General features: G+C 72.3%; 44 protein-coding genes and 4 pseudogenes (2 of these 48 cut by a window edge). 20 read left to right on the top strand and 28 right to left on the bottom strand.

Annotation, left to right across the window (positions count from 1 at the left end):
• Positions 1–706, top strand: partial view of an FAD-binding and (Fe-S)-binding domain-containing protein gene (locus tag ACRWNP_RS17990; RefSeq protein ID WP_431962461.1) — the 3' end only. 2,153 nt of this gene lie to the left of the window's left edge; 706 of the gene's 2,859 nt are visible here — the last part of the coding sequence; its start codon lies off the left edge, out of view; it ends in the stop codon at positions 704–706.
• Positions 707–730: 24 nt separating this feature from the next.
• On the opposite strand, the gene ACRWNP_RS17995 is transcribed toward ACRWNP_RS17990, so the two are convergent.
• Complete coding sequence (locus tag ACRWNP_RS17995; protein ID WP_431962463.1) at positions 731–1,267, bottom strand: precorrin-3B C(17)-methyltransferase; 537 nt, start codon at positions 1,265–1,267, stop codon at positions 731–733.
• 463 nt (positions 1,268–1,730) lie between these two features.
• Here ACRWNP_RS17995 and ACRWNP_RS18000 point away from each other — a divergent pair, with 463 nt between their 5' ends.
• A complete protein-coding gene (locus ACRWNP_RS18000; protein WP_431962465.1) occupies positions 1,731–1,949 on the top strand; it encodes a hypothetical protein in 219 nt (72 codons plus the stop codon).
• A 379-nt stretch (positions 1,950–2,328) separates the two neighbouring features.
• Here the strand turns inward: ACRWNP_RS18000 and ACRWNP_RS18005 are convergent, their stop codons facing one another.
• The 4 genes from ACRWNP_RS18005 to ACRWNP_RS18020 form a co-directional block, all read right to left on the bottom strand.
• A complete protein-coding gene (locus tag ACRWNP_RS18005) occupies positions 2,329–3,378 on the bottom strand; it encodes a hypothetical protein (protein WP_431962467.1) in 1,050 nt (349 codons plus the stop codon).
• 364 nt (positions 3,379–3,742) lie between these two features.
• Positions 3,743–5,623 carry a transketolase gene (locus ACRWNP_RS18010; RefSeq protein WP_431962469.1) on the bottom strand — a complete coding sequence of 627 codons (1,881 nt, stop codon included), beginning with the start codon at positions 5,621–5,623 and terminating at the stop codon, positions 3,743–3,745.
• Positions 5,624–5,747: 124 nt separating this feature from the next.
• On the bottom strand, positions 5,748–5,915 hold the full coding sequence (locus ACRWNP_RS18015) for a hypothetical protein (protein WP_431962471.1): 168 nt from the start codon (positions 5,913–5,915) through the stop codon (positions 5,748–5,750).
• Positions 5,916–5,955: 40 nt separating this feature from the next.
• Positions 5,956–6,312 (bottom strand): PRC-barrel domain-containing protein, encoded by a 357-nt coding sequence (locus ACRWNP_RS18020; RefSeq protein ID WP_431962473.1) that lies wholly within the window; start codon positions 6,310–6,312, stop codon positions 5,956–5,958.
• A gap of 217 nt (positions 6,313–6,529) precedes the next feature.
• Between ACRWNP_RS18020 and ACRWNP_RS18025 the strand changes: the two genes are divergently transcribed.
• Positions 6,530–7,942, top strand: coding sequence for an RtcB family protein (locus ACRWNP_RS18025; RefSeq protein WP_431962475.1), 1,413 nt, complete (start codon positions 6,530–6,532; stop codon positions 7,940–7,942).
• 33 nt (positions 7,943–7,975) lie between these two features.
• Here ACRWNP_RS18025 and ACRWNP_RS18030 read toward each other — a convergent pair whose 3' ends face one another.
• The 5 genes from ACRWNP_RS18030 to ACRWNP_RS18050 form a co-directional block, all read right to left on the bottom strand.
• Entirely contained in the window at positions 7,976–8,419 is a 444-nt protein-coding gene (locus ACRWNP_RS18030) for an archease (RefSeq protein ID WP_431962477.1), read from the bottom strand.
• Positions 8,420–8,469: 50 nt separating this feature from the next.
• The gene (locus tag ACRWNP_RS18035; RefSeq protein WP_431962479.1) at positions 8,470–9,621 is read right to left on the bottom strand and encodes a methyltransferase; all 1,152 of its coding nucleotides are present in this window, start codon (positions 9,619–9,621) and stop codon (positions 8,470–8,472) included.
• A gap of 38 nt (positions 9,622–9,659) precedes the next feature.
• Entirely contained in the window at positions 9,660–10,010 is a 351-nt protein-coding gene (locus tag ACRWNP_RS18040; protein WP_431962481.1) for an SMI1/KNR4 family protein, read from the bottom strand.
• A 253-nt stretch (positions 10,011–10,263) separates the two neighbouring features.
• Complete coding sequence (locus ACRWNP_RS18045) at positions 10,264–11,148, bottom strand: hypothetical protein (protein ID WP_431962483.1); 885 nt, start codon at positions 11,146–11,148, stop codon at positions 10,264–10,266.
• Between the two features lie 149 nt (positions 11,149–11,297).
• Complete coding sequence (locus ACRWNP_RS18050; RefSeq protein WP_431962485.1) at positions 11,298–12,407, bottom strand: hypothetical protein; 1,110 nt, start codon at positions 12,405–12,407, stop codon at positions 11,298–11,300.
• A gap of 856 nt (positions 12,408–13,263) precedes the next feature.
• On the opposite strand from ACRWNP_RS18050, the gene ACRWNP_RS18055 reads away from it, so the two are divergent.
• Together ACRWNP_RS18055 and ACRWNP_RS18060 are read left to right on the top strand one after the other, a co-directional pair.
• Complete coding sequence (locus ACRWNP_RS18055; RefSeq protein WP_431962487.1) at positions 13,264–16,542, top strand: GH92 family glycosyl hydrolase; 3,279 nt, start codon at positions 13,264–13,266, stop codon at positions 16,540–16,542.
• Positions 16,543–16,639: 97 nt separating this feature from the next.
• Positions 16,640–17,131 (top strand): ATP-binding cassette domain-containing protein, encoded by a 492-nt coding sequence (locus tag ACRWNP_RS18060; protein WP_431962489.1) that lies wholly within the window; start codon positions 16,640–16,642, stop codon positions 17,129–17,131.
• Here the strand turns inward: ACRWNP_RS18060 and ACRWNP_RS18065 are convergent.
• Positions 17,124–20,873: a S8 family serine peptidase gene (locus ACRWNP_RS18065; protein WP_431962491.1), complete on the bottom strand. Its 3,750-nt coding sequence runs from the start codon at positions 20,871–20,873 to the stop codon at positions 17,124–17,126. The two genes, ACRWNP_RS18060 and ACRWNP_RS18065, sit on opposite strands and share 8 nt — an antisense overlap.
• Before the next feature lie 243 nt (positions 20,874–21,116).
• On the opposite strand from ACRWNP_RS18065, the gene ACRWNP_RS18070 reads away from it, so the two are divergent.
• Together ACRWNP_RS18070 and ACRWNP_RS18075 are read left to right on the top strand one after the other, a co-directional pair.
• Positions 21,117–22,115, top strand: a complete 999-nt coding sequence (locus ACRWNP_RS18070; protein ID WP_431962493.1) for a LuxR family transcriptional regulator — start codon at positions 21,117–21,119, stop codon at positions 22,113–22,115.
• A gap of 86 nt (positions 22,116–22,201) precedes the next feature.
• Positions 22,202–22,345 (top strand): hypothetical protein, encoded by a 144-nt coding sequence (locus ACRWNP_RS18075; protein ID WP_431962556.1) that lies wholly within the window; start codon positions 22,202–22,204, stop codon positions 22,343–22,345.
• Positions 22,346–22,508: 163 nt separating this feature from the next.
• Here the strand turns inward: ACRWNP_RS18075 and ACRWNP_RS18080 are convergent, their stop codons facing one another.
• Positions 22,509–23,699 carry an ROK family transcriptional regulator gene (locus ACRWNP_RS18080; protein WP_431962495.1) on the bottom strand — a complete coding sequence of 397 codons (1,191 nt, stop codon included), beginning with the start codon at positions 23,697–23,699 and terminating at the stop codon, positions 22,509–22,511.
• Positions 23,700–23,964: 265 nt separating this feature from the next.
• On the opposite strand from ACRWNP_RS18080, the gene mmsA reads away from it, so the two are divergent.
• From mmsA to ACRWNP_RS18095, 3 genes are all read left to right on the top strand, one after another.
• The gene (gene mmsA / locus ACRWNP_RS18085; RefSeq protein WP_431962497.1) at positions 23,965–25,512 is read left to right on the top strand and encodes a multiple monosaccharide ABC transporter ATP-binding protein; all 1,548 of its coding nucleotides are present in this window, start codon (positions 23,965–23,967) and stop codon (positions 25,510–25,512) included.
• The gene (gene mmsB / locus ACRWNP_RS18090; RefSeq protein ID WP_431962499.1) at positions 25,509–26,807 is read left to right on the top strand and encodes a multiple monosaccharide ABC transporter permease; all 1,299 of its coding nucleotides are present in this window, start codon (positions 25,509–25,511) and stop codon (positions 26,805–26,807) included. The genes mmsA and mmsB overlap by 4 nt, the downstream gene beginning before the upstream one ends.
• Positions 26,808–26,886: 79 nt before the next feature.
• Positions 26,887–27,999, top strand: coding sequence for a substrate-binding domain-containing protein (locus ACRWNP_RS18095; protein ID WP_431962501.1), 1,113 nt, complete (start codon positions 26,887–26,889; stop codon positions 27,997–27,999).
• Positions 28,000–28,148: 149 nt separating this feature from the next.
• On the opposite strand, the gene ACRWNP_RS18100 is transcribed toward ACRWNP_RS18095, so the two are convergent.
• The 6 genes and pseudogenes from ACRWNP_RS18100 to ACRWNP_RS18125 all read right to left on the bottom strand — a co-directional run bounded on the left by ACRWNP_RS18100 (position 28,149) and on the right by ACRWNP_RS18125 (position 31,942).
• Entirely contained in the window at positions 28,149–28,361 is a 213-nt protein-coding gene (locus ACRWNP_RS18100) for a hypothetical protein (protein WP_431962558.1), read from the bottom strand.
• A pseudogene (locus tag ACRWNP_RS18105) lies at positions 28,304–28,630 on the bottom strand (DUF6766 family protein); the annotation flags it as partial. The gene ACRWNP_RS18100 and the pseudogene ACRWNP_RS18105, both read right to left, overlap by 58 nt.
• A 178-nt stretch (positions 28,631–28,808) precedes the next feature.
• Positions 28,809–29,192, bottom strand: coding sequence for a hypothetical protein (locus tag ACRWNP_RS18110; RefSeq protein WP_431962503.1), 384 nt, complete (start codon positions 29,190–29,192; stop codon positions 28,809–28,811).
• A gap of 87 nt (positions 29,193–29,279) precedes the next feature.
• Positions 29,280–29,909 (bottom strand): ATP-binding protein, encoded by a 630-nt coding sequence (locus ACRWNP_RS18115; RefSeq protein WP_431962505.1) that lies wholly within the window; start codon positions 29,907–29,909, stop codon positions 29,280–29,282.
• A 66-nt stretch (positions 29,910–29,975) separates the two neighbouring features.
• Positions 29,976–31,064 carry a hypothetical protein gene (locus ACRWNP_RS18120; RefSeq protein ID WP_431962507.1) on the bottom strand — a complete coding sequence of 363 codons (1,089 nt, stop codon included), beginning with the start codon at positions 31,062–31,064 and terminating at the stop codon, positions 29,976–29,978.
• Positions 31,065–31,405: 341 nt separating this feature from the next.
• On the bottom strand, positions 31,406–31,942 hold the full coding sequence (locus ACRWNP_RS18125; protein ID WP_431962509.1) for an NUDIX hydrolase family protein: 537 nt from the start codon (positions 31,940–31,942) through the stop codon (positions 31,406–31,408).
• 301 nt (positions 31,943–32,243) lie between these two features.
• On the opposite strand from ACRWNP_RS18125, the gene ACRWNP_RS18130 reads away from it, so the two are divergent.
• Complete coding sequence (locus tag ACRWNP_RS18130; RefSeq protein WP_431962510.1) at positions 32,244–33,131, top strand: LysR family transcriptional regulator; 888 nt, start codon at positions 32,244–32,246, stop codon at positions 33,129–33,131.
• An 89-nt stretch (positions 33,132–33,220) separates the two neighbouring features.
• On the opposite strand, the gene ACRWNP_RS18135 is transcribed toward ACRWNP_RS18130, so the two are convergent.
• The 3 genes from ACRWNP_RS18135 to ACRWNP_RS18145 form a co-directional block, all read right to left on the bottom strand.
• A complete protein-coding gene (locus ACRWNP_RS18135) occupies positions 33,221–34,474 on the bottom strand; it encodes an MFS transporter (protein ID WP_431962512.1) in 1,254 nt (417 codons plus the stop codon).
• A 183-nt stretch (positions 34,475–34,657) separates the two neighbouring features.
• The gene (locus ACRWNP_RS18140) at positions 34,658–35,896 is read right to left on the bottom strand and encodes a cation:proton antiporter (protein ID WP_431962554.1); all 1,239 of its coding nucleotides are present in this window, start codon (positions 35,894–35,896) and stop codon (positions 34,658–34,660) included.
• 2 nt (positions 35,897–35,898) lie between these two features.
• Entirely contained in the window at positions 35,899–36,369 is a 471-nt protein-coding gene (locus ACRWNP_RS18145; RefSeq protein ID WP_431962514.1) for a cation:proton antiporter regulatory subunit, read from the bottom strand.
• A 588-nt stretch (positions 36,370–36,957) separates the two neighbouring features.
• Here ACRWNP_RS18145 and ACRWNP_RS18150 point away from each other — a divergent pair.
• Genes ACRWNP_RS18150 through ACRWNP_RS18165 form a run of 4 tightly spaced genes read left to right on the top strand, consistent with a single transcriptional unit; the run spans position 36,958 to position 41,639 of the window.
• Positions 36,958–38,058: a polyprenyl synthetase family protein gene (locus tag ACRWNP_RS18150; RefSeq protein WP_431962516.1), complete on the top strand. Its 1,101-nt coding sequence runs from the start codon at positions 36,958–36,960 to the stop codon at positions 38,056–38,058.
• A 46-nt stretch (positions 38,059–38,104) separates the two neighbouring features.
• Entirely contained in the window at positions 38,105–39,622 is a 1,518-nt protein-coding gene (crtI, locus tag ACRWNP_RS18155; protein WP_431962518.1) for a phytoene desaturase family protein, read from the top strand.
• On the top strand, positions 39,619–40,626 hold the full coding sequence (locus tag ACRWNP_RS18160; protein WP_431962520.1) for a phytoene/squalene synthase family protein: 1,008 nt from the start codon (positions 39,619–39,621) through the stop codon (positions 40,624–40,626). Before crtI ends, ACRWNP_RS18160 begins: the two co-directional genes overlap by 4 nt.
• The gene (locus ACRWNP_RS18165) at positions 40,623–41,639 is read left to right on the top strand and encodes a DUF5914 domain-containing protein (RefSeq protein WP_431962522.1); all 1,017 of its coding nucleotides are present in this window, start codon (positions 40,623–40,625) and stop codon (positions 41,637–41,639) included. Before ACRWNP_RS18160 ends, ACRWNP_RS18165 begins: the two co-directional genes overlap by 4 nt.
• 38 nt (positions 41,640–41,677) lie before the next feature.
• Here the strand turns inward: ACRWNP_RS18165 and ACRWNP_RS18170 are convergent, their stop codons facing one another.
• Positions 41,678–43,246: an FAD-dependent oxidoreductase gene (locus tag ACRWNP_RS18170; protein WP_431962524.1), complete on the bottom strand. Its 1,569-nt coding sequence runs from the start codon at positions 43,244–43,246 to the stop codon at positions 41,678–41,680.
• Positions 43,237–44,454: a lycopene cyclase family protein gene (locus ACRWNP_RS18175; protein ID WP_431962526.1), complete on the bottom strand. Its 1,218-nt coding sequence runs from the start codon at positions 44,452–44,454 to the stop codon at positions 43,237–43,239. Before ACRWNP_RS18175 ends, ACRWNP_RS18170 begins: the two co-directional genes overlap by 10 nt.
• 218 nt (positions 44,455–44,672) lie before the next feature.
• Here ACRWNP_RS18175 and ACRWNP_RS18180 point away from each other — a divergent pair, with 218 nt between their 5' ends.
• Positions 44,673–45,395: a class I SAM-dependent methyltransferase gene (locus tag ACRWNP_RS18180; RefSeq protein ID WP_431962528.1), complete on the top strand. Its 723-nt coding sequence runs from the start codon at positions 44,673–44,675 to the stop codon at positions 45,393–45,395.
• A gap of 48 nt (positions 45,396–45,443) precedes the next feature.
• On the opposite strand, the gene ACRWNP_RS18185 is transcribed toward ACRWNP_RS18180, so the two are convergent.
• A complete protein-coding gene (locus ACRWNP_RS18185; RefSeq protein ID WP_431962530.1) occupies positions 45,444–48,869 on the bottom strand; it encodes a CARDB domain-containing protein in 3,426 nt (1,141 codons plus the stop codon).
• 454 nt (positions 48,870–49,323) lie between these two features.
• The gene (locus ACRWNP_RS18190) at positions 49,324–52,953 is read right to left on the bottom strand and encodes a S8 family serine peptidase (protein ID WP_431962532.1); all 3,630 of its coding nucleotides are present in this window, start codon (positions 52,951–52,953) and stop codon (positions 49,324–49,326) included.
• A 572-nt stretch (positions 52,954–53,525) separates the two neighbouring features.
• Between ACRWNP_RS18190 and ACRWNP_RS18195 the strand changes: the two are divergent.
• The 4 genes and pseudogenes from ACRWNP_RS18195 to ACRWNP_RS18210 form a co-directional block, all read left to right on the top strand.
• Positions 53,526–53,711: pseudogene (locus tag ACRWNP_RS18195) on the top strand (SAM-dependent methyltransferase); the annotation flags it as partial.
• 534 nt (positions 53,712–54,245) lie between these two features.
• Positions 54,246–54,479, top strand: coding sequence for a hypothetical protein (locus tag ACRWNP_RS18200; RefSeq protein ID WP_431962534.1), 234 nt, complete (start codon positions 54,246–54,248; stop codon positions 54,477–54,479).
• Positions 54,480–54,629: 150 nt separating this feature from the next.
• Positions 54,630–54,863, top strand: a complete 234-nt coding sequence (locus tag ACRWNP_RS18205) for a ubiquitin-like protein (protein ID WP_431962536.1) — start codon at positions 54,630–54,632, stop codon at positions 54,861–54,863.
• Between the two features lie 129 nt (positions 54,864–54,992).
• A pseudogene (locus ACRWNP_RS18210) lies at positions 54,993–55,175 on the top strand (zinc ribbon domain-containing protein); the annotation flags it as partial.
• Between the two features lie 44 nt (positions 55,176–55,219).
• On the opposite strand, the gene ACRWNP_RS18215 reads toward ACRWNP_RS18210, so the two are convergent.
• The 3 genes and pseudogenes from ACRWNP_RS18215 to ACRWNP_RS18225 form a co-directional block, all read right to left on the bottom strand.
• A complete protein-coding gene (locus tag ACRWNP_RS18215) occupies positions 55,220–56,191 on the bottom strand; it encodes an Acg family FMN-binding oxidoreductase (RefSeq protein ID WP_431962538.1) in 972 nt (323 codons plus the stop codon).
• 121 nt (positions 56,192–56,312) lie between these two features.
• Positions 56,313–56,837 (bottom strand): annotated as a pseudogene (locus ACRWNP_RS18220) (CBS domain-containing protein); the annotation flags it as partial.
• A gap of 170 nt (positions 56,838–57,007) precedes the next feature.
• A protein-coding gene (locus ACRWNP_RS18225; RefSeq protein ID WP_431962540.1) for a universal stress protein crosses the window boundary here: on the bottom strand, positions 57,008–57,671 show its 3' portion. Its footprint extends 260 nt past the window's final position; 664 of the gene's 924 nt are visible here — the last part of the coding sequence; the start codon falls outside the window, past its right edge; its stop codon occupies positions 57,008–57,010.

Here is a 57,671-nt window from a genome sequence, read left to right on the forward strand (position 1 = left end):
CGCCGCCTGCATCGGCAGTGTCTTCGCCCCCGAGGGAGAAGGCGGCGGAGCGGCCGCCGCCTTCCTGCGGCTGTGCGAACGCGCCGGCGTCCAGGTCATCGTCCCGGAGGGTCTGACCGGCCTGTGCTGCGGCACGCCGTGGCAGTCCAAGGGCTACACCGACGGGCACCGCACCATGGCCGGCCGGACGCTGGAAGCGCTGTGGGAGGCCGGCGACGGCGGACGGCTGCCGGTCGTGTGCGACGCGTCCTCCTGCACCCACGGGCTGCAACAACTGGCCGACATGCTGCCGGAGTCCGACCGCGCCCGGTTCCAAGCCCTGCGCTTCGTCGACAGTGTCGCCTTCACCGCCGAGCACCTGCTGCCCGCCCTGCCCGCCCCGCGCCGCATGGGCAGCATGGCCCTGCACCCCACCTGCTCCACCGTCCACCTGGGCGTCGACGACGCCCTGCGCCAGGTCGCGGCCGCGGTCAGCGAACAGGTCACCGTCCCCGACAACTGGGGCTGCTGCGCCTTCGCCGGGGACCGCGGTCTGCTCCACCCGGAGGTCACGCGGTCCGCGACGGCCGCCCAGACGGCGGAGATCACCGCGGGCACGTTCGACGCGTACGCCTCGTGCAACCGCACCTGCGAGATGGGCATGAGCCGTGCCACCGGCCGCCCCTACCGGCATGTCCTGGAGCTGCTGGACGAGGCGACCGCCTGACGGGGCGACAGACGACCGGCGGGCTCAGTGTCCGCCCAGCCCCGGCAGGCACGTCCCGTCCGCGGTGCGCCCGACCACCTCGGCGTGCGCCTTCCCCCCGCCGTCCACGGTGCCGTTGACGCACACGCGCCCCTCGCCACCGCCGACCAGCACATCGCGCGGGGGGTCGAAGTGGGCACCCCTCACTTCGATCTGAGACGGTGTCAACGACAGGGCTCGCGCTGCCGCCGCGCGCAGCGCGTCCTGCGAGGTCCCCGAGGCCGCCAGCCGAGTCAGGGCCGCCGCCAGTGCTTCCGCCTTCGGCGCCGCCTGTCGGCGTTGCTCCTCGGTGATCGGCAGGGGACTGCGATAGGCGTGGTTCTCCGCGACCCGCTGGTTCCAGTCGAAGGTGATGCACGGCGAGGGTTCCGCCTGCGGCGCCTCCGGCGGCGGGCAGAAGCCCTTTCCCACGGGATCCGGGCCCCCGGCCCGTGGGTCGGCGGCCGGATCGGCGCATCCCGCGAGGGCCGCGAGCAGGACCAGCGCCAGTGTGCCGGCGAAGCGGCGGCGTGCGTGTGCCATGGCGCGATCATGCCATGTGTCGTGGACGCGGTGGCGGGCGGCGCCGCGTCCAACGCCCCGCGGTCAGCCGGGACGTCACCGCTCGGCACCCCGTGCGAGGCCGGCGGCAACGTGCCGGCCCACCCGGGCTCCGGCACCGAAGCCTTGCTCCACGGCCCGGTCGCGGATGCCACGCCGGGGAGCGCGTCCAGACGCGAGAGCAGCGGCCTTGCGGCCTCGGCTGCCTCACCGGCCCCGATCCCCGCCGCGCGCTCGAGCTCGTCCCGGGCGGACCCGCCGGATCCGGCCGTCAACAGCGCCGGCAGCGGCCACACTCCCGCGGCGGAGAACACCGTCTCCTGGCTCTGCACCCCCGGCGCCGACCGGGATTCCCCCAAGCTCAAATGGGGCTCAACAGGACGGACAAGCCATCGCCCTGCGGCTATGATGCACGTCACGTGGTGACAGACGGGGGAGAGCCGCTGTGGTGGAACTCGGGATCTTTCTGCTCCTGCTCACGTCCTTCGTGACGTACCTGGTCGTCAAGCTCCTGCGCCGCGGCAACCGCCCCACGGAGAACGCCGACGGCCTGCTCATCGAGCAGTCCCGCCGCCGGCAGGCCCATGATGACCGTTGGACGTACAACTCGGCGTCCGTGCACAACGCCCCGCTGACCCACTCGCCGGACGTCTTCCGACCCTGACCGACCGTCACACCCCCGCCCGCAGCAACACCGTCAGCCCGACGGCCGGCACAACCCGGGGCCGCTGCAGACCGGCCGCGCCACAGCCGACGGCCTTCAGTGATGAGTCGGCCATGGGAGTGCTCCCTTCTGCTGCCCATGGTCTACGCGTACCCCGGCCGTGGTGACGCATGGCGGCTCCGGCGTACGGCGCAGTCCCGGACACCGGTCGGCGTCCCGGACCCGCCCGTCGGGAGTGTGTCGGTCCGGGCGACCCTCTCGCAGCCCACACCCCCTCCATGTGAGACGCGGCGCACAACGCGGCATGGTGCGCGGTGCCGGCCGCGTCCACGCGTGGGTCCCCGCCGTGGTGCCACGGCGGGGACCTCGTGAACCCGGTTCAGACGGCGGCGCGGGTGCGCTGCTTGGCGGCGCTGATGACGTCGGGGCGCCGGCGGTGCTGCCGCTCGTAGTCCATGGCCTGCCGGGCCACCAGCGGTTCGGCGCCGCGCAGCCGAGCGGTGATCTGATCCGGGCTCATGGTGTCGTAGCCGGGCCAGGGCTGGTTGCCGCGCAGGTTCTCGATGGCGTTCAGGATGCCGACCCGGTCGCCGTGCTCGCGTTCGTAGTCCTCGATGACGGAGAGGTCCGCCTGCGAGAACATCCGCAGCCGCTGGATGATCTCGGCGACGGGGAGCCGGTCGTAGTCCGCCAGCGGGAGGTCCACGTGCCGGGCCATGGGCGGGTGGGCCTTCGGGGCCTTCCCGGCGGGCCGGGATGCGTCGGCGGCGGGACGGGGCGCCGGCTGCGTGCCCGTCCAGACGGCCTGGAGCCGCTGGGCCGTGGTGCGCAGCGTGCGGACGGCCGCGTCGGCCAGGCCGGCCGCGCCGTGGGCGTGGTGACCGTTGCCGGCCGCCGTGGTGGCCACGGCCAGCGCCTGTTCCTCGACGCTGGACTCCAGTTCGCGCAGGAGCTGTTCGTCCTGGCGGCGCAGCGTGGTCAGCAGCGCGGTGGCACGGTCGTCCTGCGCGAGGGTGGCGATGCTCTCGCCCGCACGGCAGGCCGCGAGGGCCCGCGCGGTGGCGGTGTACTCGTCCTCGGTGTTCTTCAGCAACTGGTGCTCGTCGGCCCGTGCCCGTCCCGGCAGGACGCCGCGGACCATGCGGGCGCCGACGTGCAGGGGCGCCATGGCCGTGCGGAGCGCGCCCGCCGACGCGGTCCGGACCATGTCGCCGGTGTCCCGCAGCAGATGGCGCGGCCGCATGTCGCGGACGTGGGTGTCGATGCGGGCGATGTGGTGCTCGGTCTGGGCGGCATGACGTTCCAGGGTCTGCCGATGGGGACCGACGGGGGTGACGGCCATGTCGGCCCGGAACCGGTCGACCACCGCGGCGTGTGCCTCCCGCACATCCTCGAGCGCTGGTATGAGCGCATCCGTCGTCAATGTCATGCCTGCTCCCTTGTGGGGTGTCGTGGCGGCCGTGAAGGCCGCCGTGGCGTGCGGCGGCGCCGCCGGGTGGGGCGGGCACCGGCACCAGCGTGGGCGAAGCGGATGAAGATCGCCCGGCGAGGGGACGCGGGGCCGGGGCCCGCGCCGGCGCCCGGCGCCGGTCCCTGCGGACTGCCGAGGGGCGCCCCGGCCGGCGGCCCGGTTAGCCCGTACAGGTGACGGCCCCATGCCACCGCGTGCGTGGCGGGCCGGGTTCGAGGGCCTGGGGGGCTGGGTGTTCCCGACGGCGCGTGCGCGTGCACGTGCACGGCGGCCGCCGTCCGGGGACGACGGCCGCCGGTGCTCGTACCGGACGCGCCGTGGCTCAGCCCGAGGCCAGGCGTCGCGCGGCCTCGGCGATGTGCGTACGGGAGATGCCGGCGGCGTCCAGGAGTTCCTCCGCGGTGCCGGAGCCGGGCAGGTCACGGACGGCCAGGTGGGCGAAGGCCGGGCCCTGGCGGCGCGCGGCGAGGGCGGACAGGACGGCCTCACCGAGGCCGCCTTCGGGGTGGTGGTCCTCGGCGACGACGAGGGCACCGGTGTCGCCGGCGGCGCGCACGAGGGCGTCGGCGTCCACGGGCTTGACGGAGTACAGGTCGATCACCCGGGCCGTGATGCCCTCGGCGGCCAGCGCGTCGGCCGCGGCCAGGCACTCGTGCAGGGTGACCCCGGCGCCGACGAGGGTGACCTGGTCCTCGCCCGACTGCCTAAGCGTCTTGGAACCGCCGACGGGGAAGCTCTCCTCGGGCCCGTACAGCACGGGATACGCGCCGCGCGTGGTGCGCAGGTAGGAGATGCCGTCGAGGTCGGCCTGGGCGGCCGTCAGCGCGGCGGCGGAGGTGGCGTCGCTGGGGTAGAGCACGGTGGACCCGTGGACCGCGCGCATCATCGACAGGTCCTCCACGCCCATCTGGGAGGGGCCGTCGGCACCGATCTCCACGCCGCAGTGGCTGCCGGAAAGAGCCATGGAGATCTGCGAGATGGCCGCCATGCGGATGAAGTCGTGGGCCCGGGTGAGGAACGCCGCGAACGTCGCGGCGTACGGACGGTAGCCGCGCACGGCCATGCCCACGGCCGAGGCGATCATCTGCTGCTCGGCGATGTACGTCTCGAAGTACCGCTCGGGATAGGCCTTGCCGAAGTCCTCCGCGTGCGTGGAGTTGCCGACCTCGGCGTCCAGGACCACGACGTCGGGGCGGGCACCCACGGCCACCAGCGCCTTGCCGAAGGCGACCCGGGTGGCGACCTCGTCCCCCCGCTGGAAGCGCGGCAGGTCCATGGGCGTCGTCGCGGTCACCGGCGGGCGCGGCGCGGCCTCGGGCGGCCGCGGACCACGGACGGTCAGGTGGCGCAGGCCGCCCAGTTCCTCGATGGCGTGCTCCGCGAGGTCGGGCGGCAGCGGCTTGCCGTGCCAGCCCTCGTGGTCGGCGACCTCCGGGACGCCCTGTCCCTTGACCGTCCTCGCCACGATCACGGTGGGCACCTGACCGTCGGCCGCGGTGGTCAGCGCCCGGTCGACGGACTCGAGGTCGTGCCCGTCGACGACCAGAGCGCGGCAGCCGAACGCCTCGATGCGGCGGGCGTACGCCGCGGTGTCCCACTGGAGTTCCGTCGGGCCGCGCTGGCCGAGCCGGTTGACGTCGACGATCGCGACGAAGTTGGGCAGCTGCCGCTGACCGGCCTTGTCCAGGGCCTCCCAGACCGATCCCTCGGCCATCTCGCTGTCGCCGCACAACACCCATACCCGGTACGGCTCGTGCTCCAGGTCCCGTCCCGCCAGGGCGATGCCCACGCCGTAGGCGATGCCCTGGCCAAGCGACCCGGTCGCCACGTCCACCCAGGGCAGGACGGGGGTGGGGTGGCCCTGGAGGCGGGCTCCGAAGGTGCGGTAGGTCGTCATGAGCTCCTGCTCGTCGACGGCGCCCGCGGCGTGGAACATCGCGTAGAGCAGGGGAGAGGCGTGTCCCTTGGAGAAGATGAGGTGGTCGTTGGCCGGGTTCTCGGGCTGCTGCCAGTCGTAGCGCAGGTGACGCGCCATCAGCACCGCCATCAGATCGGCGGCGGACAGGCTGGAGGTTGGGTGGCCCGAGCCGGCCGCGGTGCTGGCCCGCACGGAGTCCACACGGAGCTGCTGGGCGAGTTCGAAGACCTGTTCCAGGTCGCTGTCGGGCCCGATCGGGTGGGCGGCGGCTTTCTGGTCCGTCATGACGGACTCCCTCTTCGCGCGGGGACTCTGCTTACCTGATGCCTGCTACCCCTCCCGGGCGCGAAGGTGCGCCTCGCCCGCCGGTTCCGGCCGCACGCACCCTCCCGGCGCCTCCGGCCCGGTCTCAGCGCAGCGGCCCACCACGTGAACGCCGCCATCTGACGACGACGTACACCAGGTCGAGCACGAGCACGACGATGCCGATGACCAGCAGATAGAGCAGACCCTCGGCGACCACGCCGATGAGCCCGAGGACCACGGCCACCAGGAGCAGGAACAGGAAGAGCGCCATGGCCGGAAACACCTCCTTGGCCCGGTGGGGCGCGAGGCGATCAGCGGCGGGCGAGCTTCCGTTCGCCACCGGCGCCCGGGTGGTAGGCCATGTCGTAGTACTGGAAGATCTCCCCTTCCTGCTCGGCGGGCAGGACGTCGTCCGTCCCGATGGACGGGGCCTTCTTCACCAGCCCCTTGGACTGGGTGACCTTGACGTAGCCGGGCCCGACGACCGCCTCGTCGAGGGGGACGAAGACCAGTCGCTGCCGCGTGGGCAGGCCGGTTCGCACCGTCGCCATCGCCGGTTCGTCGGTGGAGGTGTCGACGTAGATCGCCTCCAGTGCGCCGATCTTGTGCCCTTTCGGGTCGATGACGTCGCGGTCGCGCCACTCGCGGATATCGGCTGAATGGATCATTGCGCTGCCCCTCGGTGGAGCGCCGATTCGGCACCGTGCCCCGACGCGGACGCATCAGGACCGCCCTTGCAGGTCGTCGCTTGTGACAGCGCACCGGCCCATTTCTCATGCTACGTCCGGAACCGGCATCCGGCCGGGGCACGTCGTTTACCGCCGTCAGGCGTGGCAACCCGACACCTGGGGGGCGTTCGCCTGCCGACCGGCCCCGGAGGCCGTGATGGATGTCGTGGAAGAGGAATCCTACCGTTTCCGCATCGGCCCGAGCGCGCGGATGCGCGTTCCCGGCGTCGTGTTCGCCTCGCGCGCCCTGCTGAGCCATGCCGAGAAGGCCCTGGAGCAGGTCGTCAACGTGGCGGCGCTGCCGGGCATCGTCGGAGCCTCGTACGCCATGCCGGACGTGCACTGGGGCTACGGCTTCCCCATCGGAGGGGTGGCCGCGACCGACGTCGCCGAGGGCGGCGTGGTCTCCCCGGGCGGGGTGGGCTTCGACATCTCCTGCGGCGTCCGGTTGCTGGCCGCCGACTGCGACCGCAGGACGCTCCGGCCCGCCCTGCCCGCGATCATGGACGGTCTGGGCCAGGACACGCCCCGCGGCGCGGGCACCGGAGCCGTCTGGCATCTGGGGAGCGACCGCCGGCTGGAACGCGTGCTGGTGGGCGGGTCGCGCTACGCCGTGGAGGAGGGCCACGGCGAGGAGGGCGACCTGCGGCGGTGCGAGGACGACGGCACCGTGGCCGGCGCGGACGCCGCCCAGGTGAGCGCCCGCGCCCGCGAACGGGGCCTCGGGCAGGTCGGCAGCCTCGGCTCGGGCAATCACTTCCTCGAGGTGCAGGAGGTCGCCGAGGTCTACGACGAGCCGGTCGCGGGCGCCTTCGGCCTCGCGCTCGGCCAGGTCTGCGTGATGATCCACTGCGGTTCACGGGGGCTGGGGCACCAGATCTGCTCCGACCATGTACGTGCGATGGACCGGATCATGCGGCGGTACGGCATCGAGGTCCCCGACCGGCAGCTCGCCTGCGTCCCTGTCGACTCGCCCGAAGGCCGCGCCTACCTCGGCGCGATGGCGGCCGCCGCCAACTACGCCCGGGCCAACCGCCAGCTCCTCGGAGAGCTGTCCCGCCGGGTCTTCCGCCGCGAGGCGGGCGTGCGTCTGGCCCTCGTCTACGACGTGTCCCACAACCTGGCGAAGATCGAGGAGCACGAGGTGGAGGGCGCGCCGCGCACCCTGTGCGTCCACCGCAAGGGCGCCACCCGGGCGCTGCCGCCCGGCCACCCGGACCTGCCCGCCGACCTGCGCGGCGTCGGTCAGCCGGTGCTCATCCCCGGCACCATGGGCACCTGCTCGTACGTCCTGACCGGGGTTCCCCGAGGCGACGCCTTCCACTCGACCTGCCACGGGGCCGGCCGCGAGCAGAGCCGGCACCAGGCCGCGCGCGGGGTGAGCGGCAGGGAGTTGCGGGCCCGGCTGGAGGCCCGGGGGATCGCGGTCCGCGCCTCGTCCTTGCGCGGCCTCGCCGAGGAGACGCCCGAGGCGTACAAGGACGTCTCGGCGGTGGTGGAGGCGAGCGAGGGCGCCGGACTGTGCCGGAAGGTCGTCCGCCTGGTGCCCCTGGGCGTGGTGAAGGGATAGCCCTGCGGGCCGGCCCGGCAGCGGACCGTGCGGTCAGACGTCGACCGTCGCCGCGCAGGTCCACCCGTACGGGCCGGGCGCCAGGTGGAGCTCGCCCAGGGAGACCCCCTTCGGCACCGCGCCGATCATCTCGACCGACCTCACGTCGGCCACCGCCATTCGTACGTCCAGCCCGCCGTCGTCCGCCGACGCCTCGACGTCGACGGGTACCTCCCCGTGCACCTCGAGGCGGAAGATGACCTCGTCGAGCAGATCAGCCAGCAGATCGTCGTCGGCGGCCTCCGCCACCGGTATCCGCCGCACGCACGCGGGCCGCACCCCGGCGACGTCCGCGAAGCACTCGACCAGCCCCAGCACGGCCTCCACCAGGCACTGCTCCCGGGTCGGCCCCCACGCCTCGATCCGCACATCGGCGGTGTGCGGCACCGCACGGTGCCCGCCCGCCTGCGGTCCGCCGCCGTACGTCTCGTCCTCCATGGGGGGCGCCTGCCCGGTCCAGGCGACCTCAAGTCTCCCGCGGGGCGGCGTCAGCGCCTGACGGCGCGCAGGATCACGAACTTCGGGTTCGACGCGACGACCTCGCAGTTCCCGAAGAGCCGCCGCAGGCGCACGTGGTAGCCCAGATGCCGGTTCCCGATGACCAGCAGCTCACCCCCGGGCCGCAACGCGGACCGGGCGGTGACGAACATGCGCTGGGCGGTCGCGGCGGTGACCGCCTGGTGGGAGTGGAACGGCGGGTTGTTGACGACGAGGTCGGCCCCGCCGGGCCGGACGGCGGCCGCGGCGTCGGCGGCGTCCCCGACGAGGAACCGGGCCTTGCCCCCGGGGCCGACGATGTCGCGGAAGGTCTCCTCGGCGGAGGCCACCGCCTGGTGCGACTCGTCCACGAACAGCACGTCGCTGTCCGGGTTGGCCAGTGCCACCGCGGTGCCGACCACACCGTTGCCGCAGCCCAGGTCGATCACACGGTCCGGGCCCTTGCGGTCCGGCAGGTGCGCGAGCAGGAAGCGCGTGCCGATGTCGAGGTGGTCCGCGCAGAACACGCCCGCGTGGTTGGTGACGGTGCGGCCCGACAACGGGCCGATGTCGTCGGGCAGCGCGTACCGCAGGGGCCACGGGTTCGCCCCGCGGGCCACCGAGGGATCGGGGGTGCTGAAGATCAGCCGCGCCTTGCGCACCGCCGGCGAGGTGCGGGTCGGCCCGACGATCCGCTCGAAGAGGCGCAGCGTGGAGGTGTGGATCTCGGTGACCATGCCGGTGCCCAGGACGACGGTGCCGGGGTGCAGCGCGGGCGCCAGCCGGTGCAGCTGGTCCTCGAGCAGCGCGAGGCTCTTGGGTACCCGGACGAGCAGCACGTCGACGCGCGCGGGCGGCTCGTCGCGCGTGGTCAGCATCCGCACCTCGGCGTCCGGGACGTTGCGCCGCAGGTTCGCCCGCGTGGCCTGCTGCCCGAGGTGGGAGTCCGTGATCTGGGTGGGCCGGTGCGCGGCCAGCGCCGTCGCCAGTGCCCCCCAGCGGTCGCCCAGGACGACGGTGGTGCCCGTCAGGTCCGTGCCGGTCTCCGCGAGGTGCCGCAGCAGGTAGTCGTCCGCGGCGTCCCATGCCCGCAGCGTCTCCCGCGGCTGCGCGGGGAATCGGGTCAGTTCGAGTGCGCCCCACGGCGTGCTGAAGAGGTTCATCGCCCCCTCAGGGTACGGGCTGCCCGCGTCGCCCCCGGCTACAGGCTCCCGGGGTCGCCGGTCGCGACGAAGCGGATCAGCGAGCGTTCCGGCAGCTCGAGGAAGTCGCGCAGATCCCGCGCCACCCGGTCGGTCCCGGGTTCGCCCAGTGTCGCCGTCCGGGTCCGCCACACGGCGCCTTCGCGGTCGGTGGGGCAGCTGCGCCTGCCACCGTCCGAGGCGATCACCGGTCCGGACGGCTCGGGCTCGTCTCCGACCCGGACGGCCCCGTACTCCGCGAGGAACCGCCGGACGTCGTCCGGCGATCGGATGAAGTATCCATTGCCGGCATCGGCCCACACGACCTCGCCGACGCTGCCGTAGAGGGTGATCAGGTCAGTGGGCGCCAAGCGCTCCCGGGCCAGGGCACGCGCCGCCTCGTGATCGTCCCGCCCGGCCGGGCGGACCGCGTTCGTCCCCGGGGATACCCGTGCGTGTGCTCGAAGTGCTGCGTCATCCGGGCCAGGGCCTGCGAGACCCTGCCGGCCCACGACGAGAGCCAGTCCGGCGTCAGCGCGCGCTCATCCATGACGCCGGGGCCTGCCATGGCGCCCGCTCGGCCGGTGGGCGCGCGGTCGCCGCGCACCCACCGACGTGGGGACATCAGCCCTGGGAAGCGTTCTGCATCATCTCGGCGAGCGTGGTGACGTCCTTGGCCGCGGGCGCCTTGACGGCGGAGGTCTGGCCGTAGCCGGAGTACACGATCGTCACCTTGGACGGGCCCTTGGCGGTCGTACCGGACTCCACGGTCTTCACAGCGAGGTCGTCGGCGCCGATCCACACCTCGATCTCGACGGTGCCCTTGAGGCCGGTGGCGTGCAGTTCCTTGACGTAGGCGTCGCGCTCGTCCTTGGTGATGACCTCCAGGACGGCGGTGTCCGCGGCCAGCTTCTTGATGTCCACCGTGCCCGTGTAGTGGGTCGCCGCGGCACCGGCCACCTGCTCCTCGCCGGCCTTGGCGAGGTCAGTGGCGGTGGACAGGGCGGCAAGGCTCGCGGCGGGGCCGTGCGGCAGGTCGTCGGCCGGGTTGTCCTCCGCGGAGGCGCCGTCCAGCTTCAGCCACTTCTTGCCGCCCGCGGCCGCGGCCATCTCCCCCTCGACCGGGAGGTACACGCTGCCGTCCGCCAACGTCATGTGGACCTTGCCGTCCGGGCCGGCCATGTCCCGCATGTCGGCGTCGGAGCCGGGGTCCATGCTCAGCTCGGCCCCCTCGGCGCCCTTCTTCCAGCTCAGGGTGCCCTCGGCCTTGACGTTGCCGTCGGCCGGGTCGACGGTGTCGACGGCGACCTTCGCGGAGGCCTGCTGCTCCACCGCCTTGGCGGCGTTCCGCAGGGCCTCAGCCGGGGAGATCTCCTTCTCCGCCGGCTTGGCGGAGCTCTGCGTCGACTCGGCCTTCGGCGTGTCCTTCGTGGAGTCACCACAGGCCGCGAGACCGAGCACGAGCGTGCCGGCCGCAGCCGTGATCGCCACAAGGCGGCGAATGCGCATGAAAGTTCCCCCCTGGGAGGTGAAAAGTTGTGCAACGATCAATGGATCCGAACCATACAACAGTCGTCGGACACCTAAACGCGCAGGTCGCGTAGCATGCTCAGGGCGTGACTGGTCGAGGCCCGGTCAGGTACGGACTCGCCGCAAACTCACGCGGCCCCTGCCCGGTACCGGACGATGACCGCCCGGCTACCGCTGTTCGCCGTCCCTTCGGGGGAGAGCAGGGTGCCTGCCCCGAACAGCGTGTGCGTGCCGGGTGCTGCCGCCAGGTCCGACACCGAGAGCCATTGGCGTTTCGAGGGCTCCACCCCTGTGTTCGTCCAGCCCTCGACCCGTGGCGGGGCGTCGATGCCCAGATACCGGCCGGTGGGCGTGTGGCGCAGCCAGGCGCCCAGCACCAGGCCCCCGGAGCCGTCGGGTGCCACCGGCTGTATCACGGCGTCGTGGGCGGCTCTGGGCGGGTAGGCGGAGCTCTTCCACCGATGGCCGTCCCAGTGCATGAGAAAGTGCTCGAAGGGCGGGTCGGTCGGCGCCTCGTCCTCCGGCTCCCAGGTGTGTGCCCCCAGCGCCCACACGTCATCTGCAGCGAGGACACGGACATAGCCGAGGGTGCTGGTCTCTCCGGGCAGCGCCCCGTTCCGGGTGAAGCGGTGCTCCGGCAGTCCCGTCCGCTCCCAGCTGTGTCCGTCGTAGTGCATCGCCATGACCTGGTACGGGGGAGTGAGGGCCATCCGCATGCCCACGGCCCAGACGTTGTCCGGAGACGAGGCGTCGAGATCACGGACCCGGACCGGCAGTTCGGTTCGTTGCCAGCGGCGGCCGTCCCAGTGCCACAGGACGCCCAGGCAGTCGACAGCCCAGGCGTCGCGCGAGGACAGCACGCGCAGGGTGGCGATGCGGAAAGGGACGGGTATCCGGTGCCAGCGCTTGCCGTCCCAGCGCATCGCCGGACGGGGCCGCCCGCCGTCCGGCTGCTCCGGGCCTTCCGAGGGCGGCGGATACCGTCGGCGCGCCTCCACTTCGAACGGTGGATACGGCATGGACTCCCGACGGTAGATCCATAAGTCATGCGGGCCCGACGCCGCAGCCTTCAGTTCGGGGTCGCCGCGGAGCTCGACGGGCAGTTGCGCGGGGCTCCAACGGCCGGCGGCATAATGCAGCAGACTGCCGCGCCGGTGGTCGGGCTTGCCCATGCTGCCGACGGCCCACGCTTCGTCGGCAGAGACGGTGACCAGGCTGTTGAGGCCGGAATCCGGCACTGGGCTGCGGTAGTCGATCTGCCACGCGCCCCCATCACCTTCCGGCCTGACCGGCAGGCCCGACGGGTCCGGGGCGCTGTCGCAACCTGCCGCCAGCAAGGCCAGGCCCAGCGCCGCCGCTGCGGCACGCAGCCCCGCAGGCACCCGGCCGGCACGTCCGGCGGCTGCTGCACGAAGTGCGCCGGCCGGCCGGCGGTGGACAGCGTGGCGGGTTGACCACGGCACAATGGGCATACGTCCCTTGCCAGGTGGTGGGTTGAGGCACCAAGGACCCTACCAAGGTGGGGAAACCGGTCGCCCGCACGTTGGCCGTCGAGGCACTGCGCGGGCGCTTCACCCTGAAGTCGCGTCTGTTCAGGCGACGGTGACCCAGTGACGCCGCACGGCGCCCGACCCGGTTTCCTGGTCACCGTCGGGTTCGAGGACGCCGCCGTTGCGCTCGATCGTCCGCGCGGAAGCGGTGTTGGCGGCTTCGCAGACATCAGCACCCGCGCCGGCCCCGGGCCACGCGCCTCGTCGAGCATCCGGGCCGGGGCCAGGGTGGCGAGTCCACGGCGGCGCGAGGACGGCCGGTTGCCGGCCCCGGGGGCCGGTAGCCCCACTGTGCAGCCGTGAAGTCGGGACCGGGTGGGTGGGGACGGAGTGCCGTGCGTGCAGGGGGGCTTGTGGCGGAACCGTGGTGCGCGACAACGTTGTCACTTGAGCTGCGGATGACTATACCGGCCCGAGAGGCAACGTTGTCAAGGGAGTTGACGTGCACCCGAGGCGGTCTTCCCGCACACCGGCGGGGCGCGCTACTGTCCCCGCGGCTTGTGTGACCCGTGGTGCGCGACCCGTCCGGAAGAAGGGTCGCGTCATGCGTTTGCCTCCGACGTCCGTGCTGCTGTCCGCCGTCCTGGCGGTCGGCGGCGCCGCTCCCGCCCTGGCGTCGCCCTCCGCGCCGCCACCGGATCTCGTGCAGGACCCCACCTCCTACGTCGACCCCCTGATCGGCACCAGGAACGGCGGCAACGTCTTCCCCGGCGCCGTCGTGCCCCTCGGCATGCTGTCCTGGAGCCCCGAGACCACCCGTGGCGACGCCACGCGCACCACGGCCCCGGGTGGTTACCACTACGACGCCACCCGCGTCCGGGGCTTCAGCCTCACCCACATGTCGGGCACCGGCTGCGCGGGCGGCAGCGGCGACATCCCGTTCCTCCCGTACGCCGGCGAGGTCACCACCTCGCCGGCCGCCGACACCAAGGACGCGGTGTACGCCGCGGACTTCAAGCACGCCGACGAGACCGCCGAGCCCGGCCGCTACAAGGTGGGCCTGTCCTCCGGCGTGACGGCCGACCTGACCGCCACCGCGCGCACCGGCTCCGGCCGCTTCACCTACCCCGCGGACAAGCCCGCCACCATGCTGATCCGCACCGCCAACTCCGAGGTCGGTTCGACGGACTCGACCGTGACCATCGACCCGCGGACCCGCACCGTCTCCGGCTCGGTCACCTCGGGAAACTTCTGCGGCTACCTCGACCCGGAGGGCCGCCGCTCCTACTACACCCTGTACTTCACCGCCCGCTTCGACCGGGCCTTCAAGGCGACCGGCACCTGGCAGGACGACAAGGTGACCCCCGGGTCCACCAACGCCGCCGGCGGCACCGGAGGCTTCTCAGGCGGCGGGAACCCGGTCGCCGGCAAGGGGGCGGGCGGCTGGGTCGAGTTCGCGCCCGGTGACGGACCGGTGAACGTCAAGGTCGGCATCTCCTACGTGAGCCAGGCCGGCGCCGAGGCCAACCTCGCCGCGGAGAACCCGCGGCACCGCTCCTTCGACGCCGTACGGGACGCGGCCCGCCGCGCGTGGCGCGAGCGGCTGGGCGCGATCAAGGTCGGCGGCGGCACGGACGCCGAGCGCACCACCTTCTACACCGCGCTCTACCACGCGCTGATCCATCCCAACGTCATCAGCGACGCCGACCGCAGATACCGCGGCAGCGACGGCGAGGTCCACAAAGTGGCCCGCGGCCACCAGGCGCAGTACGGCACCTTCTCCGGCTGGGACGTCTACCGCTCGCAGGTCCAGCTGCTCACCCTGCTGAGCCCGCGCACCGGCTCGGACATCGCCCAGTCGCTGTACGAGCTCGCGCGGCAGAACGGCGGCGTCTGGGACCGCTGGCTGCACGGCGCCGCCGGCACGCACGTCATGAACGGTGACCCGTCGCCCGCCGCCCTCGCCGGGATCCGGGCCTTCGGCGGCACGGACTTCGACCTGCGCGGCGCGCTGGACTCCCTGGTGAAGGCGGCGACCGTGCCGACGGAACGGGACCTCTCGGCGGCGGGCAAGCCCATCCTGTCCGTGGGTCAGCGCCCGTCCCTGGACAAGTACCTGAAGCTGCACTACATGCCGTCCGTCTCCAACGCCTGGGGCGGCGCCGCCGAGACGCTGGAGATGTCGGGCGCCGACTTCGCCCTCTCACAGCTCGCCTCGGCCGCGGGGGACAAGCGCACCGCCGCCGACTTCGCCCGGCGCTCCCAGTGGTGGCAGAACAACTTCAACCTCGCGGCCGATCCGAGCGGCGGCTACATCGCCAACCGGGCGGCCGACGGCAGCTGGGTCACCGGGTTCACCCCGGCCACCGGCAACGGCTTCGTCGAGGGCACGGCCGCCCAGTACACCTGGATGGTGCAGCACGACCCGGCCGGGCTGTTCGCCGCGATGGGCGGCCGCGACAAGGCCCTCGACCGGCTGGACGCGTTCTTCCACACGGCGGACGGCAAGTGGGCCTTCACCGGCAGCGGCGGCGAGAAGTCGGAGATGGACAACGAGCCGTCGATCAACGTGCCCTACCTCTACGCCTACGCGGGCGCGCCCTACAAGACGCAGGAGACGGTGCGGGCCGCCATGGGCGCCCTGTGGTCCACGCAGCCGGGCGGCATCCCCGGCAACGACGATCTCGGCGCGATGTCGTCCTGGTACGTCTTCTCGGCCCTCGGCATGTACCCGCAGGTGCCCTCCCGTGCCGAACTCGTCCTCGGCTCCCCGCTGTTCCCGCGGATCGAGATCGAGCGCCCCGCCGGGAACGACATCTCCATCCGCGCGGCGGGCGCGGCGGCCGACGCTCCGTACGTGCGATCACTGAAGGTCAACGGCCGCGCCAGTGACCGCCCGTGGCTGCCCGCCTCCTTCGTCCAGGACGGCGGCAGGCTCGACTACACGCTGTCGGGCACGGCCGACCGCGCCTGGGGCGCGGACGCGGCCGACGCGCCGCCCTCGTTCCGGGAGGGCGAGCAGCCGTACCAGGTCGGCGTGGGACCGACCACGGCCACGATCGCCCCGGGCGGCGGCACCAAGGTGGGGATCCGCGCCCTGTCGTTGCGCGGCGGTCAGGCACCACAGGTGCGCTTCCGCGTCGAGGTGCCCGACGGCGTCACGGCGTCCCCCGCGGAGGGGACGTTCACCGACGGCTCCCAGGAGATCACCCTGTCCACGGCCGGGGACGTCAAGCAGGGCTTCTACGACGCCAAGGTCGCGGTGAGCTACGGGGACACCTCGTACGAGCAGCCGGTGGCGCTGACGGTGGCCGCTCCCGGCTCCCTGATCGCGGCGTACAACAGCACCGGCATCTCGGACGACTCCGGCGACCACGACGAGGCGGACTACGACGGCGGCGGCTGGAGCTACTCCCGTCAGGCCCTGGCCGCGGCCGGCCTCACCGGTGGCACGCGGGGCACGGTCCCCGGAGGCCTCGCGTTCACCTGGCCGCAGTCCCCGGCCGGCCGTCCCGACAACGCCTCCGCGACCGGCCAGACCATCGAACTGCCCACCCCGGCCTCGCGGCTGTCGTTCGTCGGCAGCGCCGTCAACGGCGACCAGCAGACCACGGCGACGGTCACCTACGCCGACGGAAGCAGCGGCGCCGTCGACCTGTCCTTCACCGACTGGACGGTCGGAGGAGGCGGCGGCAGCGTGCGGTTCGGCAACGAGGTCGTCGCCAAGACCGCGTACCGGAACGTGGCCGGCGCGGACAAGGACCCGGTGGCCACGTACGTCTTCGCCACCAAGCCGTTCACGGCACCGGACGGCAAGACCATCACGAGCGTGAAGCTCCCGGACAACACGGACCTCCACGTCTTCACTCTCGCGGTGGACTGACGAGGACAATCCCAGGGGTGGGCGCGGAGGAGACTCCGCGCCCGCCCTTCGCGCTGCCCGCAGCGGCGCGCCGGACAAACGCTGCCCGGTCCTGACCGTGCGCGACCTGCGGGTGTCCTTTCGCGGCGAGGCCGGACAGGTGCACGCCGCCCGCGGCGTGGACCGCACGCTCCGCGCCGGCGAGAACCTCGCCGTCGTCGGCGAGTCCGGTTCCGGCAAGTCCGTCACCGCCACCGCCGTGCTCGGACTGCTCCCGGAAGACGCCGAGGTCACCGGCTCGGTACGGCGCGGGGACCGCGAACTGCTCGGGCTGTCCGACCGCCGGATGCCCGGCATCCGCGGCCGCGCCATCGGCATGGTCTTCCAGGACCCGCTCTCCGCGCTCACCTGCGACTTCTGCGTCGGCACAGCCGGTGAGGCCCTGCGGATCCACCAGGACCTCACCGCCGCGCAGGCTCGCCAACGGGCCCTTGAACCAGCGGACCTGGTGGGCATCCCCGACCAGGGCCGACATCCCGAAAAGGGCCCTTGTCCGCGGTACCACACCGGGGACAAGGGCCCTTCGCCCGTGACGCCGTCGGCTACTTGAGACCGAACGCTCGGATCAGGGTCTGGCTGACGCTGTTCCCCTTCGTGTCCAGGGCCGTCGTCCGCAGGCTTGCGAAGCGGGCCCGCGACGGCGCGTCGAGCTGCGCCTTCCAGCCAGTGCCGGACTGACGCAGCGTCGTCTTGCGCCAGGTGGCGCCGTCGTCGTACGACACCTCGAGGGTCGCCGAGCGGATCGCCCCGGCACCCGCCGCGCCCTTCAGGTGCGAGGCGGTGACCGTCAGCCCGGTCCGGTGGCCCGCCCTGCCCGACAGGTCGGTGGCCACCGCGTAGTCGAGCTGCAGCAGCGGCAGGGGCGTGAGGCTCGCGTAGTCCGTGGTGCTCGAGGTGAAGCCCCACTCGGTGCGGGTGCGGGTCGAGTAGGGGCGGTCCGCCACGTTGCGCCGGCCCTCCAGCACGATCCGGTAGGGCTGAGGATCGGGCGACAGCCCCTCGGCGATGACGATCCGCTCGTTGTAGTCCTCACCGAGCAGTTGGTCGCCCTGGTACAGCGAGACCTTCGACGTGTTGCCGTCCACCCAGGCGACGCCCGCGTGACCGCCCGAGTCGCCCCAGGCCGGCAGGGTGGACGTGCTGATGATGTCGCCCACCCGGAAGGGGGCCGTCCAGCTGATGCCGTCGTTGAGCAGCCGCGGGTGCTGGATCGCCGAGAACCACGTCTCGGAGCTCGTGCTGCGCGCCTTGTACGTGCGCGTCACGCCCCGCTGGCCGAGGTCGTGCATGGCGGCGGTGGAGATCCAGCGGGCGTCGTCGCCCGCCGAGACCCACGAGGTGAGGGTGCCCTGGGCCGCGACCGGCGTCGACTGGACGAGCATGGGGCGGTTGAAGACGAGCGACACGTCCTCGCGGTACACCACGGCCTCGGCCTGGGTGCTGTTGCGGAACGACTCGTCGATGCGGGCCAGGTCGCGGGGACCGGGACGGTAGGACGGGTCCTTCGGGACCGCCCCGTCGTGGTGGCGGATCAGGTCGTACGCGTAGCGCGGACGCGGGTGCGAGACCACCTTCAGCGTCGCCGCGCCCGGCCTGCGGAGCCGGCTCAGCAGCCGTGCGCTGTCGTCGGCGCCGAGCGAGGCCACCGGCAGCGGCGCGGCGTCGGGCAGGTCGGCCCAGGGGTCGTACTTGCCGTAGCCGTCGTTCAGGATCAGCAGCTGCCGTGCGCCGGCCTTCGCCGCCGCGGCGGCCTGGTCCGGTGCGGACAGGGTGTCGCTTCGGCGCACGACGGCCACCTGGCCGCGCACCGTGACCTTGCGGAAGTCCGCGGCCGAGCCCTCGCCCGCCAGGACCGCGCGGTAGCTGCCCGTGCCGTCGGGCAGCTTGGGCGACATGCTCTGGACGGTGACGTCGTCGTAGCTCTGCGAGCCGGAGGAGAACGTCAGCGGTGGCTGGATCTGCCGCCAGCGGGTCGCGAAGTGGTACGAGCCCGTCGTCACCTTCGGTGTGGGGGTCACCCAGAGGCTGTCGTAGCGCCAGTACTCGGGCATGTAGCTGTCCAGGAACGGGAACAGGTCGCCGTTGGTGCGGTACTGGTCCACCCGCATGAACTGGTTGGCGGTCGGCTGCGGCGTGACGGCGGCCGCCTTGCGCAGGCTCGCGGCGTCGAACCGGACGGTGCGGTCGGCGTCGAGGTCGATCTGCGGCGCCGAGAACATCGCGAAGCCCAGCGTGTGCGTGCCGTCGACGCCGGGCACGTCGGCGTTCAGCCACGCCGAGTAGGTGCTCGGGGACAGGCGCAGGTCGATGCGGCCTGAGGCGTCGACGGTGAACGCCTTGGGCGTGGTGTTGCGCTCCACGTCCTTCAGGATCAGGGTGCCGGGCAGGGCCGTGCCGTGCCGGTCCTTGGCGGTGACCGTCAGGTTGACCCGGCGGCCCTCCTTGTTCACCCCGACCGTCGTGCGGGCCAGGGCCGTGCCGTCGGCGCCGGTGGCGACGAGGCGGGTGGCGTACGCGCCGTTGTCCTCGGCCGCGTCGAGGTGGGTGATCACGCCGACGGAGGCGGTGCCGTGCGCGGGCACGGTCAGCCGCGAGTCGGTCAGCGTGAACAGGCCCTCGGGCAGCTGGCCCGGGTTCAGGGACAGGTCCACGGTGACCGGTTCGGCGCCGGAGTTGGTGTAGGTGACGTCCCTGCGGACCGTCTGGCCCGGCGTGTACGGGTAGTGCGTCTGCGCGTAGGCGTCGCCGGAGGCGACCAGCGTGGCCTTCACGGCGGCGGCGGCGTCCACGCGCCCGCTGCCCGCCTCGAAGGGGCTGAACCGCTGGGTGCTCGCGGTGGTGCTGGTCAGGGCGGCCTTGAGCTGCTGCCCCGTCCAGTCCGGGTGCTTGGCGGCCAGCAGGGCCGCGGCGCCCGCCACGTGGGGCGTCGCCATGGAGGTGCCGCTCATCGTCTGGTACGCGCCCTCGCCCTCAGGGGCGTACTGCGAACGTGCAGCCAGCACGTCCACCCCGGGGCCGGTCAGGTCGGGCTTGACGGCGTTGTCACCCACGCGGGGGCCGCGGCTGGAGAACGACGCCAGCTGGTCCACGCCCTTGCCGGGGCCGTTGACCGCGCCCACCGTCAGCGCGGCGTCGGCGGCACCGGGGGCGCTCACGGTGTAGGGCCCCGGGCCGGAGTTGCCCGCCGCGATGACGAACAGTGCCCCGGTCTCCGCGCTGAGCCGGTTCACGGCCTCGCTCAGCGGGTCGGTGCCGTCGGTCGCGCCACCGCCCAGGCTCATGCTGATGACCTTGGCGTGCTGGTCTCGGGCGGCCCATTCCATGCCGGCCAGGATCCAGGAGTCCTGGCCGCTGCCGGAATCGTCCAGGACCTTGCCGATGTGCAGGGACGCGCCCGGAGCGACGCCCTTCTCGGTGCCACCGGAGGCGGCGCCGGTCCCGGCCACGGTGGAGGCGACATGGGTGCCGTGACCGTGCCGGTCGGTGACGTCCGCGCCGGGCACGAAGCTCTCGGTCGCCGCTATGCGGCCGGCGAAGTCCGGGTGCGCGGCGTCGATGCCAGTGTCCAGGACCGCGACGTCCACGCCCTGCCCGGTGTCCCCGCCGTCCCAGACCTCCGGGGCGCCGATCTGCGCGGTGGTGTCGGACAGTGTGGCCTCGACCTTGCCGTCCAGCCACACCTTGGCGATGCCGCCGGCCAGTCGTCCGCCGGAGGCCGTCGACGAGGCCGCGGTGGCCTTGGCCTCGGATCCGGTCAGGGATGACCAGAGGTCCGCGGCCCGCTCGTGCTCGGCGGAGATCGCCGCGCCCTGGATGCTGCTGAGGGTCAGCGTCCTGCGGGCGCCCTCCGGGGTCTTCGCACTGCGGGAGCGCGCGGCCGCGTCGGTGTACGTGACGATGAGCGGCAGCCGGTCGCTGCGCGCGTCGTCGTAACCGTCCTTCAGCAGCGCGGTGACGTTGAAGAGCCCTTCGTCCAAAGCCCCTGACGCGATGTAGGGCACCGCGGCCTCGGGATACACGTAGGTGTCGGAGCCCACCGACATCACGTGGGCGCCGACGGCCCGGCCGTTCGGGCCGGTGACCGACGTGACGGCCTGGGCAGGTCCGTCGCCGGTCACGGTGACCCTGTCACCGGTGATCAGCGTGACGGTGCGCTCGGCCGCGGATGCGGCGCCTGCCGCGCTGGGGGAGGGGGACGGCGTCGTCGGGTCGGCCGCGGCCGGACCCGTGGCCGTCAGCACCACCAGGGCGGCGACGGCGGCTGTCAGCCCGCGTCTGCGGGACGGAGGCATGCGCAAGGGAACCTCATGGACTAGATGAGCTGGGGATGATCGCAGTCAGCCATTCGTTCGCATCCCTGTAAAGGCGGCCCTTTGGCGCTTGTGTGCCATGTCACCAAGTGGACACGGCGCAAAGTGCCGCAATGATCGGCAAGCGAGACACACTGCACGGTGTGAGCGGTCGGCGCCCCGCGGCACACGAATGTGACGTTGCGTCAGCTCACTCACGCGTACACGGGCCGGAGGTGGGGAGCGATGACGGAGACCGACGCGCCGTTGGGGCTGGTAGGACTCGACGCGGGGGCGGAGGCCGTCTACCGCGATCTGCTGGCACGCGGCGGCGGGACCGTCGACGACGTCACGGCGGGGTTCGGGATGGGCACCGGACAGGCGCTGGCGCTGCTGGAACGCCTTCACCACTCCGGACTGCTCAGCCGCCGCTCCTCCGGCGAGTACCTGACCGTCGACCCGCGTCACGCGCTGCGCGCACTGGTGGAGGCACGTGAACGTCAACTGGCCGCGGTGCGCGAGGCCACCGGGCCGCTCGGCGCGATATTCGACGAGGCCAGGCGGTCCAGCGGCATCGAACCCGCAACGCGGACGATCAGCGGCCCGGAGGAGGTGGGGGACTGCTACTACCGCCTGAAGCAGGCCGCCCGGTACGAGATCTGCGCCCTGGACCGCCCACCGTTCCTGCTGGCCCCCAACGGACCGCTCGACGAGGCCGCCGTCCGGCGCGGGGTGCGGGTGCGGGTCGTCTACGCTGCCGCCAGCTTCGACGAGGACGGCGGCTGGCAGGAGTTGGGCAGCCTCGTGTCGCGCGGCGAGGAGGCCAGGGTCGTGTCCGCGCTGCCGATCAAGCTGGCGATGGCGGACCGTTCGGCGGCGATGGTGTCACTGAGTCTGGGCGCCGACAGCACCGACTGCCTCTACACCGAGGCGCCCCCCTTGCTGGAGGCACTGACCGAGCTCTTCGAGCGCTACTGGGCGGGCGCGGCCTCACTGAGCGGGCCCGGCACACCGCCGCCGGCACCGGAGCCGTCCACCCCGGGCGAAGGGGTGCGCAAACCCACCGACGAGGAGCGGAACCTGCTCGCCCTGTTCGCCGCCGGGGTCAAGGACGACGCCATCGCCCGCCAGTTCGGCGTCTCGACACGCACCCTGCGCCGGCGGATCCAGGACCTCTACACGGAACTGGGTACCACCAACCGGTTCGGCGCCGGCGTCGCGGCGGCCCGGCGCGACTGGGTGTGAGCACGCAGCCGGGCCGATGTGCCGCTGGGGGCGGTGGGAGGAGCGCGCGGCGGTGTGCCGCGCCGTCCGAGTGACCGTCATCAGTGGTGCCCGGAAGCGGCTCGAACGCGTCCTGGACAACCTCCTGGACAACGCCGGCGGCACGCGACCGGCTCGGTATGAAGGCCGCGCTGAACGGCTGCCTCAACCTGTCCGTCCTGGACGGCTGGTGGGACGAGCGTTGCCCGTGACGGCCGATGGGCCGTGCTGGAGGTGGCCGACGGCGGCCCGGGCATCCCGGCAGCCGACCGCGAACGCGTCTTCGACCGCTTCGCCGGTGCCGCTCCCCAGGGCGGGCGCTGCTGCGCGTCAGACTCACGATGGGGTGACCGCCGGCTCTGCCGGACACCTCCGTCAGTCCAGGACCAGCGACGACAGCTGCGGCGAGTAGGTGGCGTGCAGGACCAGCGCGGCGCTGCCCACGACGGCCGCGTCAGCGCCGAGGGGGGAGGCCGCGACCTGGACGACGCGGATGTGCCGGGCCAGGGGTCTCGAGGACAGCGCGGAGGCGACGGCTTCCACGTACCGGGACGCCACGTGCTGGATGCCGTGACCGCCGAGGATGATGAGGTCCACGTCGACGAAGTTGGCGATGGACACCGCGACCGTGGCGACGTGGCGCGCGGCGTCGTCGATGACCCCGGTCGCGATCGGGTCGCCGGCTCCCGCCGCGAGCTGGACCGCGGCATGGTCGACGGAGGCCGGGTCCCGGTCGAACGCGGGTGACAGCACACTGACGCCGGGCTTGTCGGTGAGGCGGCGGTGGGTCTCGGCGACGATCGCGGACGGGTTCGCCAGTCCTTCCAGGCAGCCCCGGTTGCCGCAGTAGCACTCCGGCCCGTCCGACAGCACCGTGGAGTGGCCGAACTCGCCGGCGTTGAGCGAACCACCCCGGTAGACCTGGTGGTTGAGGACCAGGCCGCCACCGATGCCGGTGCCGAAGAACAGATAGGCGAAGTTCGCCACGCCCCGGCCCGCGCCGGACCAGCGCTCGCCGACCGCGGCGGCGGTGGCGTCGTTGTCGAGCGTCACCGGCAGGCCCGTCGCGTCACTGAGCATCTGCTGCAGCGGCACCCGCGTCCAGTGCGCGAGCTGGGGCGGGGCGACGATCATGCCGTTTCGCTGGTCGATGGGTCCCGGGGTGGCGAGGCCCAGCCCGAGGACATTGCCGCGCGGCACGTCCGCCTCGGCGAGCACCTCGGCGACCAGGTCGGCCATGGCGGCCACCACGTGCGTGGGATCGGTGCCGGGGGGAGTGGGGTGCCGTCTGACGACCAGGGGCCGGCCGAGCAGGTCGACCACGCAACAGGTGAGTTCGACCGGGTCGAAGACGAGGCCGACCGCGTTGCCGGCGTCCGCGTTGACCCGCAAGGTGGTGCGGGGCTTGCCGCCGCCCGCGCCACGACTGGCCCCGTCCTCCCGCACGATCCCCTCGTCCAGCAGACGGCGCACGATCCCCGAGACGGTCTGCGGGGTCAGTCCCGTCTTCTGGGCGATCTCGACCCGGCTGATCCCGTCGGCGAGTTGGATCTGGTCCAGGACCACCGCCCGATTGTACCGCCCGACTTTGGGGAGGTTTGTTCCTGCCTGCCGCACGCGCGTTCCTCTCTTGCCGCAACGACGATACCGCTCAAGGGCGTTGACTTAGTAAAACAAATGGATTTAAAGTCCGGTGCCCAAGCCGCAACAGGTCCGGCATGGAGGCACGGCGCAGTGTCATCGGAGGCGAGTTGATGTCCACGAAATGTCGCATCCCAGGGCAGGCGGGTCCGCGTGATCGTCGCGGCGTCCGCAGCGTGGAGCTCCGCGCATGAGCCGCGCCCCGATGCTGCTGGAGATGCGGTCCATCACCAAGACGTTCCCGGGCGTGACCGCGCTCGCGGACGTCAACCTGTTGGTGAAGGAGGGGGAGATCCACGCGATCTGCGGCGAGAACGGCGCAGGAAAGTCCACCCTCATGAAGGTGCTGAGCGGCGTCCACCCGCACGGCAGTTACACCGGTGAGATCGTCTACCGGGGCGACACCGTCCGGTTCCATGACATCCGTGCCAGCGAGCAGGCCGGCATCGTCATCATCCACCAGGAACTGGCGCTGATCCCCGGCATGTCGATCACGGAGAACATCTTCCTCGGCAACGAGCCGCGCAAACGCGGCGGGATCGACTGGAAGACGGCACAGCACCGTGCGCTGGAGCTGATGGAGCAGGTCGGGCTCAAGGAGGACCCGGACACGCTCGTCAAGGACATCGGCGTCGGCAAGCAGCAACTCGTCGAGATCGCCAAGGCGTTCGCCAAGGACGTGAAGCTGCTGATCCTCGACGAGCCGACCGCGGCCCTGAACGAGTCCGACTCGCAGCACCTGCTCGACCTGCTGCGCGGCTTCCGCGACCGCGGCATCACCTCGATCATGATCTCCCACAAGCTGAACGAGATCGAGGCGGTCGCCGACACCATCACGATCCTGCGCGACGGCCGGACGATCGAGAGTCTCGACGTCGAGGCCGACGGCGTGAACGAGGACCGCATCGTGCGCGGCATGGTCGGCCGCGAACTCGACAGCCGGTTCCCCGACCACACGCCCGACATCGGGGAGGTGTTCTTCGAGGTCCGCGACTGGACCGTGCGGCACCCCGCCTCCGAGGAACGGCTCGTCTGCAAGGGGTCCAGCTTCACGGTGCGGCGCGGTGAGATCGTCGGCTTCGCCGGGCTCATGGGCGCCGGGCGCACCGAACTCGCCATGAGCCTGTTCGGCCGCTCCTACGGCACGTTCCTGTCGGGACGGGTCTTCAAGAATGGCGAGGAGATCCACCTCAAGACGGTGTCGGAGGCCATCCGGCACGGCCTCGCCTACGTCAGCGAGGACCGCAAGTCGATCGGCCTCAACCTGCTGGACGACATCAAGACCTCGATGGTCGCCGCCAAACTGTCGAAGATCTCCCGCCACCAGGTCATCGACCCGGTGCGCGAGCACCGGATCGCCGAGGAGTACCGGCAGAACCTGAGGATCAAGACTCCCAGCGTGGACGAGGAGGTCGTCAAGCTCTCCGGCGGCAACCAGCAAAAGGTCGTCGTCGCCAAGTGGATGTTCACCGACCCCGACCTGCTCATCCTCGACGAGCCCACCCGCGGCATCGACGTGGGCGCCAAGTACGAGATCTACGGGATCATCCAGCGGCTCGTGCGGCAGGGCAAGGGCGTCGTCGTCATCTCCTCGGAACTGCCCGAGCTCATCGGCCTGTGCGACCGCATCTACACGGTGTTCGAAGGTGCCATCACCGGTGAGGTGACGCGCCGCGACGCGAACCCGGAACTCCTCATGAAACAGATGACCTCTATGAAGAAGACACCGAGCCCATGAGCCGCATCTCAGATCTGCAGAAGAACCTCTTCGGGGGCACGACCTCCAACGCCCGCCAGTTCGGCATGATCGCCACACTCGTCGCGATCGTGCTCCTGTTCCAGATCTGGACGGGGGGCCTGACCCTGACCTCCGGCAACCTCATCGCCGTGGTCAGCCAGTACTCCTACATCCTGATCCTGGCCATCGGCATGCTGATGGTGATCGTCGCCGGGCACATCGACCTCTCGGTCGGCTCGGTGGCCGCCTTCACCGGGATCGTGGTCGCCAAGACGATGCAGGAGCACTCGCTCCCCTGGCCCCTGGGCATCCTGCTCGGCCTGCTCGTCGGCGCGGCGATCGGTGCCTGGCAGGGCTTCTGGGTGGCGTACGTGGGGGTGCCTGCGTTCATCGTCACCCTGGCCGGCATGCTCCTGTTCCGCGGTGGCAACCAGTACATCGGCAACGCCGACACCGTGCCGGTCCCCGTCGGGTTCCGTGACATCGGCGCCGGCTTCCTGCCCGAGGTGGGCCCGGACACCGGTTACAACAACCTGACTCTGCTGCTCGGCCTGGTCGCCTGCGCGGGTGTGGTCTGGCGCGAGTGGCGGGCCCGGCAGACCCGGCGCGTCATGCACGCCGACGCCGCGCCGGTGTGGGTGACGGGAATCCGCCTGGTCGTGATGGTGGGTGTCATCGTCTTCGCGACGCTGCGCTTCGCCGGTGGCCGCATCGGCACCAGCTTCCCGATCTCGGGCATCATCCTGATCGCCCTGGTGCTCGCGTACTCGTACTACACCCGCAACACCATCGGAGGCCGCCACATCTACGCCGTCGGGGGCAACTCCCGCGCGGCCGAGCTGTCCGGCGTGAAGCTCCGGCGGGTCAACTTCCTGGTCATGATGAACATGTCCGTGCTGGCCGCCCTCGCCGGGATGATCTTCGTGGCCCGTTCCGCGGCATCCGGCCCGCAGGACGGTCTGAGCTGGGAACTCGATGCCATCGCCGCCGTCTTCATCGGTGGTGCCGCCGTCTCCGGCGGTCTGGGCACCATCAGCGGCTCCATCGTCGGCGGTCTCGTCATGGCGCTGCTCAACAACGGTCTCCAACTGGAGGGCGTGGGCTCGGACATGGTCCAGATCATCAAGGGCCTGGTCCTCCTCCTCGCCGTCGCGTTCGACGTCTACAGCAAGAGCCAGGGGCGCTTCTCGATCATCGGCACCCTGATGCGTCCGTTCCGCCAGAACGAGACGTCCACACCGGTCGACCCGCCGAACCCGGCCTCCGACCCCGACAAGGCTCCGGTCGCGGGCTGACCGACCGGCAGTACCCCCAGGGTGCCGCGCCAGGCGGCGCTCGTCCCACCCGGCATCACCAGGAAAGGGCACAACCCACATGCGCAGAACCATCACCAGAGGCATCGCCGTGATCGGCGCCGCCGCGCTGCTCGCCCTGGGCACGGCGTGCTCCAACGAACGCGAGGGCTCCACCGGCAAGGACACCAGCGACGCCAAGGGCGGCTTCGCGCAGGACGCCCTGGTCGGTGTCGCGCTGCCGGCGAAGACCTCGGAGAACTGGGTGCTGGCCGGTGACCTGTTCACCAACGGCCTCAAGGAGGCCGGCTTCAAGGCCGACGTCCAGTACGCGGGTGCCTCGACCACCGTCGCGGACCAGCAGGCGCAGATCTCCTCCATGGTCACCAAGGGCGCCAAGGTCATCGTCATCGGCGCGACCGACGCCTCGCAGCTGTCCACCCAGGTGGCGCAGGCCAAGCAGGCCGGTGCGACGATCATCGCCTACGACCGCCTCATCACCAACACGCCGGACGTCGACTACTACATCGCGTTCGACAACTTCAAGGTCGGTCAGCTGCAGGGCCAGGCGCTGCTGGACGGCATGAAGGCGAAGAAGGCCAAGGGCCCCTACACCATCGAGCTGTTCTCCGGTTCGCCGGACGACAACAACTCGAAGGTCTTCTTCGATGGTGCGATGGAGGTGCTCAAGCCCGCCATCGACAAGGGCGACATCGTTGTCGGTTCCGGTCAGACCGACATCAAGCAGACCGCGACCCAGGGCTGGAAGGCGGAGAACGCCCAGAGCCGGATGGACTCGCTGCTGAACTCCACCTACAACGGCAAGAAGAAGCTCGACGGCGTGCTCTCGCCGAACGACACCCTCGCCCGCGCGATCATCACCTCGGTGAAGGGCGCCGGCAAGCCGGTCCCGGTCGTCACCGGCCAGGACTCAGAGGTCGAGTCGGTGAAGTCGATCATGGCGGGTGAGCAGTACTCCACCATCAACAAGGACACCCGCAAGCTGGTCGCCGAGACCATCAAGATGGTCCAGGCCCTGCAGAAGGGCGGCAAGCCGACGATCAACGACACCAAGTCGTACAACAACGGCAACAAGGTCGTCCCGTCGTACCTGCTCCCGCCGGTCATCGTGACCAAGGAGAACGCGGCCGAGGCCTACGCCAACGACCCGAAGCTCTCCCCGCTCACGAAGTAGTCGCGCACACCGCTGCCACCGCTGCCACCGGTGCCCCGGGCCTCGCCCGGGCCACCGGCGGCAGCCGCGTTCCGGCGCCCGCGGCATGTCGCACCGTGCGATGTGCCGCGGGCCGCAGGTGGCGGGCGCCTCGGCCACCGGGCGTCCGGTCAGGGGCAGCGCAGAAGACGGCGAGCGCCGATGCCGTCGTCGTGGATGAGCCGGATCTCCATCCTCCCGGCGCCGCCGGGCCCCCGCAGGCACGGGGCGTCGATCTCGTCACCGGCCATGGAGATGGCCGTCTCCTTCGCGTCCATGGCGTCGTTCGCCTGATCCACCACGTAGTAGAGCCACGTGGCCGTGGGTCCGCGGGTGCGGACCATGAACCCCGCCAGCCACTTTCGGCTCCCGCCTTGCCGAGCTCCTTCGATTCCGAGGAACCGCGTTGCAGCAGCCAGACGGTGGCGAAGATGTAGAGGAAGAATTGCAGGTACTCCGACTGCCAGTTCTCTGTCACGTCGACGGCGAAGTCGGAGGACGTCAGGTAGGCGCCCAGGGTGACGGGTGCCAAGCCGTCGGTGACGAGCTGGTTGTTGAACTCGGCGTGGCCGGCTATCGCTTGTCCTGCCAGGGCAAGCAGAAAGGCCGACATGAAGGCGAGGCCGAGGCTGTTGTCGCGCACGAAGCGCCACGCGCGCAGGTGCGCGGGGACGCCTTTGCCGCCGGTGCGGGTGGGGCCGCTCATCGGCGCATCAGCCCCAGAGCCATGAAGTACGCCAAGCCGACCGCGATCAGCACAAGGGTGCCGACGAACATCGTCCGCATGGGTCTCACCTGCCCTTGATCTCGCACTGGTAGGGCTGTCGCGGCACCGGCGTGCACCCGGCGGCGCTGATCTTCCAGCCGGTGGGGAAGTGAGCGAGGAAGACGGTGTCGTGCTCCAGGATTACGCGCGCCTGCCCGCCGTAGACGTCGACGTGCCGTACCGCACCTGCCCTGGGCAGCTTCTCCTGGGAGATCGCGTCGTGACACGGCTGTCCGGCTGCCTGCTCCAGTTCGTCACGAGTGGCGGGAGCCAGGGCGGCGCACCCTTTTCCGGGCCGCTGGGCACCAAGAGCCTGCTCGAAGCGGACCACAGCCGTTGACGCATCGTCCCGCCGCTCAGCCAGGGTGCCGCAGGCGCTCACCACGGCGACCAGCGTGATTGCCGTCATCGTCCGGTAGCGCCTTCGATCGAGGCATCCCGCCTCCGTACAGGTTCGGCAGGACCGGATCCTGCCCCGTCCGACTCCTCTCGTCGGCTACCCGGCAGCGCGATCTCCATCCCTGGCATCCGGTCGAGCCCCTCCGGCGTGCCCCTTCCTCCGACAGGACGAGTCGGCCCGCCGCGCCGACCGGCCGGCCGGCTCTGGCGAAGCACATGGTTGCCTGATGGTCACCCGACCGTGACGGGCTGCCCTCCAGAACGACGCGCGGACCCCCCGGACGCAGCGGGGTTTCAGGCCGCGAGTTCGGCCCAGTGCGTCGCGTGGCCGGTCTCCTTCCGGTTCACCGTGGGCCGAGGCCACCTGGTGCACGATGGACAGGCCCCGGCCGTGTTCGCTGTCGCTGCAACTGGCGGCCCATTCGCCCTTGGACGCGGCGGGCCCGCCGTCTGTGACCTCCACGCGGACCTGGCCGCCGGGGGAGTCCCGGTCGACATGCAGCACGATGGGTGGCCGGGCGTGCTCCACGGCGTTGGTGACGAGTTCCGAGACGACCAGCAGGACTTCGTCGGCTGTCTCTGCGGGCACCTTCCAGCGCTGGAGAGCTTCCCTGGTGAGCCTGCGCGCTTCTGCGGGCGCCGCGGGCCGGTGGGCCAGCGTCCAGCGTTCTTCCTCGGCCGACGGGGATCGCCGGCCCGGCTGCTCCCCCGCGTCGACGGGTTCCATCCTGTCCCCTTCGTTGTACCTATGGGTACAACGGTTCAGGAAGCCCGCGGATTCCGGGGGCGCGGGCTACGTGCCCCGGTCGCGGTAGCGCAGCAGGACGCCTATTCCGTCGTCCAGGGCGAGAGTGCTGCGGGGCACGACCACCAGCTCGGCACCGGTGCCCGCCGCCGCGCGGACCAGAGCGGCTCCGGCGGGTTCCTCTCGGGCGGACGACACACCGAAAGCCTGCAGCTCAGGCGCCGAAACGGCGATGTGGCACGGCTCGGGGCCCGCCCACAAGCGGTCGGGGAGCGGGGCGGTATCGTTGATCAGGACGGCAGCCGCCTGCGCGCGCTGCAGTGCCGTGACGACTGCGGCGGTTCCCTCGCTCGCGGCACGGTCCCTGGCGCGCTGCGCGAGATAGGCCTCCAGCCGGGCCTGGTCCGCGGCGTTGAGCCGGGTTCCGAGTTCGCGGGCGAGCTGCTCCTCCAGCAGGGCCCGGTCGGGTGTGCCCCCGGGGTCGGTGGTGTCGACCGTGACGAGGCTCTTCCTCAATTGTTCCGGCATGCGGTTGACCAGAACACCAGGTGTCCAGGGGTCACTCGGGTCCCGGGCCAGCACCAGTACCTCGGCGCCGCCGCGCTCGGCGAGGTCGGCCAGATCCGCCGCGAGCTGGGGCGCGGTTCGCTGCCATTCCTCCACCGGTACGGTCTGCCTCACGGCCAGGTCCGCGTCGATGCGGCCGGCCGGCCATCGCTCGCCCTGGGCGGCGACACGGATGCTGTCGCCGTCCTCTGTGCGGCCGACGAACAGGGCCAGATAGGGAAGGTCCGGGGCGCGCTGCAGCACCAGCGGCAGGGCGTCGGGCAGCTCGTCGACGTGGGCCGTGTCGCGTGCGGGCGGCGCGGGCAGCTCCTCGGCCAGTACGAGCTCACCATGAGATGCGAACAGGGCCTGTCCGTGCCGCCCGGGCAGATCGTCGTCCATGCCCACCGCGGCGTGCAGGGCATGGACGGTGGCGCGGTCGGCGCCGTGGGCCGTGAGGTCGTCACGCAGATGGCGCCAGCGCAGTGCGATGGCCCTGTCGGGTTCCTCGATGTCCCGGGAGGTGTCCAGGTAGGTGCTCGCCCACGGGCCCGGCCGGTTGTACAGCGGTTGCAGGAACGACAGCTTCATCAGGGCGCCTCACAGACCGGGCTCCTGTGGCCGCCCGGCGACCGGGGCCCGCGGTGGTCGGTGTGCCGGCAGCCGGTGCCGGTCCCTCATGAGCGTGTCCTTACCCGCACGGCCGATCCTCATGCGTCGCGGCGTGAGTGCGCACGCAGCCGAGCCGGAAGAGCGCCGGCCCTGCTGGTGCGGGTGCGTCGCCGGGCTCAGCGAGGTCATGCCGGTCCACACGGCCCCTGCCGGGGCCCTCTGGCACACGCCGGTCCGGGAGGACACCGGCAGAGGGGCGGCGAGCCGCCGTGCCCGGGCGGTTCCCGCCACCTCGCGGGCCGCCCGGGCCGCCACGGACCTCAGGTGAGGCAGCCGACGTGCGCGAGGGCCTGCCGGAGCAGAACGCCCTGCCCGCCCGGCATCTCCTGCTGCAGCTGCGGCGACGACGCCTCCTGCGGGGTGAACCACACCAGGTCGAGGGCGTCCTGCCGGGGATGGCAGTCGCCCGCCACTGGGACGACGTAGGCCAGGGACACCGCGTGCTGCCGGGGGTCGTGGAACGGGGTCACGCCCTGCGTCGGGAAGTACTCGGCGATCGTGAAGGGCTGAGGGGAGACCGGGATGCGGGGCAGCGCCATGGGCCCGAGGTCCTTCTCCAGGTGGCGGACGAGCGCCTCGCGGACCCGCTCGTGGTGCAGCACCCGTCCCGAGACGAGGGCCCGGCTGACGCTCCCGTCCGGTCCGATGCGCAGGAGGAGACCGATGTGTGTCACCTCCCCGCTGTCGTCGACCCGTACGGGTACGGCGTCCACGTACAGGATCGGCATGCGTGCGCGGGTGAGCTCCAGGTCGTCCGGAGACAGCCAGCCGGGCGTGGTTTCGGTCATGTCGGCCATCGAGTGATCGTACGCGGAGAGCCCGCCACGTGGGGGCGATCACCGGCGTGCGCCGCGAACCTGTTCGACGCGTGCGGCCAGGGCCGTTCCCCGTCCCCCCGAGGGCCGCGGCCACGGCGGGCGGACCGGGCAAGGGAGCCGGGGCAGGGCGGATGTGATGAGCCGTCACATGTGGTGCCGCCGGACCCGTGCCGCGCGGGTCGGCCGCCCTTCCCGCTGCCGGTGCGATGCTGGAGGCGGTGGATCATCGCCCGCGGAGATGAACGGCTCCGGCCGGTCGACGGAAAGGCACTGGGTACGCATGGATCTGCGGCAGATGGAAGTGGTCGTCGCGGTCGCCGAGGAGGGCGGGTTCACCGCGGCCGCCCGCCGGCTGCACGTCGTGCAGTCCGCCGTGTCCGGCACGGTGCGGGCGCTGGAGAGGGAACTGGGCAGCGCGCTCTTCGAGCGGACCACGCACCGCGTGTCGCTCACCGCGGCGGGGGAGGCGTTCGTGCCCGCGGCCCGCGCGGCGCTACGCGCCGCAGAGGAGGCGCGCGTGGCGGTCGACGCCGTACGGGGTGAGCTGCGGGGGCAGGTGACGGTCGGCACCATGCAGGGGGTCTGGGCCGGCCTGCACCGGGCCCTGGGCGGGCTGCGTGCGGAGCACCCCGGGGTGACCGTCCGCCTGCGGCAGGCGGCGGTGGCCGACATCCGGCAGGCGCTGCGGGAGGGCACGGTCGACCTCGCCGTGGTGGCACTCGACCGGCAGCAGCAACGAGGGCTGGTGACCCGTCTGCTGTCGCGCGAGCAGATGCTCCTCGTCTCCGCGCCGGGACGCGGCTTCGCCGAGGACGACGTGGTGACCTTCGAGGAGGTCTCCCGCCTGCCCTTCGTGGACTTCCCGCCCGGCTGGGCCATCCGCTCCGAGGTGGACCGGGCCTCCCGGGCCGCTTCCGTCGAACGGGCCTCGGTGTTCGAGGTGAACGACATCGTCGCCGCCGCCGAACTGGTCCGGCACGACCTGGGCGTCTGCGTCATGCCCGCCTCGATCGCCGCCCGCTTCCCGGACCTCGCCGTCCGCCGGTTCGAGCGCCACGCGCCTTCCTGGAAGGTCATGGTGGTGAGGCCCGGCGGCGACGCGGCCCCCGCCGTCGAGGCGCTGCTGCGGCACATCACCCCCCGCACGGCGGGCGCGGGAGGCGGGTGAGCCGGCGGCTCCGGTCTCGTCGGACGCGGGACCGCCCGCCGTGCCTGCCGGAAGGCCCCGGGCACGGCGGGCGGTGTCGGTGAGCGCGGTCAGCGGGGCGGGGCCTGCGCGGCCGGGGTGTCCACGCCCCCGCGGGAGGCGCGCCGCTCCGTCGCCCAGTAGGCGAGCCCGATCAGGGGCAGGGCGGCGCCCAGGACGCTGAGCGCCGTCCAGCCGGCCGCGTGGTAGGCCAGCGACCCGAGCTGCGACCCGAGCGCGCCGCCCACGAAGAAGATGGCGATGAAGGCGCTGTTCAGCCGCGACCGCGCGGCGGCGTCGAGTTGGTACACGGTGTGCTGCCCGAGGATGAGCGTGGTCTGCACGGCCATGTCGATCAGGATCGCGGCGATGGCGACGAGGATGATGCTGTGCTGCCCGAAGCCCGCCACGGCGAAGGCCGCGGCCGCCACGCCGAAGGCGATCCCCGTGAACGGGCGTGTGAGGCCGCGGTCCGCCCAGCGGCCGGCCAGCGGAGCCACCGCGGCACCCGCGGCGCCCACGAGCGCGAAGACCGCGACGCCGATCTGCGAGTAGTGGAAGGGGCCGGTGAGCAGGAAGGACACGGTGGTCCAGAAGGCGCTGAAGGCACCGAACAGGGCCGCCTGGTACAGACCCCGGCGCCGCAACGCCGGATGCGTCCGCACCAGTCGCGCCGTCGAGCGCAGGACCTGGGAGTAGGGCAGGGAGGTCGTCGGGGCGTGCTGCGGCAGGGCGGCCCGCAGTGCCAGGGCCAGGAGGGCCATCAGGACCGCGGAGCCGAGGTAGACGTAACGCCAGCCCGCGACGTCGGAGACCAGGCTGCTGACGGTGCGGGACAGCAGGATCCCGGCGAGCAGTCCGCTCATCACCCGGCCGACGATGCGGCCGCGGGCGTGGTCGGGCGCCAGGCCCGCCGCGAACGGCACCAGGATCTGCGCGACGACGGAGGTGGCGCCGCTGACCAGGGACGCGACGAGCAGCACCGGGAAGCTCGTGGCGAGGCCCGCCACCGCCAGGGCGACCGTGGTGACGGCGAGCAACGCGGTGACCAGCCGGCGCTTCTCCAGCCGGTCGCCGAGCGGGACGAGGAAGATCATGCCGGCCACGTAGCCGATCTGGGTGAGCGTGATCAGCGCGCCGGCCTCCGCCGGGCCGAGGTGGAAGGCCCGGCTCAGAGACGACAGCAGCGGCTGGGCGTAGTAGAGGTTGGCGACGGTCATCCCGGAGGCGACGGCCAGCAGCCCGACCAGCCATCCGGGAACGCCGTGGGCGGCCCCTAGGGGTGCCGGGCGCCGCGGGGACCGGGTCATGCGGAGAGTGGGCACGAGGTCCTTCTCGTGGAGGGAACCGGCGGTGCGGTTCGGGTGGGCACAGTGGTGACGGAGCAACTCCTCGCGCTGCCCTGTCGCATGCTGCAGCGCCCGCACCAGACGATTGCTTCCCCCGTGATGGAGATGAATCCGGATGGCTGCCATCTCGATGAGAGATGACTGCAGAGATGACGGCGTTCACCGCCGGGCGGGGGAGTCCTCGTGCGGTGTGACCTCGAGGACCTCGACGGCCTCCGGCACCTGATCGGCGAAGGCGTCAGGCCGCAGCAGCCGGCGGAGCGTGGTGACCACGGGTTCGGTGTAGCGGGCCGCCAGGGGCCCGACGACGACCAGGATCAGGACGTACGCCGTGGCGAGGGGCCCGATGCGAGGCTGCGTGGCGACGGCCAGGCCCGCTATGACGATCGAGAACTCCCCGCGCGCGACGAGCGCGCCACCCGCCCGCAGCCGGCCCCGCGGATGGATACCCGCCCGCCGGGCGGCGTACCAACCGGTGACGATCTTGGTTCCGGTGGTGACCAGCGCCAGGGCCAGCGCCGGGAGTAGCACGGGCGGAATGGCCGCCGGATCGGTGGACAGTCCGAAGAACACGAAGAAGACGGCCGCGAACAGATCGCGCAGCGGCGTCAGCAGACGCCCCGCGCCCTCCGCGACCTCACCCGACAGGGCGATGCCCACCAGGAAGGCCCCGACGGCAGCCGACACCTGCAGCTTCTGGGTGATGCCCGCCACCACCAGCGCCAGCCCGAGCACGACCAGCAGCAGCATCTCGGGGTTGTCCGACGACACGGCCTTGCTGAGCAGCCGTCCGTGGCGCAACGCCAGGTACAGCACCGTGCCCACGGTGCCGAGGGCGATCGCCAGTGTCACGCCGCCGGCCGCCAGGCCCAGGCCCGCCAGCAAGGTCGTCAGCAGCGGCAGGTAGACCGCCATGGCCAGGTCCTCGATGACGAGGACGCCCAGCACCACGGGCGTCTCGCGGTTGCCGAGCCGGCCGAGGTCCGTGAGCACCTTCGCGATGACACCCGAGGAGGAGACCCAGGTGACCCCGGCCAGCGCGACGGCGGCCACCGGCCCCCACCCCAGCAACAGCGCCGCCACCGCACCGGGCACCGCGTTGAGGACGAAGTCCACGGCCCCCGACGGGTATTGGGCGCGCAGATTCGTGACCAGTTCCGAGGCGCTGTACTCCAGCCCGAGCAGCAGGAGCAGCAGGATCACCCCGATCTCGGCCCCCACGGAGATGAAGTCCTCGCTCGCCGACAGCGGCACGACGCCGCCGTGCCCGAAGGCCAGACCGGCCAGCAGGTAGAGCGGGACGGGCGAGAGCCCGATCCGGCCCGCGAAACGCCCGATGAGGCCCAGCCCGAGGATGACGGCGCCGAGCTCGATGAGCAGCGCGGTGGTGTCGTGCATCGTCACTGCCCCGCCACGATCGCGGCCAGCGCGTCCACGCCCTCACGGGTGCCGACCACCACGAGCGTGTCCCCGATCGCCAGCCGGAACTCCGGCCCGGGGGAGGGGTGCGCACTCGTCCGCCGCATCACCGCCACGACGGAGGCCCCCGTCAGCGTTCGGGCCCGGGTGTCACCCAGCGGCCGACCCGCGTACGGCGACCTCGAGCCCACCGGGATCTGCTCGGTGACCAGCCCGATGCCCTCCGTGCGCACCGCCTCGAGCGGCGTCGGGTCGAGCAACCGCGCAAGCCCGGCGGCCTCGTCGGCCTCCAACGGTACCGACATCCCGCACGCGTCGGGATCGTCGGCCTCGTAGAAACCCAGGAACCTCCGCCCGTCCTGGTGGACCACCACCGACAGGTTCCGCCCGGTGCGCGTGGTCACGTCGTACTGCGTCCCGATGCCCGGAAGGGTCGTCCGGCGTATGGGCACTGCTGTCTCCCAGACAAGTCCGCATCTCCCACGCCGGCCAGGGCCGCCGACCGCCATCACTGCCGGCGGGGCGCCCTCGGCCTGCGACTTTTACGTGCGTATTACGTTCAACCGGACGGTTCTATTCCGGTCGGCGAGCGGGGCGGGCCGTTGCCGGGACGGATGCGGCGGCCGGGCGGGCCTGCGGGATCCGGTCACTCCTCGCCGGAGAACCGTTCCCAGGCGGACTGGCGGGTGATCCCGAGGGATGCGCCGATCCGGGTCCAGGTGACGCCGCGGCGCCGCAGTTCCTGCACCCATGAGCGCGTCGGCCCGGTCGCACACTTCGCCGCCCTGCGGGTACTCCTTCCGGCCCCGGCGCCCGACGAGGGGCCGCCCGTGCGGTCGGCTTGCGGATGCGCTGTGACGGGGCCGGTGTCAGAGTCGGGAGCGACCGTGGATCCCCGAAGGGCTGTCCTTCCGCTGCCGTGGGGACGTTCTCCGATCGGGCGCGGGCCTTCGAGGCTGTCAAGGCCAGCAACGGTCGCCAGCGGGAGCCGCCTCCGCGTGCGGAGCGCGGCCGTCAGGGACATCGACCGAGAGGCCGACGTGGAAAGCTCGGATGCGGGAGCAGACACCGAGGTGGTGGAAGCGGTCGAGGCCGAACTGTCCGCCTACATGGCGGAGCGGGGCCTCACCGCATCGGATGCCCTGCCCGCGGACGCCGCTCTGGCCGGTGTCCTGACCGAGTTCGTCTCGCGGGGCGGGGCCCGGCTGCGTGCACGGTGCGTGTGGTGGGGGTGGCTCGCCGCAGGCGGGCCCACTTCCGGGGACGCCGCCCGGCTGCCGGTCCGGCTGGGCGCGGCGCTGGAACTGCTGCAGGCCTGCGCGCTGATCCACGACGACGTGATGGACCGTTCGGAGACACGCCGCGGCGGCCCCGCTGTGCACGCCCACTTCACCGAGGCGCACCGCCGGGCGGGCTGGTCCGGAGACGCGGCGGCCTACGGTTTCGCGCAAGCCGTGCTCGCCGGGGACCTGGCCCTGGTGTGGGCCGAGGACCTGCTCAGAACGGTTCCGATGGACACCGCCGTGCGGCGGCGGGTCGAAGGACTGTGGCAGTCCATGCGTGCGGAGATGGTGGCGGGCCAGCACCTCGACCTCCGCCTGCAGGCGGAGCGCTCCGACGACCCGCAGGCGGCGCTGCGCACCGCCGAACTGAAGTCCGCCCTTTACAGCGTCGCCCGTCCACTGGCCGTGGGCGCCGTGTCCGCCGGCGCGGACGACCGCACCATCGAGGTTCTGCACGAGTTCGGCCGCCGGACCGGCCTGGCCTTCCAGCTCCGCGACGACCTGATGGGCGTCTACGGGGATCCAGTGGAGATGGGCAAGCCGTCGGGCGACGACATCCGCTCGGGAAAGCTCACCTACCTGACCGCCCTGGCGGTGCAACTGGCGCGGCGGTCCGGTTCGCCCGGGGGCGAGGCTCGTGTCCGCGCCACGCTCGGCAACCCCCTTGCGGACGAGACTGAGCTGAAGGCCTTTCGCGGGCTGTTGAGGGACCTGGGCGCGGTGCAGGCGGTGGAGGCGCGGATCGCGGCGCTGACCGACGAGGCCGCCGCTCTCCTCACGACCGGGCGCCTCGCGCCGCAGGGCGTCCGCCCTCTGGCCGGGCTGGCCCGCCGCATCGGCGCGGCGGCCGTCGCATGATCCCCACCACGGTCCATCGGACCCCCGTACGTGAGGGCAGCCGCCGATGAGGACCGTTCAGGGGCGCACAGACCATGTGGTCGTCGTGGGCGCGGGCCTTTCCGGACTGGCCGCCGCCCTGCACCTGCTGGGAGCGGGCCGCAGGGTGACCGTTATGGAACGCTCCGGCGGACCCGGGGGGCGCGCCGGTCTGCTCGAGCTCCAGGGCTACCGCATCGACACCGGCCCTACGGTACTGACCATGCCCGACCTGCTGGAGGAGGCGTTCGCAGCCACCGGCGGCTCCCTCGCCTCACGGGTGGAACTGCGGGCGCTGCACCCCGCCTACCGTGCCGGGTTCGCCGACGGCTCCGCCCTCGACGTCCACACCGACCCGGAGGCGATGGAGGCCGAGGTCGCCCGGTTCGCGGGCGGCCGGGAGGCACTGGGGTACCGGCGGCTGAGGTCCTGGCTCGGTGAGTTGTACCGAATTCAGATGCGCAGCTTCATCGACGTCAACTTCGACTCGCCCCTGTCCCTTCTCACCCCCGACCTGGCCCGGCTGGCGGCGCTCGGCGGATTCGGCAGACTCCAGTCCCGCATCGCGCGCTTCGTCACGGACGAGCGCCTGCAGCGCGTGTTCACCTTCCAGGCCCTGTACGCCGGGGTGGCACCCGCCCGGGCCCTGGCCGCCTACGCCGTCATCGCCTACATGGACACCGTCGGCGGGGTGTACTTCCCGCGCGGCGGCATGCACGCCGTCGCCCGCGGGCTCGCGGCCGAGGCCACCGACGCGGGAGCAGCGCTCCGCTACGGGAGCGAGGTCGCGGCCCTGGAACGCGGTCCCGGCGGCCGGGTGACGGCCGTGCTCACCGGCGAGGGCGAACGGATCCCCTGTGACGCCGTGGTCCTCACGCCCGACCTGCCGGTGGTGTACCGGCTCCTGGGACGCGTCCCCCGCCGCCCGGTGGGCCTGTCCTGGTCCCCCTCCGCCTTCGTCCTGCACGCCGGAACCCGGCGCACCTGGCCGCAGCTGGCGCACCACACTCTCTCCTTCGGCGATGCCTGGGGGAGCACCTTCGACGAACTGACCCGACTGGGACGCCTCATGAGCGACCCCTCCCTCCTCATCACCCGTCCCACCACCACCGACCCCTGCCTCGCGCCCGAGGGCCGGCACCTGCACTACGTCCTCGCCCCGTGCCCCAATCTGGCCACCGGTCGCGTCGACTGGAGCCAGGCGGCCCCCGCCTACCGGGACCGCCTGATGCGCGACCTCGAGAAACGCGGACTCGAGGGGTTCGAGGCATCCGTCGAGACCCTGCGCACCATGTCGCCCGCCGACTGGGCCGCGGCAGGGCACGCAGCCGGAACGCCCTTCTCGGCCGCCCACACCTTCGCGCAGACCGGCCCCTTCCGCTCCCGCAACCTGGTCCGCGGCGCCGAGAACGTCGTCCTCGCCGGCTGCGGCACCGTTCCCGGCGTCGGAGTGCCCACCGTACTGATCTCCGGGAAGCTCGCCGCCGCCCGGGTCGCGGGGGACCGCGCGGTGGCACGACGGCGATCACGAAGGAGCGTCCTGTGACCGCCCGCGAACTCGACGCCGCCGGGATCACCGAGGCCTCGACGCGCGCCGCCTACACGCGCTGCCGGGCGTTGAACGCACGACACGGCAAGACCTACTTCCTGGCCACCCGGCTGCTCACCCCGGACCGCCGCCCCTTCGTCCACGCCCTCTACGGCTTCGCCCGGTGGGCGGACGACATCGTCGACGCCGGCACCGGCACCGGCCCCGCCGGTGCCGCGCCCGCGACCCGGAAGCGGGCACTGGCGGACCTGGAGACGGTACTGCTGGACGGCCTTCGCAGGGGCCGGGCGGACCATCCGGTGGTCACCGCGCTCTCCGACACCGTCCGCCGGCACCGGCTCGACCACGCGCTGTTCACCGACTTCATGGCCTCCATGCGGATGGATCTGACGGTCACCGCGTATCCCACGTACGCCGACCTGGCCGGCTACATGCACGGCTCGGCCGCGGTGATCGGCCTGCAGGTGCTGCCGGTGCTGGGCACGGTCACCCCCAGGGAGGAGGCCGAGCCCGCGGCCGCGGCCCTGGGGGTCGCCTTCCAGCTCACCAACTTTCTGCGCGACGTCGGGGAGGACCTCGACCGCGGCCGTGTCTACATCCCGGGGGACCTCCTGGCCGCCCACGGGGCCGATCGCGCCCTGCTGACCTGGTGTCGCAGGCGCGGCACCACCGACCCGCGGGTCCGCGGCGCCCTGCGCGAGACCGCCGCCCTCACCCGCGAGATCTACCGGCGGGCCGCCCAGGGCATCCCCATGCTCGCGCCCGTCTCACGCCCCTGCGTCCGAACGGCCCTGGTGCTCTACCGCGGCATCCTCGACGAGATCGAGGCCGCCGGCTACCCGGTGCTCCACCGCCGCGTGGCCGTGCCCCGGCGCCGCCGCGTCCACGAAGCCGCCCGCGGACTCGCCGGCGTCGTCTCGAGCCGCGTCTCCCACCGCGCGCGCCCTTGGCGTATGTCGTGCGATGCCGCGTCCGACACGACCGAGGAGTCGACCGCATGAGCCGCTCCGGCCGTCCGTTCCATCCGCTGGCCCTGCTCGCCGGCGGCAGGTGGGAGGATCAGCGACCCACCTGGCGGGATGCCAGGCCCGCCCTCATCGCGTCCGCACTGAAACGTGCCCAGGCGCGCCCGTCCGGCAACTGGTACGTCGTGGCCGCAAGCACCGAGGTCGTCGGGCGCCGCGTCACGGGGAAGGAAGTGGCCGGCCTCGAAGTGGTGCTGTGGCGCGACCGGCGGGGACGGGTCCGAGCCGCCCCGGGCGCCTGCCCGCACCTGGGCGCTCCGCTGTGCGAAAGCCCCGTGCGGGACGGCACGATCGTCTGCCACTGGCACGGCCTCGCGCTGAAGCCCTCGGGGCACCCGGGATGGGACCCCTACCCGGCCCACGACGACGGCCTCCTGGTGTGGGTGCGGCTGGACGCCGTCGGTGGTGAGGAACCCACACCGGCGCCGGCGGTTCCGGCACGGCCCGCCCCCGGAGCGTCACTGGCGGCCGTCATGACGGTCACCGGGCAGTGCGAACCCGAGGACGTGGTCGCCAACCGGCTGGACCCGTGGCACGGAGCCTGGTTCCACCCGTACTCCTTCGCCGACCTCAGCGTCGTGGAGACACCTGCCGCCCACGATACGGATGCCTCCGGCCCTGGCGCGGACCGCTTCCTGGTCGATGTCTCCTTCCGGTTGCGCGGACGCCTCGGCGTTCCGGTGCGGGCCGAGTTCACCGCGCCCGGGCCGCGGGCCGTCGTGATGCGCATCGTCTCCGGCGAGGGGGCCACCAGCGTCGTCGAAACCCACGCGACACCGCTCGGCCCGGGCGGCGACGGACGGCCGCGGACCGCCGTGACCGAGGCCGTCGTCGCCCACTCACCTCGCCCCGGCTTCACCGTCGCCCGCCGGGCCGGCCCGCTGCTGCGGCCGTTGATGCGACGCGGCGCCGCCCGCCTGTGGCGCGACGACCTCGCCTACGCCGAGCGCCGCTACGCCCTGCGCAGCCAGGGCCGGTTCCCCGGCTGAGGCCCCGCCGCCGCGCGGCGGGCACGCCACCGACCGGCTCAACCCCGGCGTGCCAGGGCCCGCATGACGGCGTTCCGCCCATGTGGCGGAACCGACCACAGCGGGTGGCCGCGCACTCCCCAGGTGGCCAGGAGGGCGTTCGCCGCCTGTGTTCCCGTGGTGGCCGCGCGTTCCATCAGAGCGACCGGGAGCGCTGTGCGCACCTGGTCGCCGGCGAGCACCAGGCGGGGGTGGACCGTGCGTACGGTGGGCCGGTCCCGGTAGCCGCCGACCGGGAACAGGGGGCAGTCCTGCCGCCACACGTGGCGGGCGTCGACGACGGCCGCCCCGGCGCACTCGGGGTAGATCCGGGACAGTTCTCGCAGCATCGTGTCCTGCAGGGCGCTGCGGTCGGCTGCCGGGCCCACGGCGTAGGCGTGGAGTTCCACGACCGAGCCGCCGGTCGCCTTCGCCCACCGGGCAGCCTCTCCTTCCCAGTGGCTGAGGACGCTGACATTGTCCACCGGGCCGAAACCGCTGGTGCCCAGGAATCCAGGCCGGTCGGGCCGCACGGGTCGGTCCATCCAGTAGCGCGAGACCAAGAAGGGCGGCGCATGCCGGAGGCGTCCGACGCCTGCACGCCAACCGCCGCTTCCCACGTTGGGCGACGCCGCGACCACGGCCTGCAGGCCGGCCGTGTCCACGGCGAGCACGACCGCGTCGTACCTGTGTTCCTCCGGTGTCCGTGACGCTCCGGGGGCGGTGACCGCCAGCCGGAAGCCGTCGGCGTCGGGGCGCAGTGCCTGGACGGTGCAGCCGGTGCGGACGGTGGCCCCCAGACCGGACAGGTAACCGGTGAGCGGGTCCCAGAGCGCCTGCGGGTACGGCTCGCGGGGCACGTCGAACAGCAGTCCCTCGGAGGATCCCAGGAAATAGATGTGGAACATCAGGGCCAGCTCCGCGGCGGACAGCTCCTTCGGATCGGCGAAGAAGCTGCGGGAGAACACCTCGAACGCCAGGTCCCGGGCGTCGTCCGGGAAGCGGATGTCGTCCAGGAAGGCGCCGGCGCTGACCTGGTCGAGCCGCTCGTACACGTCCGGGACGCGCACGTCCAGCAGGGGCAGGGCGGCCCGCGGGTGCATGCGGGCCAGGCTCGACCAGCCGAAGGCGGGGCTGAGGGCGACGAAACCCAGCACGCTCCACGGCGGAGTGCGCGGCACGTTGCGAAAGCTGTCGTGGGCACCGGTGGCGCGCTGCAGCGGGTAGTCCGCCAGCGGTCGCAGACGGGCGAGACCCGGGTCCACCCGGCGGAGCAACGCGCGGAGGTTGTAGTACTGACGGAAGAACGCGTGGAAGCCGCGGCTCATCGTGACCCGCCGTCCGTCGGCCAGGGCGGTCGGCCATCCGGCGGCCCTGCCGCCGAGCACGTCCTCCCTCTCCAGCAGGTCGACACGTACGCCGCGCTCGGCGAGCGCGACGGCCGCCGCCACCCCGGCGATGCCTCCGCCCACCACGGCCGTGCTGGGGGCGGGCTGTGCCACCCGGGCGGTGCCGTCCCGTGCCGGCCACAGGACCGCCCTGCGGTCGCGGCCGGGACGCACCGCCCCGAACGGAGGGTTCAGGAGCATGCGGTCGCCTTTCGCCGTGGTACCAGCGGGAGTTCCAAGAGCGCGCGCAGCATGGCCGGCACCGGCGTGCCCAGGCCGATGGCCCATTCGTCCCGCAGGCCTGAGGTGCCGTCGAGGAAGCGCAGGACCCGCTCCGGGGGATTGCGCCGGAAAAGGGTTTCGAAGAAGGCGGCCCCACCGGCCCGGCCGGTCGCCAGGGCGCGCAGCATGACGGCGTCCATGAGGCGGTGGCGGGCCGCGTACGGCATCGGGGGTTGCGGGGTCAGTCCGGCGTGCCAGGACGCGGCGACCGCGGCCGACTGCCGCTGGATCGCGGCGAAGGCGTACCCCGTGGAGGGGCGGGTGGCACCACCGGCCACGCCGATCGGGAACACGCTCCGTCCCGCACGCCGGGGGAAGCGCCCGTCCGTCATGGGGATGACCCCCTGTTCGGCGGCGGTGACCTCGTAGGCGGCCGCCCGCCACGTGCGCAGGACGTAGTCCTCCAGTGCCGCGTCGTAGGCGGACTCCGTCAGCGGCGCGGCGGAGAATTCCGTGTACTCGACCAGCGCCTCGCGGGGAGAGAAAGGCAGCACGTACGCGAAGGACAGCCCCAGTGCGGGCTGGCGGGTGCGGAAGTCCATCAGATCGGCGACGCCGGGTTCGAAGTGGTCGGCACGTGTGGTGAGGAACCAGCCCCTGAAGTGCTGCAGCAGCGTGGTGCGGGCGGGCGGCAGCTCGCTCGGGGGCCGCGAGTCGAAGGCCCAGCGCGCGGACAACCGGACCGGACGGCCTGCCGCGTCGTGGCCGGTGGCCTCGGCACCTCCCGGCACGTCACGCACCACGTCCACGGTCGCCTCCACCCTCCGCACACCGGGCCGGCGGGCGAGCGCACCACCGACTTCGTGCAGGAAGTCGGCCGAACGGATCATCCGGTACGCGCGCGGGGACGTGAAGCAGACGCGGTGGCCGTCCCTGGCGGTGATCCGCAGCCGGTGCCAGCGGGCGGTGACCAGGCTGTCGAATGCGTCCCCCTCGTCCCCCCAGAAGCACCAGGTGCGTGCGGGAGAGCGCACGGGGGAACCCGTCGGGGGCTCGACGAGCACGATCGAGACGGGGAGGCCGTCCGGGCCCGGCGAGGCCGCCAGACGGTGCGCCAGTGACAGCCCGGCGGCGCCCGCGCCGACGATCAGGATGTCGACGGCACTCCGGGCGTCGGCCTCGGTCAAGGATCCTCCCGGACGGTGATTGGGTGCGGACCTTGAGGCGATGATCGCCGCTCCCGTGGCCGGAAGGGACCACGGCCGGGCCTGACACGCGGTTCTTGGGCCGTCCGTGGGTATGCGCCTGTGTGAGGTGCGCCCGGACGGCGGCGGGGGTGGAATGGGCACAGGCCGCACGTGGTGCGCTCGTCCCACTCCCTCCCGCGGCAGCCGAGGAGCACGTCATGCCCGTGATGCACGGTGCCGAACTCGCGTCCGCGTTCGATCACGCCGCCGCGCTGTACGACCGGATGGTCGCCGTCAATCCTGGCTATCACGCCCATCTGCGGCGATCGGCCCGGCGGCTGGGGCTTCGCGCCGGCGGGTCGGGGATGCGGCTGCTGGATGTGGGGTGCGGCACCGGTGCGTCCACCGCCGCCCTGCTCACCGCGGCCCCACGCGCCCGTATCACCGCGGTCGACTCCTCCGCGGGCATGCTCGAGGTGGCGGCCCGCAAGCGATGGGGCCGCGGAGTCAGGTTCGTGCACTGCCCGGCCGAGCGGCTCGCGGAAGCGGGGGTGGCCGGGCCCTACGACGCGGTGTTCGCCGCCTACCTCTTCCGCAACGTGGCCGACCCCGATCTGGTCCTCGCCGGGGTACGGGACTCGATGGCCCGGGGCGGCCGCGTCGCGATCCACGAGTACACCCTGAGCGGGCTGCCTCGCCATCGCGCGGTGTGGACGGCCGTGTGCCGGGGCTTGCTGCTGCCTGTCGCGTGCCTGACCGGGGACCGCTCCCTGTACGAGCATCTGTGGCGCAGCGTCCTCGAGTTCGACACCGCCGACGCCTTCGCCGCACGGATGCGGCGGGTGGGATTCACACAGGTCCGGGTCCTGCCCCTGCCCGGCTGGCAGACCGGCGTCGCGCACACCTTCGTGGCGCGCGCGCCGGCCACCGGGCTGAAGTGACGCCGTGCGGGGTCCCCGGCTCACGGTGAGCCGGGGACCCCGCCGGTTTCAGACGGACCTGCGTGCCGCGGACGCGCCGTTCGGTGAGCCGGTGATGGTGAACTGGGAGCCGGGCTCGATCAGTACGTCGCCCTGGGCCGAGTTCGTGATCGTGACGTCGGTCAGGGTGGCACTGCCGCGGGCGCCGCTCATCGCCAGGATGCCGGAGCCGTTCACGCAGTTGTCGATGCGGACGTCGGTGACCATGACGCCGGGCATGGAGCCGCCGCCCGTCTTGAACTGGACGCCGTCATAGGTCGAGTCGTGGATCTCGGTGTCCCGGATGGTCACGCCCGGGATGTCCGTGCCCTGGGCGAAGAGCGTGATGGCGCCGAACTCCTGCGCCTCGCCCCAGAACGCGCCGCCCGTGCGGTACAGGGCGTTGCCCGAGATGGTGGTCCGACCGGAGAAGGGGATCGGGTCGTGGTCGGTGGCGAGCATGATGCCCGGGTAGTTCATCGTGTCGGAGACGATGTTGTTCTCGATGGTGTTGCCGTAGCCGCCGTAGACCGCGATGCCGTTGGCGCGCCAGGGCAGCTGGACGGTGTTGTTCCGGAAGTGGTTGTCGTGGCCGACGTCGACGGAGGTGTCCTTGACGTACTTGCTGGCCCAGACCGCCAGCGCGTCGTCGCCGGTGTTGCGGAACGAGGAGTTGTGGACGGTGGAGTTGCGGGTGCCGTTGGCGAAGTTGATGCCGTCGGCGTAGGTGTTGCGGATCCGCACCCCCGAGAACTCCAGCCCGTCGCCGGGGCCCCACAGCTCGGGGATGTTGGAGTAGTCGCGGCCGGCCCAGACGCCGACGTTGGCGTGCTCGATCCACACGTTGGTGATCTTCGTGTCCTTGCCGAAGCGCCCGTTGAGGCCGACGCCGCCCTCGGCGTTGCCGTCGCCGCCGCGGATGGTGCCCGAGCCGAAGATGGCGATGTCGGAGATCTGGGTGTTGTGGTCGATGTCGAAGCCGAAGTTGCCCTCGTGGGGGTGGTTGATGCCCCCCGCGTTCTGCGGCGGGGTCAGGGTGTAGAGCTGGGAGTGCCACATGCCCGCGCCGCGGATGGTGACGTCCCGGATGCCGACCTGGTTGTACTGGCCGCGGTTGAGAGGGTCGTCGGTGAGGATCTTCTGCTCCTGCCGCCACTGCCCGGCCGGGATCCACACGCAGGAGATCTGCCCGTTCTGGTCGGCCGTGACCGCCCGCTGGATGGCGTCGGTGTCGTCGAGTCCGTCGCCGGGGACGGCCCCGTACTCGGTGATCGAGGTGCAGTTGGCCGGCTTGTCCGCCGCGGGCGCGACCTGCTCCAGGTCGATCAGGTCGATGACGTAGTAGGCCGCCGAGTCGCCCGCGTCGCGCTGCAGACGGAACGTCGTGCCCTGCGGGTAGGTGCGCGACAGCAGCGCGTGCGACTCGTCGAACAGCCGCCGCGCGTCGCCGCCGGGCCGGTTGGTCAGGCCTTCCGGGTCGTCGGTGCTGCCGTACAGCCAGCTGTGCTTGGACGAGAGGTTCAGCTTCTGCACGAACGTGCCGTCGGCGTAGAGGCTGATCGTGGCGTCGGCTCCGCCGCCGCCCGGGGCGTCGGGGATGGAGTTGCGTACCACGATGGAGTTGGTGGACGTGGTGGAGGTGAACTCGACGTACTGGCCGCCGGAGTCCAGCCGGACGGACTTGCGGCCGGAGGACTCGGTCGCGAAGTTCGTGTGCCCGAAGGTCCGCTTGGCGTCGGCTGTGAGCAGGGTGCCCTGGTAGCGGCCGTTCTCGGCCTCGTACTCGGTGTACGGCACGGCCGCGCCGCGTCCGACGACCAGGGACTTGGCGAGCACGTTGTTGTTCTCGTCGGTCTCGGAGACGACTCCGGTGGCGTCCGCGGTGGCCGTGAGGGTGGCGCCGCCCGCGGTCGCCGTCCAGGTGCCGCTGATCGCGACGTTCACCGTCGCGTCGGCCGCGACCTGGCCGGTGGTGCCGCTCAGCGTGGTGGAGCCGGCCTGCAGCCGGGTCACCGAACCCGCGGCCGCGGCCGTCGTGCCGCGGTTGTGCACGGCGACGGTGAAGGAGACCGGCGCGCCCACCGCGGGGTTCGCCGGGCTGGGGGTGATGCCGGTGACCTCCAGGTCGGGCCCGGGAGCCTGGCTGACGACCAGCCGGTCCGCGGCGTTGCGGCTGTTGTTGCTGTCGTCCAGCTCGGCCACGGCGTCGCGCGGGTCGACGACCGCGGAGACGGCGTAACTGCCCGCCGCGCGGGTCCCGGTGGAGACGGCGACGGTGGCCGACTCGCCCGGTTCGAGGGCGGGCACCGGGGCGGACCCGGCGACCGTGCCCTCGACGCTCACGTCCACGGTCGTCGCCGCGGAGCGTGCGGTGCCGCCGTTGCGGACCCCGGCGTTCACGGTGACCGCGTCCCGCTCGGAGGGGGCGGCCGGGGACCAGCCCAGGCCCGTGACGGTGAGGTCGGGGGCGGGAGCGGCGGTGCCGACGACCTGGAACTCCGCCACCTGACCGCCGGGCGCGCCGGAGTTGGCGAAGAACCGCAGCCGTACGTCCTCCCAGCGTCCGCTGACCGGAATGGTCACCGAGTTGCCCGTGCCCGGGCTGAAGGAGTAGTCGTCGCGGTCGCGCAGCGAGGTGAAGCTGGTCGTGGACGGCGCACGCCCCAGCACCTGGATGGCCTGGGTACGGGCGGCCCACACCGGGTCGGGGTTGAGCTTGACCACGACACCGGTGACGTCGGCGGCCGAGCCGAGTTCGACGGTGAGGTCGGCGGGGTGACCGGCCGCCTCCCAGTAGGTGGAAGTGGAGTCGTCGGTGGCGTTGGCGGCCACATAGGTATGCACCGACGAGGTGGCCTCGACCGGCTTGTTGCGCGCCAGGTTGGTTCCGGTGGGCGGCGGCTCGTTCCCGCCGCCCTCCTCGCCGTACACCTCCAGCTCGGACAACTGCGCGGCGTTCCAGCCGGTATTGCCGGTGACGTTGACACGGACGTAGCGGGCGTCGGCGGGCGAGGTCAGGTCCACGGTGACGGTGTTGGCCTGCGCAGGGTTGAACACCCGTCCGGCAGAGGCGGCCAGCGCGCCGAACGAGGAGCCGTTGGTGCTGCCCTGCAGGGAGAGCGTCTGCGTCCGGGTCTCCCACCCGGAGGGCAGCTTGAGCACGACGCGGTCGACGCTGCGGGTCGCGCCGAGGTCGACCTGCACCCACTGGGGGAAGGAGCCGGCCGGGCCCTCCCAGTAGGAGGCCTGGGTGCCGTCGGTGGTGTTCCCGGCCGGGTACTCGCCGTGGGAGCCGCCCGCGGTGGCGGGCCGGCCGAGCGCGAGGTTGACGTCGGCGGCGGCGTTGGCCGTGGGGGCCGCCTGGGCGGTGGCGGACATCGGTGACAGCGCGAGGGTCATGAGCCCGGACAGTACGGCGGCGGACAGCGACCGCCGGCCGAGGGGTCTCCAACGCATGGGGTCCTCATTCCGTGGGGGGCGGGGCGCGCGGCAGGCGGGCGAGGAGGAACCAGGGGGAGCAGGGGAAGCAGGGACCGAACGGGACCGTCCCGACATGGGAGCCGGCCATGCACGCCAATTGAGTCATGCAGTCAACTTCTTGCGGAAAGCGCGTCATTAGGTTTCTCGGACGTCTCTGGTTTGTCAACGGCACGTAATCCACAGCCAGTTGCCGTCGAGCTGTGTTTGCGTCACTTGCGGAGCGCTTGCGTGTGCCGGGCCGCGTGCCGTGCCGGTGAAAGGCCTGGCAGGTCCTATCGAAAGGTCGTCGGGTGAGCCGGTGCCGTCGCAACGAATGATCGAATGCAGCGCAATTTATTGAGTAACTCTGCGCAAGATCAACGGCGTCACGGACGTCAAAGGGCCGGTGCCCGGGCACACGATCATGCCCGGGCACCGGCCCCTCACGCTGTCACTTCAGGCCGAAGGCCCGGGTGACGGTCTGGGTGACTCCGCCGCCGTTGCGCTGCTCGGCGGTGACGCGGATCGACACGTAGCCGGCCCGGTTCGGCGCGTTCAGTGCCGCCTGCCAGGTGCCCTTCCTCTCCTTGAGCCCCTGCCGCAGCCAGGTGGCCCCGTCGTCGTAGGAGACCTCCAGCCGGACCGAGGAGACCGCGTCCGCGGCGGCGGAGCTGCCGAGCACCACCGGGGTGACGGCGAGTTCCGTGCTGCGCCGCGCCCGGCCCTCCGCGTCCAGGTCGGTGCCGTAGTCCAACTGCACCAGCGGGACGGCCTGGACGCTCTCGGGGGCGCCGGAGGTGAAGCGCCACTCGGTGCGGGTGGTGGTGGAGTAGGGGCTGAGCCGGGTGTCGCCCTTGGTGTCGACGACCAGCCGGTACGGGAGCTTCTCCGGCGCCAGGTCACCGGCCCCGAACCAGGGGTAGCCCTCCATCCGGGACAGTTCCCGGTCGCCCTGGTAGAACGAGATCGCCTGGTACATGCCCGATCCGCCGCTGTGCGCCGATCCCGCGTCGCCGAATCCCTGGATGTAGGCGCTCATCGCGTTCTCGCCGCGGTAGGGGAGATCGGAGGTGATCATGCGGGGCCGGGTGATGGGCCCGTACCAGCGGTCCTTCTGCACGCTGCCCGGCCGGTAGGTCATCAGGTCGGTCTGCGAACTGCCCCAGCCGTCGAGGGCGGCGTTCTGCTGCCACTGGACTCCGGCGGTGACCCAGTCGGTGCGGCGGCCGGGCGCGACCACCTCGGCGGGAAGCGCGTTGGGAGAGAACCCCTTGTACGGCGGATAGTCGTACGACGGGAAGTCCAGCCGCGATTCGAGGACCTGCCGCCCGGGAGGCGGAGTGAAGTCGACGTCGACGCGGGCGAGGTCGCGGGGCTCCGTCTTCGCCGAGGGATCCGCGGGCACTCCGCCGAGGTGCTGGTCGACCAGGTCGTACAGGTACTTCGGCGCGGGATGCGCCTCGACCGCCAGCCGTACCCCCTTCCCGCCCGCACCGGCGATCGCCTTGATCAGCGCCTCCCCTTCGTCCAGGGTCAGCGAGGCGACCGGGACCTGTCCGGTCGTGACGTTGTCGGGGTCGCCGTACCAGTCGCTCTTGCGGCCCTCGCGGTCGTTGACCACCACGAGCAGCGCCACGCCGGCGGCATGTGCCGCGGCCGCCTGATCGGCGGGGGGCACGGCGTCGCTGCCGCGGACCACCACGGCCCGGCCGCGTGCGGACACGCCGGCGTACTCGGCCTGTGTGCCGGTACCGGCGAAGACGGCGTCCAGGTGCGAGGTGCCGTCCCGCATCGGCCGGGAACCGGGCTGCACGAGGGCGTCGTCGAGGCGGTGGCCCCGGTAGGTGATCTGCAGGGGCCGCTGCTCGGCGCGGATCCTGGTGGTGAAGGCGAAGCTGCCCTTGCGCACCTTGTCCTTGGTCGGCAGCGCCCACAGGCTGTCGTAGGCGGCCGAGGGCCAGATCCTCTCGCGCAGGGCGTTCCCGTCGCCGGGGGTGGGAGTGCTGGAGGTGAAGGAGCGGTACAGGTCGATCCTGCTGCTCACCACGCTGGTCGGCCGGGGGGTCGCCACCTTCACCTCGCGGGCGCGGGAGGCGTCGAGTTCCACGGTTCGGTCGGCGGTGAGCCCGATCTCGGGGGCGGCCAGCATCGCAAGCCCGAGGGAGTGGCGTCCGGCCAGGCCCTCGACGTCCATCAGCGACGTCACCATGTAGGAACCCGGGGCCCAGCGGCTGGTGACGGACCCGTCGGGAACCCACATGAAGGTGGAAGCGCCGTCCGCGCCCCTGATCTCGACCTCACCGCTCACGGGCCGGCCGGAGCGGTCCTTCAGGCGGATGGTGAGGTCGTACTTCTCGGACTCGACGGAGAGCCCCACGGCCGTGTGCACCTCACCGCCGGCGTGGTGTGCCGTGACCCGGGCGGCGTACCGGCCCGCTGCGAGGCCCTCGGCGCTCACCACGACCTCGGCGGTGGTGGTGCCGTTCGCCGGCACCGTGACGCTGTCGGCGGACAGCGCGAACGCCTGAGCCGGGAAGTCGCCACGGTCGACGGAGAGCCGCAACGTGATGGGGCGGTCGGTGGTGTTGGTGTAGGTGATCTTCCGCTTGACGGGCTGCCGCTGCGCACCGGGCGACCACCGTACGAGCCCCGCGTCGACCGATCCGGTCGCGATGACCTGGTCCTGGTTGTAGGCGGCGGCCACGTCCAGCCGGCCGGTTCCCGCCTGGTAGGGGCTGTAGCCGGGGGTCGGCTCGCTGGTGCCCATCAGGGCGTCCTTGATCTGCTGCCCCGTCCACCGCGGGTGCTTCTGCGCCAGGAGCACGGCCGCCCCCGCGACGTGGGGCGTGGCCATGGAGGTGCCGCTGTCGACGCGGTAGAAGCCCTCGCCCCACTCCATGTACTGCGAACGTGCCGCAAGGACGTCCACTCCGGGGGCGGTCATGTCGGGTTTGAGAGCGTCGCCGTCCATGCGCGGTCCGGCGCTGGAGAACTCGGAGAGGTGGTCGGACGCGTCCACCGCCCCCACGGTGAGCGCGGAGTCCGCCGTCCCGGGCGCGGCAAGGCTGTAGGCCCCGGGGCCGTCGTTGCCCGCGGCGATGACGAAGAGCGCGCCGGTCTCGGCGCTCAGCCGGTTCACGGCCTGGCTCAGCGGATCGTCCTGGGTGTGCCAGCCGCTGACGCCGAGGCTCATGCTGACGACCTTGGCGTGCTCGGTCCGCGTCGCCCACTCCATGCCGGCGATGATCCCGGATATCGTCCCGGATCCGTTGTCGCCGAGGACCTTGCCCACCAGCAGGTCGGCGCCGGGGGCGACCCCTTGCTCCTTGCCGCCGGAGGCGGCACCCGTGCCGGCCACGGTGGACGCCGTATGGGTGCCGTGCCCGTTGCGGTCGACGACGCTCGCGCCGGGAACGAAGCTGCGGGACGCCACGATGCGGTCCACGAGGTCCGGGTGGGTGGTGTCCACCCCGCTGTCCAGGACGGCCACCCGCACCCCCGCACCCGTACCTCCCGCGGCCCAGGCGGCGGGCGCCCCGACCTGCGCCGTGGTGTCGGCGAGCGTGGCCTTCGCCTTGCCGTCGAGCCACACCTTGTCGACGCCGGCGGAGAAGCGCGGTGCCGCCTTGGGCCCGTCGGCGTCAGCCTGCGCGGTGCCGGTGAGGGCCGACCAGAAGTCCGCGGCCTTCGACCGCCGGGTGCGGACCGCCTCACCGCGGACGGAGGGAAGGCTGAGCGTGGTTTCCGCCCCGGGCAGCGCCGAGCGGGACTTGAGGGGGGCGGAGCCCTCGGTGCGCGTGATGATCAGGGGGAGCGCGCTGAGGTGCGCGTCGTCGTAACCCTGGGCCATCAACTGGGTGACGTTGAAGAGTTCCTTGTCGAGAAGCCCCTTCGCTATGTACGCCACCGCCTCGTCGGGGAACACGTAGGTGTCGCCGCCCTCGGTGGCGACACGCACCGAGCCCGTGGACCCCGGTGCGCGCTCGACCTGCACCGCGGGGGCCGTGCCCTTGGGTCCTTGAGTCACCGTCACCTTGTCGCCGGTGACCAGCGTGACCTTTGCGGGCGGGTGCTGCGCCACGGCCGCCGCGGGGGTTGCCGCCGCGGCCGGTGCGGACGGAGAAGCGCTGTGCGCGGCTCCGGGGCTCACGAGAGCGGCGACCAGAGCTGTGGCTGTCGCCGCTGCGTATCGCCGGGGGAAACGGGGTCTCACATTGCCCTCCAGAGTGGACGATCGGACGAATCTGATCACCTCTGAAGAGGCCGTGTAAAGCACTTGAACTTCGCACTGACGGACTGTAGCGTATTCCATTTCCCAGCCGGGTGGCGCCGGTTGCCGAGGTGAGTCCTGACATGACCTCAGAGGCCCCTGCTGACCTGCTGATATGCCGAATGGAAATCGATCTGATCAGTGCGTGGAAGAGCGCCCGAAAAGTTTACTCACTGGAAACAGGGGAATTCCGCCGGCAGCGGTTCGGTGTCCCGCTCTCCTCGAAAGTTTCGAGCGGGTGGTGGGCATGAAAATGCTGGTCCCGCCTATTTGTCGCGAATTCGGGAGCGCCCGAAGATGTCGCCATATGTGACGCCGAAGCGTGGGCGACACGCCAGGTCGCCAACCGCCCGTGCCCGCCGACGCCGCGCGGGGCGTCGACCACCGCCGGGTACGCCAAGGGCGGCATCCGCCTCGGCTTCCGCACCCGCTCCCAGGTCGCCCGCTTCTTCGACGGCCTGGACCTCGTCGCCCCCGGCCTGGTGACGGCCGCGGAGTGGTTCAGGAAGTGCCCGCCGCCGTCGCCCGAGGACAGCGGCACCGACGGCGGGGTCGCCCGCGTCCCGTGACCCCGGGCCTTCGCGCATGGCCGAAGCCGCAGTCGACCGGGCAGGCGCCACGACCGCTCGGCGACACACCGGCTCCCGGCCCGGACAGCGCTTCGTTCCTGATCCGTTCGTACCAGCCGCGGTGGCGTACGCCGCCACTCAGAGCGACGGTGGGAGGGCATGGGCAGGACGCCGGCTGCCCTCCGTCGTCCTACGAGGAGCCGACTGATGTCCGAACGAAATACCGTGCTGCGGAGCCCGCGTGATGTGGGATTGGCCCCGTGGTGGTTCTGCGGTTCCGTGAGGGGAGCCGTGGGCTTGAACGGCGCAGCGAGGGACGAAGGCGGGATGTGGCATTCGGCCACGCGGATCGCCGCGCCGGCTGGTCCAAGTGGGGGCCGGTGAGTGCGGCGGCCATCGGTGGCCACCTCATCGGGAGCAGCGGCATGTTCCTGGTGAACGCCCGCGCCGCCGGTCGCCCTGCCCCGGAGCAGGGCCCGGTCCAGCCACGGATCGTCCGGGCTGTCCACTACACACAGTGTCAGGAGTCATCCGATGCCGGTATGCGAAGTATGCGGTAACGACTACGAGATGGCCTTCGAGGTGCGGGCGGCAGGCGCGCTGCACGTCTTCGACAGCCTGGAGTGCGCGGCGCAACGGATCGCCCCGGTCTGCGAGAACTGCCAGTGCCGGATCCTGGGACACGGCCTTCAGTCCGACGGCCGGTTCTTCTGCTGTGCCCACTGTGCACGCCAGAAGGGTCACGCCGAACTCGTCGACCACGCCTGAGCCCCACGGGCTGTCGTCCTCGCTCCGCGCGTGGTCCCTCGGTGGGCGTACGACCGACGACGAACACCGACTCACGACCTGGCTGCCCGGCGCGCGGTCAGTCCGCCGGATGGCTCGATACGGAGATCACATGTCGACGGAGGCGCGGTCATGGGCGAGGAAAGTGACATCACACTGCGAGTCAAGGACGACACCGGGGAGATGAGCTTCGAGATCCGCGCGCACACCTCTCTCAAGCAGTTGATGGACACGTACTGCGCCAAGACGGGAAGGTCCCGCAGAGGACTTGGCTTCCTCGTCAACGGCGCACCCTGCAGTTCCACCGAGACGCCGGCCAGTCTGGGGCTTGTGGACGGTGACGTCATCGACGTCGTGCCCGCCTGACGCGCCGCAGACGTCAGGGAGCCCGTTCCCCGCAGCCGGAGAACTGACGGCGCCCAGGACAGAGCACATCGCGCGCCGGCCCGGGGACCGGAGGTCCCCGGGCCGGTGGCGGCCGTATGACCCCGCAGCATCGGCCGCTTCGAGCCCACGTCTCAGGTGGTCTCGCAGTGCGGCGTCAAGGACGGCCCGATGCCCCTGCACGTCCGCGGGTGGATGTGCGGGGCGTGCGGGGCGGTCCTGGACCGGGACGTCAACGGGCCGGTCAGCGTCGCCAGGGCGGCCGGACTGGCCGTGGCAGCCCGTGGAGCGCAGGCGGCGCGGTAGGCGGGGATCTCCCCCTCAGGGCGGAGAGGGTGTCAACGCCGTCCCACGACCTCCGAAGCCGAAATCCGCGGGCTCGCCGCCCCCGCAGGGCCGTACCCGAGCCGGATGAGCATCTGGACGTGCCCCGGTCCGCGGTCCGTGCCGCGCAGCGCCCAGCGCAGGTCCGGCCACTCCAGCGCCTGGTGCAGCAGTGACGTCCGCACCCGGTGCGTGGTGGCGACCAGCAGGACGTGCTCCAGCGCCTGGCCGGCCCGCAGCCAGTCGGCACGCCGGTCGTGGGCGGTCGACAGCACCGCGATCAGGGGCTCCCGCTCGAAGACCGCTGAGGGGAGCTGATTCTCCGGACGGAGTGCGGAGAAGTCCCGCATGGGCAGCCGCCCGGAGGCGTCCCGCGGGCCCAGGGCCGTCGGCGCCAGGCCGTCCGGGGCGCCGTCGCGTACCCAGCGCCGGCTCTCGGCGCGGCGCGCGGGGTCGACGACGCCACGTTGCTCCGCCTCCTCGGTCAGCCGTAGCACCCGCTGCGTCTCCCCGGCGTCCGGCAGGAGGAGCGTCGCCCCCTCCGCCCGGGCGGCATCGGCCAGTTCGGCGAGGACCGGCGCCGGAGGCCGCTGCGCCGAGAACGGCGAGCGGCTGCTGTGCCGGCGCCACAACGCCTCGTACAGGTCCGCGCGGTGCTTCCCGCCGCCGGGCCGCCCGGCCAGCCGCACCGAGGCCAGCAGGTCCGGCTGTGCCGGGACCGGCAGCAGCCGGACGACGGGCTCCCAGCCGAAGTGGGCGACCGCGACCCGCAGGTTGAACACCGCGGCACCGACGGACACGTGCAGCGCCCGGCCCAGCGGGTCGGCCTCGCGCAGCCCGCGCTCGCCCGCGGCGCGGACCAGGACCGTGGCGGTGTCCGGCTCCAGCCGGAAACGCCACGGCTGGCTGTTGTGGAAGGACGGTGCGGCGACGGCGGCGGAAATGAGCTTCTCCAGCGTCGCCCCGTCGAGGGTCGTGGGCATCATGGCGCTCTCCTCCCGGGCGGAACCCGACTCCAGATTCCGCCCCGCCGCGCCAGTGGGGGGAGGGGCCGGTCGTCCCGGCGGCGGGGGCCGTGTGGCGCGGTCTCAACGGGTCCCCCGGCGGGCCGGAGAAGTGGACGACGCCTTCTTCGACGCGGGCCCGCACCGGCGGGGGCTCACCGGGGAACAGGTAGGCGACGATCTCGCGGCCGACCTCCTCGGCGATCTCCTCGTCCGGGCGTAGGAAGACCTTCAGCAGGTCGCCCCGGCTGACGATCCCGCACAGCATCCCCTCCCCGTCGATGACCGGCAGCCGTTTCACGTGCCGAAAGGCCATGGCCCGTGCCGCCTGAGCCAACGTGGCGTCGGCGTGCACGCACACGGCAGGCGCGCTCATCAGCTCGTCGGCGGTGGTGGCGCCCGCCTTGCCCAGATCCGCCAGCCGCCGCATCTGCTCGCCGCGGGAAGGGGCACTGTCGCGGTACTCCTCCTTGGGCAGCAGGTCCGCCTCGGACACCACACCGACGACGCGGCCCTCACCCTCCAGAACGGGCAGGGCGCTCACCTTCCACCGCTCCATCGTCGTGACGTCGACCGCGCCGACGGATCGCGTCATCACGTCACCGACGACGTGCGGGTTGCCGTGCATGTGGGTCCTCCTCGTGACTGGGGCCCGGTCCTCGCCTCCAGCCTCCGTAGCCGGGCCCGCCGTGCGCAGGGCCTCCCGGCCCTTGTGCGGTCCGGCCGGTCCGCTGACGGCCGTCCGTCGGCGCGGTGACGGCCGAACCGGCGGTGCGAACCGGCCATGCGGTCCGGCGGTCAGCCGATGGGGATCAGGACGACGGGGCAGTGCGCGTGGTGCAGTACCGCGTGGGTGACTGGTCCCAGACGCATTCCGAGTGGCCGGCCTTCCCGGCGGTGGGCGCCGATCACGACGACGTCGGCGGCGCGGCTCGCTTCCACCAGGGCTGCCGCGGCGTGCCCGGCGGTGGTGTCGACCCGGACGGCGATGTCGGGGAAGCGGTCGGTGAGTTTGGACACGGCGAACCGGGCGAGTTCCTTGTGCTGCCGGGCCTGGGCGGCCAGGTCCTGCCGGTGGGACACCGGCCACTCGCCCAGGGGAACGTGTGGGTGGGTCCAGGTGTGGAGTACCCGTAGCCGTGCGCGGCGCCGTTGGGCTTCCTCGAACGCGAACACGGCGGCTTCGGTGTCGCTTTCGTCTTCCAGACCGAGCAGTACCTTGTCGTGCAGCGGGCCCCGCCGTGCGGCCGCGTCCTGGCCGCGGACGACCATCAGGGGGCCGGTGGTGTGGGCCGCCACCCGCAGTCCGACGGAGCCTAGGAGCAGGCCGGTGAAGCCGCCGCGGCCCCGGGTGCCGACGACGGTCAGGGCGGCGTTCCTGCCCAGGCGCACCAGGGCCGTGGCCGCCGGTTCGGCGGTGCGCTCCAGGGCGACGGGGAGCTTCGGGTGCCGGTCCGCCACC

The organism is Actinacidiphila sp. bgisy160 (assembly GCF_965342435.1).
Taxonomy (GTDB): Bacteria; Actinomycetota; Actinomycetes; order Streptomycetales; family Streptomycetaceae; genus Actinacidiphila.

What these genes read in the sequence shown, in the direction of transcription:
- ACRWNP_RS17995 (WP_431962463.1), bottom strand. Translation starts at nt 1,267, where the DNA reads ATGGCACACGCACGCCGCCGCTTCGCCGGCACACTGGCGCTGGTCCTG.
- ACRWNP_RS18005 (WP_431962467.1), bottom strand. Translation starts at nt 3,378, where the DNA reads ATGACATTGACGACGGATGCGCTCATACCAGCGCTCGAGGATGTGCGG.
- ACRWNP_RS18010 (WP_431962469.1), bottom strand. Translation starts at nt 5,623, where the DNA reads ATGACGGACCAGAAAGCCGCCGCCCACCCGATCGGGCCCGACAGCGAC.
- ACRWNP_RS18015 (WP_431962471.1), bottom strand. Translation starts at nt 5,915, where the DNA reads ATGGCGCTCTTCCTGTTCCTGCTCCTGGTGGCCGTGGTCCTCGGGCTC.
- ACRWNP_RS18020 (WP_431962473.1), bottom strand. Translation starts at nt 6,312, where the DNA reads ATGATCCATTCAGCCGATATCCGCGAGTGGCGCGACCGCGACGTCATC.
- ACRWNP_RS18025 (WP_431962475.1), top strand. Translation starts at nt 6,530, where the DNA reads ATGGATGTCGTGGAAGAGGAATCCTACCGTTTCCGCATCGGCCCGAGC.
- ACRWNP_RS18030 (WP_431962477.1), bottom strand. Translation starts at nt 8,419, where the DNA reads ATGGAGGACGAGACGTACGGCGGCGGACCGCAGGCGGGCGGGCACCGT.
- ACRWNP_RS18035 (WP_431962479.1), bottom strand. Translation starts at nt 9,621, where the DNA reads ATGAACCTCTTCAGCACGCCGTGGGGCGCACTCGAACTGACCCGATTC.
- ACRWNP_RS18045 (WP_431962483.1), bottom strand. Translation starts at nt 11,148, where the DNA reads ATGCGCATTCGCCGCCTTGTGGCGATCACGGCTGCGGCCGGCACGCTC.
- ACRWNP_RS18055 (WP_431962487.1), top strand. Translation starts at nt 13,264, where the DNA reads ATGCGTTTGCCTCCGACGTCCGTGCTGCTGTCCGCCGTCCTGGCGGTC.
- ACRWNP_RS18065 (WP_431962491.1), bottom strand. Translation starts at nt 20,873, where the DNA reads ATGCCTCCGTCCCGCAGACGCGGGCTGACAGCCGCCGTCGCCGCCCTG.
- ACRWNP_RS18070 (WP_431962493.1), top strand. Translation starts at nt 21,117, where the DNA reads ATGACGGAGACCGACGCGCCGTTGGGGCTGGTAGGACTCGACGCGGGG.
- mmsA (WP_431962497.1), top strand. Translation starts at nt 23,965, where the DNA reads ATGAGCCGCGCCCCGATGCTGCTGGAGATGCGGTCCATCACCAAGACG.
- mmsB (WP_431962499.1), top strand. Translation starts at nt 25,509, where the DNA reads ATGAGCCGCATCTCAGATCTGCAGAAGAACCTCTTCGGGGGCACGACC.
- ACRWNP_RS18095 (WP_431962501.1), top strand. Translation starts at nt 26,887, where the DNA reads ATGCGCAGAACCATCACCAGAGGCATCGCCGTGATCGGCGCCGCCGCG.
- ACRWNP_RS18100 (WP_431962558.1), bottom strand. Translation starts at nt 28,361, where the DNA reads ATGGTCCGCACCCGCGGACCCACGGCCACGTGGCTCTACTACGTGGTG.
- ACRWNP_RS18110 (WP_431962503.1), bottom strand. Translation starts at nt 29,192, where the DNA reads ATGACGGCAATCACGCTGGTCGCCGTGGTGAGCGCCTGCGGCACCCTG.
- ACRWNP_RS18115 (WP_431962505.1), bottom strand. Translation starts at nt 29,909, where the DNA reads ATGGAACCCGTCGACGCGGGGGAGCAGCCGGGCCGGCGATCCCCGTCG.
- ACRWNP_RS18120 (WP_431962507.1), bottom strand. Translation starts at nt 31,064, where the DNA reads ATGAAGCTGTCGTTCCTGCAACCGCTGTACAACCGGCCGGGCCCGTGG.
- ACRWNP_RS18125 (WP_431962509.1), bottom strand. Translation starts at nt 31,942, where the DNA reads ATGGCCGACATGACCGAAACCACGCCCGGCTGGCTGTCTCCGGACGAC.
- ACRWNP_RS18130 (WP_431962510.1), top strand. Translation starts at nt 32,244, where the DNA reads ATGGATCTGCGGCAGATGGAAGTGGTCGTCGCGGTCGCCGAGGAGGGC.
- ACRWNP_RS18140 (WP_431962554.1), bottom strand. Translation starts at nt 35,896, where the DNA reads ATGCACGACACCACCGCGCTGCTCATCGAGCTCGGCGCCGTCATCCTC.
- crtI (WP_431962518.1), top strand. Translation starts at nt 38,105, where the DNA reads ATGAGGACCGTTCAGGGGCGCACAGACCATGTGGTCGTCGTGGGCGCG.
- ACRWNP_RS18165 (WP_431962522.1), top strand. Translation starts at nt 40,623, where the DNA reads ATGAGCCGCTCCGGCCGTCCGTTCCATCCGCTGGCCCTGCTCGCCGGC.
- ACRWNP_RS18170 (WP_431962524.1), bottom strand. Translation starts at nt 43,246, where the DNA reads ATGCTCCTGAACCCTCCGTTCGGGGCGGTGCGTCCCGGCCGCGACCGC.
- ACRWNP_RS18180 (WP_431962528.1), top strand. Translation starts at nt 44,673, where the DNA reads ATGCCCGTGATGCACGGTGCCGAACTCGCGTCCGCGTTCGATCACGCC.
- ACRWNP_RS18185 (WP_431962530.1), bottom strand. Translation starts at nt 48,869, where the DNA reads ATGCGTTGGAGACCCCTCGGCCGGCGGTCGCTGTCCGCCGCCGTACTG.
- ACRWNP_RS18200 (WP_431962534.1), top strand. Translation starts at nt 54,246, where the DNA reads ATGCCGGTATGCGAAGTATGCGGTAACGACTACGAGATGGCCTTCGAG.
- ACRWNP_RS18205 (WP_431962536.1), top strand. Translation starts at nt 54,630, where the DNA reads ATGGGCGAGGAAAGTGACATCACACTGCGAGTCAAGGACGACACCGGG.
- ACRWNP_RS18215 (WP_431962538.1), bottom strand. Translation starts at nt 56,191, where the DNA reads ATGATGCCCACGACCCTCGACGGGGCGACGCTGGAGAAGCTCATTTCC.